Raw genomic sequence first — 56,585 nt, 5'->3', positions numbered from 1 at the left:
CTGCCGGCCCTGCTCGGGCAGGCTTTAGCCTGAACGAAATGGCCCTTGACCTGGCGCTTGACCTGGCCCTTAAAAGGCCGCCTTCAAGGCAGAACGACATAGCCGTTGACCTGGCCATTAACAAGCCACCTGCAAGGCAAAACGCCCTGCAGCCGTCTGCGTCCCCCATTTTGTGAATCCCTTCACATCTCTGCAACACTAACTTGTATGGTAGTATTTATGGGCGTATTTTTTCATCATTGATCGCAGCGATAAGGCGCTAAAGATGAAAATTGTTAAAGCGGAAGTGTTTGTCACCTGTGCAGGCAGAAATTTTGTCACCCTGAAAATCACCACCGATGAGGGTTTGACTGGCGTCGGTGATGCCACGCTCAACGGGCGTGAACTGCCGGTGGCCTCTTACCTGAAAGATCACGTTTGTCCGCAGCTGATCGGTCGCGATGCCCATCAGATCGAAGATATCTGGCAGTTCTTCTATAAAGGCGCCTACTGGCGTCGCGGTCCCGTGACCATGTCGGCTATTTCGGCGGTGGATATGGCACTGTGGGATATCAAAGGCAAAGCCGCCAATATGCCGCTGTACCAGTTGCTGGGTGGCGCTTCGCGCACCGGCGTGATGGTCTATTGCCACACCACCGGCCACAGCATCGACGAAGTGATGGACGATTACGCGAAGCATAAAGAGCTGGGTTTCAAAGCAATTCGCGCTCAGTGCGGCGTGCCCGGGATGAAAACCACCTACGGCATGGCCAAAGGCAAAGGGCTGGCCTATGAACCCGCTACCAAAGGCAACTGGCCGGAAGAGCAGCTCTGGTCCACGGAAAAATACCTCGATTTTACGCCGAAGCTGTTTGCCGCTATTCGCGATCGCTTCGGCTTTGACGAGCATCTGCTGCATGACATGCACCATCGCCTGACGCCGATCGAAGCGGCGCGTTTTGGCAAGAGCGTCGAAGATTATCGCCTGTTCTGGATGGAAGATCCGACCCCTGCCGAGAATCAGGAGTGTTTCCGCCTGATCCGCCAGCATACGGTGACGCCCATTGCCGTCGGCGAAGTGTTCAACAGCATCTGGGATTGCAAACAGCTGATTGAAGAGCAGCTGATTGACTATATCCGTACCACTATCACCCACGCTGGCGGCATTACCGGCATGCGCCGTATTGCCGATTTTGCCGCGCTTTATCAGGTGCGCACCGGTTCGCACGGGCCGTCCGATCTGTCGCCTGCCTGCATGGCCGCCGCGCTGCATTTCGACCTGTGGGTACCTAACTTCGGCGTGCAGGAGTACATGGGCTATTCCGAGCAGATGATGGAACTGTTTGATGCCAGCTGGAGCTTTGATAATGGCTATATGCATCCCGGCAATAAGCCTGGTCTTGGCATTGAGTTCAATGAAAAGCTGGCTGCTAAATATCCCTATGAACCCGCTTATTTGCCGGTCGCTCGCCTGGAAGATGGCACCCTGTGGAACTGGTAAGGAGGCAAAATGAAAAGTGTGGTGATTGAACGTCCCGGCGAACTGCAACTGGCGCAACGCGCCGATCTCCAGCCCGCTCACGGCGAGGTGCGCGTTAAGGTGAAGTTTGCCAGCATCTGTGGATCCGATGTGCATATCTGGCACGGCCACAATCCGTTTGCCAAATATCCACGCGTGATTGGCCATGAGTTTTTTGGCGTGATCGATGCGGTAGGCGATACGGTTGACAGCCGCCGCATCGGCGAGCGCGTGGCGGTGGATCCGGTGGTGAACTGCGGCCATTGCTATCCCTGCTCGGTGGGCAAGCCCAACGTCTGCAGCACGCTGCAGGTGATCGGCGTGCATCGTGATGGCGGCTTCAGCGACTACGCGGTGGTGCCCGCCGCTAACGCCTATCCGCTGCCGGACAACATTCCTGACCGACTTGCTAGCCTGGTGGAACCTTTCACTATTGCTGCCAACATCACCGCTTATCTGCAACCTCAGCCGCAGGACACCGCGCTGATTTACGGCGCAGGTCCCATGGGACTGACCGCGATTCAGGTGCTGAAAGGCGTTTACGGCGTAAAACGCGTGCTGGTTGTCGATCGCCTGCCGGAACGCCTGCAGCTGGCGATAGAGAACGGTGCCGATCAAACCTTTAATAACGCGGACATTCCGTTGGCGGCGCAGCTGGAAGGCGTGCAGCCCACGCTGATTATCGATGCCGCCTGCCATCCCTCGATTATGGCGGAAGCGGCGGCGCTGGCCTCACCCGCTGCGCGTATCGGCCTGCTCGGTTTTTCCGGCGAGCCATCAACCATTACGCAGCAGAGCCTGACCAGTAAAGAGCTGTCGCTGTTTACCTCGCGGCTCAACAGCAAGCGGTTCCCGCAGGTAATCGGCTGGATGGAGCAGGGGCTGATTCAGCCTGAAAAGCTGGTAACGCACTATTTTCCGCTGCACGACATCGAACAGGCGATGACGCTGTTTGAAAAAGATCCGCGCACCTGCTGCAAGGTGATTTTGCAGATGTCGTAATACTCGCTCAACCCTGGGCAAACAGGCCGAATCGCTTCGGCTCAACACAACAACAAACGCCTCATATTCTTCAGGTTGCGGAGCACGCTGGCATCCACACGCCGGGTGCGTCCGCACGCTGAATAATGAAGGGGTTGAACAGTCGATGACGGAGTTTCAATGTTTAAGAATCTACGCTGGACCCTCGTACTGCTGCTTTTCCTGGTGTACATGATCAACTATCTCGATCGCGTGGCGCTGTCACTGACGGTGCCGATGATCGAGAAAGATCTGCTGCTTAACGCTGAGCAGTTCGGCCTGATCTTTGGCAGCTTCTTCTTCGGCTACGCCATCTTTAACTTTGTTGGCGGCCTGGCGACCGATAAGTTCGGCCCGACGCTGGTGCTCGGCCTGGCGGTGGGGCTGTGGTCGCTGTTCTGCGGCCTGACTGCGGTCGCCACCGGCTTCTGGTCAATGCTGATCCTGCGCGTGCTGTTCGGCATGGCCGAAGGGCCGATCTGCGCCTCGGCGAATAAAGCGATCAACGGCTGGTTTCCGAAGAAACAGGCGGCCACCGCCATGGGGCTGCTCAGTGCCGGTTCACCTTTGGGCGGTGCTATTGCCGGCCCAATTATCGGCTATCTGGCGCTGGGCTTTGGCTGGCGTCCGGCGTTTGTCATTATCTGCCTGATTGGCGTGGTGTGGATGGCGGCGTGGTTCTTTATTGCCGCCGACAACCCGGCGAAAAGCAAGCGTGTCTCGGCGGAAGAGCGTTCGCTAATTGAACGCCTGAAGGCGGAGCAGCAAACCGCGGCGGAAGAAGCCAGCGAAGCGTCGCACGGTCTCGCGCACTATTTGCGTCAGCCGATCATCCTCGTTACCGCCTTTGCTTTCTTCTGCTACAACTACATTTTGTTCTTCTTCCTGAGCTGGTTCCCGGCCTATCTGGTGCAGGCGCACGGCCTGGATATCAAGGCGATGAGCATCACCACCATGATCCCGTGGATCGTCGGTTTTGTTGGCCTGGCGCTGGGCGGCTGGATTTCCGATAAAATCTTTAACATTACCGGCAAGTTACTGCTTTCCAGAAAAATTGTGCTGGTGTTCTCATTAATGGCGGCGGCGATTTGTGTCGCGCTAGCGGGAACGGTAAAAGAGGTCAACTCTGCGGTTATCATGATGTCGGTGTCGATCTTCTTCCTCTACATCACCGGTGCCATTTACTGGGCGATTATTCAGGACGTGGTGCATAAAAGCCGGGTCGGCAGCATCAGCGGCTTTATTCATCTGGTCGGCAGCCTGTCCGGCATTATCGGCCCGGTAGTCACCGGCTTTATCGTGCATCATACCGGCAAATTCGACAGCGCCTTCGTGCTGGCGGGCGTGGTCGCCGCGGTCGGTGCGCTGCTGGTGCTGTTTGTGATTAAAGAGCCAAAAGCCACGACCAAACCCGTTTCGATTTAACCTGACCCGGGCGCGCCCGTCGCGCCCCTGTTGTAAAAAGGATGAACTATGTTGGCCGTCGATAAGCTCCCCTCTTCCACGCTGTTGCCAGATTACGATCGTTCCCGCCTGAAAACCCGCATGCTGCACATCGGCTTTGGTGCCTTTCACCGCGCGCATCAGGCGGTCTGCACCGATAAGCTGGCCAGTGAGCATCACAGCGACTGGGGCTACTGCGAAGTAAACCTTAACAGCGGTGAATTGATCGCCGCACTGCGTGAGCAATCCCTGCTGTACAGCGTGACCGAACTGGCCGATGACTCACGCCATACGCGGGTGGTTGGCGTCATTACCGCCGCGCTGCATGGCAAAGGCGACGGCATTGAGACGGTGATTGAGGCGATGTGCCAGCCCGATATCGCTATCGTCTCAATGACGGTAACGGAAAAAGGCTACTGCTATCAGCCAGCAACCGGCCAGCTGAACCTGCAGCATCCCGATATTCAGCATGACCTGGCGCACCCACAGCAGCCGGTTTCCCTGCCCGGCGTGATTCTGGCGGCGATTACCCGACGCCATGAACGCGGCCTGCCGCCGTTTAGCGTGATGTCCTGCGACAATATGCCGGAGAATGGCCACGTCACGCGCAACGTAATTCTGCAGCTGGCACAGGCGCAGGATGCGCAGCTGGCGACCTATATCGCCGACGCGCTGACCTTTCCTTCCACTATGGTAGATCGCATCGTGCCTGCCATGACCGATGAGGCGCTGGCCTCGCTGAGCGAGACGCTGGGCAGCTACGATCCGGTGGCGGTCTCCTGTGAGCCTTTTTTCCAGTGGGTGATTGAAGACAATTTTGTCAACGGTCGTCCGGCCTGGGAGAAAGCGGGTGCCGAGCTGGTCAGCGACGTGCTGCCGTTTGAAGAGATGAAGCTGCGCATGCTCAACGGCAGCCACTCATTTCTCGCCTACCTCGGCTACCTTGCCGGTTATGAACACATCAGCGACTGTATGGCGGACGGCGATTTCCGCCTGGCGGCGCGTAAGCTGATGCTGGATGAACAGGCACCGACGCTGCGCACGCCGGATGTCGATCTGGTGGCCTACGCGGATTCGCTGCTGGCGCGTTATGAAAATCGCGCCATTAAACACCGCACCGGACAGATTGCCACCGACGGCACGCAGAAGCTGCCGCAGCGCTGGCTCGACAGCATTCGCTGGCACATCGCGCAAGGCAGCGCGTATCCGCTGCTGGCGCTCGGCGTGGCAGCGTGGATTCGCTATGTCGGCGCCGTTGACGAACAGGGCAACGCCATTGAGGTGCGTGATGCCATGAAGAGTGAACTGGCAGAGCGCGTGGCGGCCAGTGCAGAAGGCGAAGCGCGGGTCGCAGCGCTGCTGGGCATCGAATCGGTATTTGGTGAGGATCTGCCGCACAACGCCGATTTTGTCGCGCAGGTAAATGATTGTTATCAGCAGCTACTGCGTCAGGGCGCGCGGGCCACGGTGGCGCAGGCGGTGGCAAACGGCTGAAACGGAAAGCGCTGGCGCTGGCGATAAGGGCTGTTTAGACTAGCGGTGCCCGTTTGGGCACCCTTTTTTTATCAAAGCAGGCTCTGTTGCCGCCAGCCACTATAGGGATGTTGCGCATGTCGATTGCCTATACCATTACGGCTTCTGAGCCGGTCAATCAGCAGATCTATCGCTATCTGCGTCAGGAGATTGTCACCTGCATTATTCCTCCCGGTTCGCTGCTGTCGGAAAAAGAGGTCTCCGCGCGGTTTGATGTTTCACGTCAGCCGGTGCGGGAAGCCTTTATCAAGCTGGCGGAAGCGGGCCTGGTGCAGGTCCTGCCACAGCGTGGCACCTTTGTGCGTAAAATCTCCGCCCGTCGGGTGGCCGATGGCCGTTTCATTCGTGAAGCGGTGGAAATAGCCGTGGTGCGCCGCGCCGCGCTGGAAGCCACGCCGGTAGCGCTGCTGGCGCTACAGCAAAATCTTGACCTGCAGGCGTTGGCCGCCCAGCGTAACGACATTCAGGGATTTTTGGCGCTGGATGACGCCTTTCACCGTCTGATTGCCGAAAGCATCGATTGTACGCTTGCCTGGGAAACGGTGGAAAACATCAAGGCCACCATGGATCGCGTGCGTTTCCTGACGCTGAGTAAGGTGTCGCCGCCGGAAAGCCTGATTGAACAGCATCGAGAAATCTACGCGGCAGTTGCGGCGCAGGACGCCGATGCCGCCGAGCTGGCGATGCGTCGCCATTTGCAGGAAATGATCTTTTCCATCACGCCTATCTCCGAACAAAACAGCGAGTGGTTTGAGCAACACTAATCAACGGGAGCCAGTCTGCTCCCGTTTTTTTTACCACCAGCGATGAAAATGGTGCACCGGACCAATACCTTTCCCCACTTCCAGCGTATCCGCCTGCTCCAGTGCGCCTTGTAACCAGGCTTTTGCCGCCTCAACCGTTTCGGCCCAGGTGGCATAGCGCGGGCGCAATGCGGCCAGCGCCGCTGACAGCGAACAGCCGGTGCCGTGCGTATGCCGCGTATTCACCCGCGGCGTGCTGAAGCGCTGTTCGCCATCAGAAGTAAACAGCCAGTCCGGGCTTTCCGCTTCGTGCAGATGGCCGCCCTTCATCAGCACCGCCTGACAGCCCAGCGCCAGCAGCGCGCGCCCCTGCTCACGCATCTCTGCCTCATTGCGTGCCGGATCGCAATCAAGCAGTACCGCCGCTTCCGGCAGGTTCGGCGTGATCAACGATACCTGAGGCAGCAGGCGCTCACGCAGGCTGGCCACCGCCTGCGGCGCCAGCAGCGCATCGCCGCTTTTCGCCACCATTACGGTATCAAGCACCACCCACGGCAGCGCGGCCTGCGCCAGTTTATCTGCCACCACCTCAATCACCGCCTGCTCGCCCAGCATGCCGATTTTAGCGCTGTCGATGCGCACGTCGCTGAGCACCGAGTCGAGCTGGGCGCCGACAAAAGCGGGATCGATACGATAAAGCGCCTGCACGCCCTGCGTATTCTGCGCCACCAGCGCGGTGATCACGCTGGTGCCGTAAGCGCCAAGGGCAGAGAACGCTTTCAAATCGGCCTGAATGCCCGCGCCGCCGCTGGGGTCGGTTCCGGCGATGGTCAACGCATTAATCCGCTTCATGGCTGCCCCTCCGCGCCCTGCTGCCACAGCGCATCCAGTAACGCCTGCTGAAAGCTGCCCGGACCGCCAGCGCCTGAGGCGGCCTGCTCGCCCGCGCGTGCCATGAGCTGACAGGCGGTAGCCACCAGCATTAGCCGATCGCCAGACAGCACGCAAAATGCGGCAACCATCGCCGACAGCGCACAGCCGGTGCCCACCACGCGCGTCAGCAGCCGAGCGCCACCCGGCACGGCGATCAGGCGCTCGCCATCGGTGACATAATCCGTTTCGCCGGTGACGGCGACAATGGCACCACTGCGACTGGCCAGCTGTTTTGCCGCCGCGATCGCCAGATGCGAATGATGCAGGCTGTCGACGCCGCGCCCTTGCGCATCCGTGCCGGCCAGCACGAGGATTTCAGAGGCGTTGCCCCGAATAGCCGCCGGTTGCTGATCCAGCAGTTCACGGCAAAAACCGGTGCGCAAAGGGAGCGCACCGACGGCCACCGGATCCAGCGTCCAGGGCACATTCGCCGCGCGCGCCGCCGCAATGGCTGCACGCATGGCAGGAATACGATCGCGCGTTAAGGTGCCCACGTTGATCAGCAGCGCATCGGCCAGCGGGCTAAACACCGCGGCCTCTTCGGCATCAATCACCATGGCGGGCGAAGCATTCAAGGCCAGCAGCACATTGGCGGTAAACGCCTGTACCACATCATTGGTCATGCAGTGCACCAGCGGTGCGCGCTGTTGAAAGTGAGTAAGCGTGGTGGCGACAAACGCGCCGGAGAGTTGTTGCGGTTGATTGGTCATAAAGCTCCCAACCGGCGTCTAAGAAGGCGAATGCGGTCAGGCATTTGACTTCCCTACGCTGGCATTATCCAGGTCAGGTAATACGGGTATTTCTCAGCCTTTATAAAAAAGGGCACCCCGAGTCGGTGTTACGCCATGAGCATAAGGAAGTGGCAGCGCTTAAGCAAGCGGGCGTATTCGGCAATGCGCAAACGCAAAAAACCCGGGACAGGCCCGGGTTTTGGTGATGATGCGTAACGGTTACTTCGCGGGTTTGGTACGGATCAGATGATCAAAGGCGCTGAGTGAGGCTTTAGCCCCTTCGCCGCTGGCAATAATGATCTGCTTGTACGGCACCGTGGTGCAGTCACCGGCAGCAAACACGCCTTTCACGCTGGTTTCGCAACGGGCATCAATGATGATTTCGCCCATTTTGGTGCGCTCAACCGTGCCCTCCAGCCAGTTGGTGTTGGGCAGCAGGCCAATCTGCACGAAGATACCCGCCAGCGGCAGCTGATGGCTCTGCTGCGTCACACGATCGACATACTGCAGGCCGGTGACTTTGCTGCCGTCGCCTTTCACTTCAGTAGTCTGCGCGTTGAGGATCACGTCGACGTTATGCAGGCTGCGCAGTTTGTTCTGCAGCACCTGATCGGCACGCATTTCACCGGCAAACTCCAGCAGCGTCACATGTTCAACGATACCGGCCAGATCGATAGCCGCTTCCACGCCGGAGTTACCGCCGCCAATTACCGCCACACGCTTGCCTTTGAACAGTGGGCCATCGCAGTGTGGGCAGTAAGTTACGCCTTTGGTGCGATACTCGTTCTCGCCAGGCACGTTCATGTTACGCCAGCGGGCACCGGTGGCGATGATCAGGCTGCGGGTTTTTAACACCGCGCCGGTCGCCGTTTCAACCGCATGCAGTCCGCCTTCGGCCGCTGCAGGAATCAGCTTGATGGCGCTTTGTGCATCAATAACGTCGACGTCATAATCATCAACGTGCGCACGCAGTGCACCGGCCAGTTTCGCACCTTCGGTTTTCTGTACCGAGATGTAGTTTTCGATATCCACGGTGTCCAGCACCTGGCCACCAAAACGCTCGCCCATCAGGCCGGTACGAATACCTTTACGCGCCGAGTAAATCGCCGCCGCTGCACCCGCCGGGCCACTGCCGACAATCAGCACTTCATAAGCTTCACGCTGGTTCAGCGCTTCCGCCGCACGCTTGTCGGCGTTGGTGTCGACCTTGCTGACGATTTCAGCCAGACTCAGGCGGCCCTGACCAAACTCTTTGCCGTTCAGGAACACGGCTGGCACGCCCATGATATTGCGTTCCTGAATCTCATTCTGGAACACGCCGCCATCGATCGCCGTGTGCGAGATACGCGGGTTGATCACCGCCATCAGGTTCAGCGCCTGCACTACATCCGGGCAGTTATGGCAGGAGAGCGAATAGTAGGTTTCGAAGTGGAAATCGCCTTCCAGCGCGGCAACCTGATCCAACAGCTCCTGCGCTTCTTTCGAAGGATGCCCACCGGTTTGCAGCAGCGCCAAAACCAGTGAGGTAAATTCATGACCCATTGGCGAACCGGCGAAACGCGGCCCGGTCTCTTTGCCTGGGTTAGTAATTAAAAATGAAGGCTTACGTACTGGCTTATCGTTCTCTTCGCGGAAAGAGACTTTGTCTGACAGTCCGGCGATATCTACCAGCAGATCCCTGATTTCAGCCGATTTTGCACCGTCATCCAGCGTAGCGATCAACTCAACAGGTTTCGATAATTTCTCAAGATAGGCTTTGAGTTGGGTTTTCAGATTATTGTCGAGCATAGTGAGTTCCTGGTCTGGTAAATACATCGGGTGCTAAAAAGCACCCGATGAGAGAGATACGGTTCACCTGTCAGGCAGCCAGCGACTGCCTGAGTGACGTATAACGTTTAAAGCCGTGAGGCGAGTTAGATTTTGCCAACCAGATCCAGCGATGGAGACAGAGTGGCTTCGCCCTCTTTCCATTTGGCCGGGCAAACTTCGCCTGGGTGTGAAGCAACGTACTGTGCCGCTTTTACTTTACGTAGCAGGTCAGAGGCGTCACGGCCAATGCCTTCAGCGGTGATTTCGATCGCCTGGATGATGCCTTCCGGGTCAACGATGAAGGTACCACGGTCAGCAAGGCCTTCCGCTTCACGCAGGATTTCAAAGTTACGAGACAGCTGCGCGGTTGGATCGCCGATCATTGCGTATTCGATTTTGCCGATGGTGTCTGAGCTACCGTGCCATGCTTTATGGGTAAAGTGGGTGTCGGTAGAAACAGAGTAGATATCCACGCCCAGTTTCTGGAACTCAGCGTAATGGTCGGCAACGTCGCCCAGTTCGGTTGGGCAAACAAAGGTAAAGTCAGCCGGGTAGAAGAAGAACACGCTCCATTTACCCTCGACATTTTTTTCGGTGACTTCGATGAACTCGCCATTTTTAAACGCGGTGTTTTTGAATGGCTTAATTTTGGTATTGATAATAGACATCTGACGTCCTCCGTTAAAAGATGTGATGCACGTTACAGAAAAACCCTGTTCGATGCTAATAAGCAGCCCATATCAATTCGATAAACAAAAGCTAACAAGCTCTGCGGACGGCGCATGGCGCTGGCTCAGAGCGAGTCGAAAGTGGCCCGGGCAGGTTGCCGCTTTCCATTCGATTTTATCACAGGCCTTTTAACTGCCAGGCTTGTGGCCTGTCAATGTTTTGGAGCATAACGTGCAAATTAGACCTTTTTGTGAAGCTGACCGCCCTTTTTTACGCACGCTGTTTCTGGCATCGCGCAAGGCGAACTGGCACTGGCTGGATAGCAGCCGCTGGCAACTGGAGGATTTTGACAGCACCGTACTGGGTGAAACGGTGTTGGTCGCAGAACAGGAGGGACATCGCGTTGGCTTTGCCGCGCTGCTGGAAAATGACAACTTTCTGCACAGCCTGTTTGTCGATCCACAGCATCAGGGCAGCGGCGTCGGCAGCGCGTTGTTAAAAGCGGTGCAGGCACGATTCACCTCAACCGGTGCGCTAAAATGCCTGTTAGCCAACAAACCGGCACAGGCATTTTATCAGCGGCACGGCTGGCAGGTGATTGCGCAGGGCGAGAGCGAACAAGGCGAGTACGTTCTGATGCACTATAAACTGCGCCCGTAAGCCGGGCGCAGATCTTACAGGGCGCGGAAGGCGATATCGCCCGGAATCACCTCACCCTGCCAGTAAAGCTGCGCGGCCACCGCACCGGCCAGCTGACGATAGCGGGCGGTAAATTCCCCGTGCGGATCGCGGATCACTGTGGGTTCACCGGCATCCAGATCTTCACGCAGCTGGATGTGCAGCGGCAGCTGGCTGAGCAGGCGCGTATGGTACTGTTCAGCCAGCTTCTCTGCACCGCCGCTGCCAAATATCGCCTCCTGATGGCCGCAGTTGCTGCAAATATGCATGCTCATGTTTTCCACCACGCCCAGCACCGGCACATTGACCTTCTCAAACATCACAATGCCCTTGCGCGCGTCGAGCAGCGCTATATCCTGCGGCGTAGTGATGATCACCGCGCCGGTGACCGGCACGTTCTGCGCCAGCGTCAGCTGGATATCGCCGGTGCCTGGCGGCATATCCAGCACCAGATAATCGAGTTCCGGCCACAGCGTTTCGTTCAGCAGCTGCATCAGCGCCTTGCTGGCCATGGGCCCGCGCCACACCATGGCGTTATCGTCGGTGACCAGATAACCGATGGAGTTAGTGGCCAGACCGTGCGCCATGATCGGCGCCATGTGTTTCCCGTCGGGCGAAGAAGGACGCTGATCGTCAGTGCCCAACATGCTCGGCACCGATGGGCCGTAGATATCAGCATCCAGCAGGCCCACGCGCGCGCCTTCGGCTGCCAGCGCCAGCGCCATGTTCACCGCCGTCGTGGATTTGCCCACGCCGCCTTTGCCGGAGCTGACGGCGATAATGTTTTTTACACCATTAGCGCCTGGCTGATCTTTGACCCGCTTCAGCGTGGCGATATCGTGACGCAGACGCCAGTCGATCGCTCCCGCACCGGTGATGCGCAGCAAATCGGCGCTGACCTGCTCTTTCAGCTGGTCAAACGCACCGTTCCAGACAAACGGCATCAGCAATTCGACATGCAGCCGATTATCCAGCAGCGCTACATGGTGCAGCGCTTTCAGCACGATCAGATTGCGCTGCAGCGTAGGGTGTTCAAAACGGGCGAGAACGCCGGCAACCATGGCGCGCAGCGTTTCCGGTGAATGATGGGGGGATTCAGTGTTCATCCCTGCTCCTCTGTTTTCTTGTTAGCCTGATGACGCCATTCAGCTAATCATATCAGAAGCCTGGCCGAATGAAGCGCTGGCAAACCCTCTGTTTACGCCGGGACGGCCTTTCAGGTAACATCTAAGACCGTTTTTTTAACCACAAGAAAGCAACGTAAACTATGACTCAAGTCGCGAAAAAAATAATGGTAACGTGCGCCCTGCCGTACGCTAATGGCTCAATCCATCTCGGCCACATGCTCGAGCATATCCAGGCAGATATTTGGGTTCGTTACCAGCGAATGCGCGGCAATCAGGTTTACTTCATCTGTGCTGACGACGCCCACGGCACGCCGATCATGCTGAAATCACAGCAGCTCGGCATCACGCCAGAGCAGATGATTGCGGAGATGAGCCAGGAGCATCAGGCTGACTTCGCCGGTTTTAACATCAGCTATGACAATTATCATTCGACCCATGGCGAAGAGAACCGCGTGCTTTCTGAGCAGATTTACACGCGCCTGAAGGCCAACGGCCACATCAAGAACCGCACCATTTCGCAGCTTTACGATCCGGAAAAAGGCATGTTTCTGCCGGATCGCTTCGTCAAAGGCAGCTGCCCGAAATGTAAATCGCCGGATCAGTATGGCGATAACTGTGAAGTGTGCGGCGCTACCTATAGCCCAACCGAGCTGATCAATCCGCAGTCAGTGGTATCCGGCGCAACGCCGGTAATGCGTGATTCCGAACACTTCTTCTTCGATTTACCGGCATTCAGCGACATGCTGCAGGCGTGGACGCGCTCCGGCGCCCTGCAGGATCAGGTGGCTAATAAGATGCAGGAGTGGTTTGAGTCTGGCCTCAATCAGTGGGACATTTCCCGCGATGCGCCTTACTTCGGCTTTGAGATCCCGGATGCGCCAGGCAAATATTTCTATGTCTGGCTCGACGCGCCAATCGGCTACATGGGCTCGTTCAAAAACCTGTGTGACAAGCGCGGCGACCTCGATTTCGACGAGTTCTGGAATAAAGATTCCACCACCGAGCTGTATCACTTTATCGGCAAAGATATCGTCTATTTCCACAGCCTGTTCTGGCCAGCGATGCTGGAAGGCAGCAACTACCGCAAGCCTAACAACCTGTTTGTGCATGGCTACGTGACGGTAAATGGCGCGAAGATGTCGAAATCGCGCGGCACCTTTATCAAAGCCAGCACCTGGTTGCAGCATCTGGATGCCGACAGCCTGCGCTATTACTATGCGGCCAAGCTCTCATCACGCATTGATGATATCGACCTTAACCTGGAAGATTTCGTCCAGCGTGTGAACGCCGACGTGGTCAACAAAGTGGTCAACCTCGCCTCGCGCAATGCCGGTTTTATCACTAAGCGCTTCGACGGCAAGCTGGCCGCTGAGCTGGCCGATCCTGCGCTCTTTAAAACCTTCACCGATGCGTCAGAAAAAATTGGCGAAGCCTGGGCGGCGCGTGAATATGGCCGGGCCATTCGCGATATTATGGCGCTGGCTGACGTTGCTAACCGCTATGTTGACGAACAGGCGCCGTGGGTAGTGGCGAAACAGGAAGGCCGCGATGCCGACCTGCAGGCGATCTGCTCCATGGGCATCAATATGTTCCGCGTGCTGATGACCTGGCTGAAGCCGGTGCTGCCTTCGCTGGCCGAGCGCACCGAAGCTTTCCTCAACTGCGAACTGAGCTGGGATGCCGTGCAGCAGCCGCTGCTCGATCACAGCATCGCCAGCTTTAAAGCGCTCTACAGCCGCATTGAGATGAACAAGGTCGAGGCGCTGATTGAGGCCTCAAAAGAAGATGCGGCAGTGGCTAATCAGCCCGCTGTCAGCGGTCCGCTGGCGGATGCACCAATTGGCGAGACCATCACCATTGATGATTTTGCCAAAATCGATATGCGCGTGGCGCTGATCGAGAAAGCCGAACTGGTGGAAGGCTCAGACAAGCTGCTGCGTTTACAGCTCGATCTGGGCGGTGAGAAGCGGCAGATTTTCTCCGGCATTCGCGCGGCTTACCCCGATCCCGCGGTGCTGGAAGGCAAGCTGACCATTATTGTCGCTAACCTGGCGCCACGTAAAATGCGCTTCGGCGTGTCGGAAGGCATGGTGCTTTCAGCCGGTTCCGGCGGCGCCGATCTGTATGTGCTGTCGGCGGACAGCGGTGCCACACCGGGCATGCAGGTGAAGTAAACGCCACAAGGCGTTGGTGTTGTTCCTCAGGCCGGAAAGGCCTGGGTTTGCCGTGAAGCGGGCGGCTTTTAAGGTCAAGGGCTTTAAGGTCAAGGGCTTTAAGGTCAACGGCCATTTCGTTCTGCCTAAAGGCAGCCCGAGCAGGGCCGGCAGTCGCCCCGGCCCTGCACCCGCGCTTTCGGCCAGCTTCATCGCCGCGTTGCGGTGCCCTCGCTACTTCAGCCTTCCTGACGGACCACTCGCGACGCGCCCTCCATGGCGCGGCGCCTCCCTCTCGCCGACGTCCTGTCGGCTCGTCCTGGAACGCTTCATCCACTCGGCGCTGAAATGGCCGCCAACACCACTCGCTGCAAAAATTGTACTCAATGTGACTAATAACTGGCTGAAGAAGCCTTGGTTATATAAATGAGGTTGATTAGCTGAAAGTTGGCAATCCTCTCAAATATCATCATGTGCTGAACATCCCGAAAGGGCTTATCCATTTGTGGTTGAAATGGCCGCCGACACCACTCGCTGCCAGAATTGTACTCAATGTGACTAATAACTGGCTGAGAAGCCTTAATTGGATGAAACGTTATGATTGGTAAGAAAGATCATCATAATGCGTTGAACATATCGGCTGGTGGCGCAAGGCACTTATCCATTGGTCGCTGAAATGGCCACCAACATCACTCGCTGCCAGAATTGTACTCAATGTGACTAATAACTGGCTGAAGAAGCCTTAATTGGATGAAACGTTATGACTGGTGAGAAAGATCATCATAATGGGTTGAACATATCGGCTGGTGGCGCAAGACACTTACCCATTGGTCGCTGAAATAGCCGCCAACATCACTCGCTGCCAGAATTGTAATCAATGTGACTAATAACTGGCTGAAGAAGCCTTAATTGGATGAAACGTTATGATTGGTAAGAAAGATCATCATAATGCGTTGAACATATCGGCTGGTGGCGCAAGGCACTTATCCATTGGTCGCTGAAATGGCCACCAACATCACTCGCTGCCAGAATTGTACTCAATGTGACTAATAACTGGCTGAAGAAGCCTTGGTTGTATAAATCAGGTTGATTAGCTGAAAGTTGGCAATCCTCTCAAATATCATCATGTGCTGAACATCCCGAAAGGGCTTATCCATTTGTGGCTGAAATAGCCGCCAACATCACTCGCTGCCAGAACTGTACTCAATGTGACTAATAACTGGCTGAAGAAGCCTTGGTTGTATAAATCAGGTTGATTAGCTGAAAGTTGGCAATCCTCTCAAATATCATCATGTGCTGAACATCCCGAAAGGGCTTATCCATTTTTGACTGAGATGGACGCCAACATCACGCGTTGCCAGAACCATCTTCGATGCGGCAATTAAATGGCTGTGATGCTGCTGTGTTCACGCTGTCTGTCAGAAACGCACTAATCTGTAAAATGAAAATCCTTTTCATATCAAACTACAATACATTCAGGCTTTGTTAATCTCGCGCAAAACAAACCAGCTGTGCTCATCTCATAATCCATCTCCAGACAGATAGGCAGATGAGATTTTAAGGTTTGGTTTGAGTCATTTCGATTTTGATTTGGGTTGTGAATTGGGTTTTGACCTTTTAGAGGCATCACAAACGCCGAGGCAAAAGCGTTTTCCAGGATGAGCCGCAGGGAGGCGGCGAGAATAAGCGCCGCGCCGGGAGCGCGTCGCGCATGGTCCGTCAGGAAAACGCTTTTGCTGAGGGCACCCACGAAGTGGGCGGTTGTGTTTGCCGGATAGCGCGGGTGCAGGGCCGGGGCGACTGCCGGCCCTGCTCGGGCTGCCTTCAGGCAGAACGAAATGGCCGTTGGCCTTGACCCTAAAGACGTTGGCCTGAAAGCCGCCCGCGCCAGGGCAAAACAAGGCCTTTCTGGCCTGAGGAACGAGCGCCCCCGGCGACCGCCTCCCCAAAAATGTGATCTGTAGCACGCTAAGAATTTTCGTCGTAAGATAAGCACATACCACATCAGGAGCCAGTCATGCGCCCGGCACTTACGATCTGTTGGCATTACCTTCGCGCCTTTATCATCATCTATCTCTGCCTGTTTGCAGGCAACGGTCTCGCCGCGCTGCTGCCGATCACCATACCGGGCAGTATCCTTGGCATGCTGGTGCTGTTTACCCTGCTGACCGTGCAGATCATCCCGGTAAAATGGGTGAAGCCCGGTTGCCACATCATCATTCGCAATATGGCGCTGCTGTTCGTGCCGATCAGCGTTGGCGTGATGAGCTACACCGATATACTTACCGCTCAGTTTGGGCCGATTGTGGTGTCATGCATTGTCAGCACGATTTTGGTGATCGTCATTGTTGGCATGGGTTCGCAACGCCTGCACGCCGAGCCGGGAGAAAAACCATGATCGATATCTGGTGGTCTCTACCGCTGACGCTTGGCGCCTTCTGGCTGGCACGCAAGCTGGCAACCACGCTGAAAATTTCGCTGCTTAACCCGCTGCTGGTTTCTATGGCGATCATTATTCCCATTCTGCTGCTCACGCATATACCCTATTCCCGCTATTTTGCTGGCAGCGCTATTCTCAACCAGCTGTTACAACCTGCGGTAGTGGCACTCGCCTTGCCGCTTTATGAGCAGCTGCAACAGATCAGGGCACGCTGGAAATCGATTGTAGGGCTCTGCTTTATAGGCAGTATTACCGCGATGACCTCGGGCACCGCTATCGCGTTATGGATGGGGGCAACGCCGGAAATCGCCGCCACCATTATTCCCAAATCAGTGACCACCCCGATTGCGATGGCGATTTCGGCCTCGTTGCACGGCATTCCGGCCATCAGCGCTATCTGCGTGTTAATCGCCGGAGTGTTTGGCGCAGTGTTTGGCCACATGCTGCTTAACCTGTTTAAGGTGCGTACAAAAGCGTCGCGCGGTCTGGCCATTGGCAATGCCTCGCATGCCCTTGGCACCGCTCGCTGTGCTGAACTCGACTATCAGGAAGGCGCATTCAGCTCACTGGCGCTGGTGATTTGCGGCATTCTCACTTCGTTGCTCGCGCCCTTTCTTTTTCCGCTTTTGTTAAGGCTGTTGGGCTAAAAGTTTGCGAGAGATCTCGCAAACTTTGTTCAAGTTTCAAATCTTGCATTGATAGCGCGATTTAGATCACATATAACCGCCTGATTGCTCTTCCCTCTTTGCTGATGAGACTCACTCATGCACCCACGATTTCAACAGGCGTTAACCACTCTGCCATCCGACTTACAGCAGGCAATTGCGCCGGTGCTTGCCGCTGACGATTTTGCTGCCCGCTTAACACCGCAGCAGGTTGCCGATCTGCAACAACAAACCGGCCTTGATGCTGATGCGCTGGCATTAGCGCTGCTGCCGCTTGCGGCGGCCTGTGCGCTGGCCACGCTCTCGAATTTTAACGTGGGTGCCATCGCCCGCGGTGCCAGCGGCAGCTGGTATTTCGGCGCTAATATGGAATTTGCAGGCACCACCATGCAGCAGACCATTCATGCCGAGCAGAGCGCCATTACCCACGCCTGGCTGCACGATGAAGCGAAGCTGGAAACCGTCACCGTTAACTACACGCCTTGCGGGCACTGCCGTCAGTTTATGAATGAACTGAACAGCGGCACCGCGCTGCGCATTAGCCTGCCCAATCGTCCGGCTACCACGCTGGCGAACTATCTGCCTGACTCATTTGGCCCTGGCGATCTTGATATTCATGAGCGCCTGCTGACCCCGGTCGATCACGGTTATCAACCTGCTGGCGATGCGCTTGCTCAGGCCGCTATCGCAGCTGCCAGCCGCAGCCATGCGCCTTACAGCAAAGCGTACAGCGGCGTAGCGCTGGAAAGCGTCAGCGGCAAGATTTATGCCGGCCGTTACGCTGAAAATGCCGCCTTTAACCCCAGCCTGCCTCCATTGCAGGCGGCGCTGATTCTGATGAATATGGCTGGCGAAGGCCAGGCGATTAAGCGCGCCGTTCTGGCTGAGCATCCTCAGGCACTGCTGGTTCAGCATGATGCCACCCGCGCTACGCTGGCCATGCTCGGCTGTAGCGATCTGCACCTGGCGGCGCTGTCAAAAGCGTGATGCCGCTTTTTAGTAAAAAAAGTATCGCTTTTGTTATCCGTTGCTAACAAAAGCTGTACTTCTGCGCGAATTTTCTTAGGATCGGGCACACAAATTATCCCTGACAATATCCAGGCTAACGGTTGCGGCGCAGCCCGGTCTGAGATGGAGCAAACACTGCATGGAACTCGACTACGAAAGTAAACGTTCGCTGTATATCCCTTATGCTGGCCCTATTCTGTTGGAATTCCCGTTATTGAATAAAGGCAGTGCCTTCTCCGTAGAAGAGCGCAACGACTTCAATCTCAATGGCCTGCTGCCGGAAACCGTAGAAACCATCGAAGAGCAGGCTGAACGCGCCTGGCGCCAGTTCCAGGATTTCAAAAACAACAACGATAAACACGTTTACCTGCGTAATATTCAGGATACCAACGAAACCCTGTTCTATCGTCTGCTGGATAACCATCTGGAAGAGATGATGCCCATCATCTACACGCCAACGGTCGGCGCAGCGTGTGAACACTTCTCTGAAATTTACCGTCGTGCCCGCGGTCTGTTTATCTCCTACCCTAACCGCGCCAGCATTGAAGATATGCTGCAAAATGCCACCAAGCAGAATGTTAAAGTGATTGTTGTCACCGACGGCGAGCGCATTCTTGGTCTGGGCGATCAGGGCATTGGTGGCATGGGCATTCCTATTGGTAAGCTTTCTCTTTATACCGCATGCGGCGGCATCAGCCCGGCGTACACTCTGCCTGTGGTTTTGGATGTTGGCACTAACAACCAGCAACTGTTGAATGACCCGCTTTATATGGGCTGGCGTCATCCGCGCATCACCGGTGAAGAGTACGATAATTTCGTTAACGAATTTATTCAGGCAGTAAAAAGCCGCTGGCCAAACGTTCTGCTGCAGTTTGAAGATTTCGCGCAGAAAAATGCTATGCCGCTGCTGGAGCGCTATCGCGACGAAGTGTGCTGCTTCAACGATGACATTCAGGGCACCGCGGCGGTGACGCTGGGTACGCTGATTGCCGCCAGCCGTGCGGCAGGCAGCAAGCTAAGCGATCAGAAAGTGGTGTTTCTCGGTGCTGGCTCAGCCGGCTGCGGTATCGCCGAACAGATCGTCGCGCAGATGAAATCAGAAGGCTTAAGCGACGATGAAGCGCGCGCACGCGTGATGATGGTCGACCGTTTTGGCCTGTTGACCGACAAACTGCCTAACCTGCTGAGCTTCCAGAGCAAGCTGGTGCAGAAAAGCGAAAATCTCAGCGGCTGGGATACCAGCCACGACACCATCTCCCTGCTGGATGTGGTGCGCAACGCGCATCCAGATATTCTGATTGGCGTCTCCGGCCAGCCAGGCCTGTTCAGCGAAGAGATTATCCGTGAAATGCACAAGCATTGCGCACGCCCGATCGTCATGCCGCTCTCTAACCCCACTTCACGCGTTGAGGCGACGCCAGCCGACATTCTGGCGTGGACCGACGGTGCCGCGCTGGTCGCCACCGGCAGCCCGTTTTCTCCGGTAAGCTGGAAGGATAAAATCTATCCGATCGCCCAGTGCAACAACTCCTATATCTTCCCTGGCATCGGCCTTGGCGTGATCGCATCAGGCGCAACCCGCGTGACCGACAGCATGCTGATGGCCGCCAGCCGTACGCTGGCTGACTGTTCACCGCTGGCCAACGAAGGCCAGGGTCCGGTGCTGCCGGAGATCAAAGATATTCAGGGCGTGTCCAAGCTGATTGCGATGGCGGTGGGCAAAGCGGCTCAGCTGGCGGGTGTGGCCGTGGTCACCTCAGAAGATGTGCTGTCACGTTCGATCGCCAGCAACTTCTGGCTGCCACAATACCGTAACTATCGCCGCACCTCGATTTAACCGTGGTGCGTGTTGCCGGGTGCGCTGCGCCCGGCATCGCCTAAAATAACAACGGCCAGCGGCGCTGCACTTGCTTCAGCCAGGCCGCTCAAGTAGCCTTGCAGACACTGAATTTTTCTTCCCCTCGATGCGGTAAAGCATGATTAAACGCGCGCTCCTCGGTCTGCTGATCGTCATCACCCTGATGATTATCACCGCGCTTGCTCTCGATCGCTGGATCAGCTGGAAAACCGCGCCTTTTATCTTCGAAAACGTCGCGTCTCTGCCGCATCGTCAGGTCGGCGTGGTGCTCGGCACGGCAAAATATTATCGTACCGGCGTGCTTAATCAGTACTATCTCTATCGCATGCAGGGCGCGCTCAATGCCTATAACAGCGGCAAGGTTAACTATCTGCTGCTCAGCGGCGATAACGCCCAGCAAAGCTACAATGAGCCCAGAACCATGCGTCGCGATTTAATTAAAGGCGGCGTCGATCCGGCGGATATCGTGCTGGATTATGCGGGCTTCCGCACGCTGGATTCCATTGTGCGCACACGTAAAGTATTCGATACCAACGACTTCATTATTATCACCCAGCGCTTTCATTGCGAACGTGCGCTGTTCATCGCCCTGCATTTGGGTATCCAGGCGCAATGTTATGCGGTGCCCTCGCCGAAAAATATGCTGAACGTGCGCGTGCGTGAAGTCGGTGCGCGACTCGGCGCATTGGCCGATCTGTTTATCATGAAGCGCGAACCGCGGTTTCTTGGCCCGCTGGTGCCGATACCGGCCCAGCACCAGGTGCCGGAAGATGCGCAAAGCTACCCGGCGGTGACGCCAGAACAGCTGCTGGAAATACAGCAACAGCAACAGCAACAGCAACAGCAATAAAAATTATGCATAAAAAAACGGGCCATCAGGCCCGTTTTTTGTGGTGCGATGAGATTACTTTTTACGTGAATATTTCAGTGAATCCAGCGCAACGGCGAAAATGATGATGCCGCCTTTAATGATGTACTGCCAGTAAGGGTTAACGCCGATGTAGGTCAAACCGTAGTTGATAACGGTGAAGATCAGCACACCGGTAACCACGCCTGCAACCGTACCCACGCCACCGGCGAAGGAAACGCCGCCCACGACGCAAGCCGCGATAGCATCCAGCTCATACATAAAGCCGAGGTTGTTGGTGGCGCTGCCAATACGGCCCGCTTCCAGCATGCCGCCGAACGCATAGAACACGCCAGACAGGGCATACACCAGGATCAGGTTGAAGTTAACATTAACGCCGGAGACCTTAGCCGCTTCCGGGTTACCACCGATGGCAAAAATGTTTTTACCAAAGCGGGTTTTGTTCCACAGGATCCAGACAAACAGAATGGCAAAAATCGCATAGAAGGTGATGTACGACAGCTTGAAGTCACCAAAACGCAGGAAGCCCTGAGTAAAGGTGGAGAAGCCGCTGTCAAAACCCGCGATAGGCGATGCACCGACGAAGTCGTAATAGAGTGAGTTGATGCCGTAAACGATGATCATCGTGCCCAGCGTGGTGATAAACGGTGTCACCTTCAGGTAAGCGATGATGACGCCGTTTACCAGACCGATCAACGCGCCAATCACACAAACGATCAGCAGCACTACCGGAATTGGCAGGGTATCCATGCCAGGAAAGACTTTGTTGGCATTTTCCATCGACTGCAGCAGCGTTGCCGCTACCACCGCCGCTAAACCTACCTGACGTCCGGCAGAGAGGTCAGTACCCTGCGTCACGATCAGACCGGCCACGCCGAGAGCAATAATAATACGCACTGAAGATTGGGTAAGAATATTACTCAGATTCATCAGGCTCAGGAAAGTCGGATCCTGGAAAATAATAATCGCCAGCAGTACCAGCAGGACGACATAAATACCGCCCTCTTTTAACCAGGTCAGCGCATTCTTTTTAGTAGTCGCTTTCATGTAATTTCAGCCCTTGCTGCTTAAAGGTGTAGTGAGGCTAAACGCAATATTTCATTCTGCGTTGCTGTTTTGGTGTCAACAATTCCGGCGACCATACCATTACTCATAACCAGAATACGGTCGGTGATACCGATTAATTCCGGCATTTCGGATGAGATAATGATGATGCCCTTCTCTTTTTTCGCCAGTTCAGAAATCAGCTGATAAATTTCAAACTTGGCGCCGACGTCGATTCCGCGCGTAGGTTCATCCAGCATCAATATTTCTGGCTGCGTCAGTAACCAACGGCCAATAATAACTTTCTGCTGGTTACCGCCCGACAGCGAACCAATTGACGTATGGTGTCCCGGTGTTTTTACGCGCATGGCATCGATAACCCATTGGGTATCGCTTTTCATACGGCTGTTATCCAGCAGGCCAATACTGTTTTTGTATTTCTTGATGTTGGAGATAAGCGAGTTAAATCCAATATCGAGATAGGCGTAAATACCGGTAGAGCGGCGTTCTTCGGTGACCAGCGCAAAACCGTGGTTGATCGCTTCGTTGGCGCTGTGGTTATTGATCTGCTTGCCGTGCAGACGGATGGTACCGCCCGCCTTCTCACGGATACCAAACAGCGTTTCCACGATGTCGGTACGCTTCGCACCCACCAGTCCGGCAATCCCGAGGATCTCACCTTTGCGCAGGTCAAAGGAGACATCACGAATCGACGGCTGACGCAGCGAGGTCAGATTACGCACTTCCAGAATGGTTTCGCCCGGCACGTTGCTTTTGTCCGGAAAGCGCTGGTTCAGTGAACGGCCGACCATCATGGAGATGATCTTATCCATGTCCAGCCCTTCCAGCGGCTGGGTGGCAATCCACTGACCGTCGCGCAGGATCGTAATTTCGTCACACAACTGGAAGATCTCTTCCATTTTGTGCGAGATATAGACGATGCCACAGCCACGCTCTTTTAATTTCCGGATGATGGTAAAGAGATGATTGACCTCTTTTTCCGTCAGCGATGAGGTTGGCTCATCCATGATCACGATTTTGGCGTTATAAGAAAACGCCTTGGCGATTTCAATCATCTGCATTTGCGAGACCGACAGCACGCCCACTTTATCGCGTGGATCGATATCAATATCGAGCTCGTCAAATATCGCCTTGGTATCGCGATACATTTTATCCTGGTCGACGAACAATCCTTTTTGCGGATAGCGTCCCAGCCACATGTTATCCATCACCGTGCGCTGTAAGACCAGGTTTAATTCCTGATGCACCATCGACACGCCGTTTTCCAGCGCCTCTTTGGAACTGGTAAAATCGATTTCCTCACCCTGAAACAGGATGCTCCCCGAATCTTTCTTATAAATGCCAAACAGGCATTTCAAAAGCGTTGATTTGCCAGCACCGTTTTCACCCATTAAGGCGTGAATAGAGTGTGGCCTGACTTTTAAATTGACGTTGTCTAACGCCTTTACGCCGGGGAATGACTTATTAACATCGGTCATCTCCAGCAAAAATTCACGCTGCGCGGTCTGATTATCACTGGCCATATTTTACCTGGCTAAAAATTCATAAGGTCACAATAAAGAGCGCGGCCAGTGCCGCGCCCACAGCTTTTATTTAGTGAACTGAGAAAGGTTTTCTTTATCAACCGGCACGTAAGGAACGCGGACGATTTTATTCTCAACTTTAAAGTTAGTACCCGCAGTGGCTTCTTTGCCATCCGCCAGGTTTTTCGCCATATCCAGCGTCGCTTTTGCCTGGTTAGCCGCATCGTTCAGCACGGTACCGGCCAGCGCACCTGATTTCACTAACGCCAGCGCTTCTGGCAGGGCATCCACACCAAACACCGGAATAGAGGTTTTGTTGTGTGATTTCAGCGCTTCTACTGCACCCATTGCCATCGCATCGTTGTTAGCGATAACCACTTCGATTTTGTTAGCATTTGGACCAGAGAGCCAGGCGTCCATTTTGTCTTTAGCCTGCGCGGTATCCCACATTGCGGTATCCATCGCCAGCTGCTGGGTTTTCAGGCCATCTTTGTTCAGCGTATCGATAACATATTTGGTACGCGCTTCAGCATCCGGATGACCCGGCTCGCCTTTCAGCAGCACGAACTGGATGGTGCCATCTTTGTTCAGATCCCACGCTGGCGTTGATTTCCAGTGTTTCTCGATCAGCTGGCCCTGGATAATGCCGGACTCTTTAGAATCGGTACCCACGTAGTAAGCTTTGTCATAGCTGGCCAGCACTTTCGCGTTCGGCTCTTTGTTGAAGAACACGATTGGCACGTCGTTGCTGCGCGCTTTATCAACCACTACCGCCGCTGCCGCCGGATCCACCAGGTTAATTGCCAGCGCCTTCACGCCTTTTGCCATCAGCACATCGATCTGGTCGTTCTGTTTGGACTGATCGTTTTGTGAGTCATTCATCAGCAGCTGAATGCCACCCAGGGTTTTCGCTTCTTTCTCAATGTCCTTACGTACCATCGACATGAAGTTATCATCGTATTTGTAGATGGTAACGCCGATACGGGTATCTGCTGCGTGTGCGGTGGCACCAAACATCATGCTGGCAACCAGTGCTGTGAGGGTGAAAACCTTCTTATTCATGGTATCTCCGGGTTTATGCAGGGTATTACGTGGCCCAGCGCATCGCTCTGTGGCCATCTCGCTCGGGCTATCGGTTAAAAACAATGTTAACGTTTGCGTGTTAGGCAACGCCGCCATATTGCCAAGTCAAAAATCGTGACTTCCGTGTTCGATGACGCGTCCTGTAAGAAGTGAACCCTGTTATAGCGAGACCAAAACAGCAGCAAGGGGGGGATTTGCTGCGTTACATTATGTTTCAGTTCGATAAGACGCTGTCATCATAGTGAGCAGCATGTTAATTAACTGTGAATCTGTTCACAGATTGAAAACGGTTACATGGATGATTCGCTCGGATTAGTGACCGGCTCCACATTTTGCCGTGCCGCCACTGAATGACGGCGCACCAGCGTCGGCATAAAGCAGTGCTGAGCGTGAGGATCAAGCTCACCAGCCGCCCCTTTCAGCGCCAGCTCCGTCGCCAGTTTTGCCATAGAAACAATGGGATAGCGCACGGTGGTAAGCTGTGGATCGGTGTAACGAGAAATAGGAATGTCATCGAAGCCAATCACCGAGCAGTGCTGTGGCACTTGAATACCGTTATCTTTCAGCGCGGTAAGTGCGCCAGCCGCCATGCTGTCGTTGTAAGCAAAAATCGCCGTGAGATGCAGATTACGTCCCAGTAGCTCAACCATCGCCGCTTCTCCGCCCTGCATATCAGGCTCGCCGTGCGCCACCCAGGCCTCTGGCGGCGTCAACTGATGCTCGTGCATCGCCTGACGCCAGCCTTCACGGCGCTGCGCGTTATCTTCAATGATATGGCTGGAGCCAAGGAAACCGATGCGCTGATGGCCCTGCTGTAACAGCATGCGCGTAGCGCTCAGCGCGCCACTGATGTTATCCAGACAGACGCAGCGATGCGCATAGCCGGGTACCACACGGTTAATCAGCACCATGCCGGGCACCTGATCCATGAATTCAGCCAGCTCGGCGTCTGAAAGCGTTTTCGCGTGCACAATAAGCGCGTTGCAGCGCTGCCGAATCAACACTTCGATGGCATGACGCTCCTTCTCTTCCTGGTGCCAGGAATTAGTAATGAGCGTGTGCTTGGAGACCTGCTGCGCAACGTTGTCCACTGCCTTAACCAGCGCGCCGAAGAAGGGATCGGAAACATCCATCACCACCACGCCGATGGTGTCGCTGACCTGAGTGGCCAGCGCCTGGGCGTTGGCGTTAGGGCGATAGCCGAGCTGAGCCACCGCCTGCTGTACCGATTCCCGCGTCTCCGGCGTCACCGCGCTGCTGTGGTTGAGAACGCGCGACACCGTTGCCACTGATACGCCGGCCTGACGTGCTACATCACGAATTGTGATCATGATTGATCACCACTGAAGGAAAAAGGCATATGCATAGGACACCAGAAAGTAGGCTTTACCCTATTCTGACAGGCTCCGCCGCCGCGCAGCGTGAATCAGGTCACATCACTGAAAGCGGTTACATACAATTCTGTAACCTTTGTGATGCCGGTCATTATCAGTTGCGAGGAGAGAGCTGGCGTTTACGGGCGGAAAGTTGGGTAAGCTGTCGCCACAGCCATTCCACCGGTCCCTGGGCAAAAAAGCGCAGCCAGAGCAGTGAGAAGAGGATATTAATCAGCCAGATAACCGGCACGATAGCCAGCAGCTCCAGGCGGTCAAACTGCATGAACAGGCCAAAACGGTAAAATAAGGTGGTACAGATCAGCGTCTGTAGCAGGTAATTACTCAGCGCCATGCGGCCGACTTTGCCGATTGCCTGGCTCAACTGCCAGCGGGAGATCTGCGGCCAGAAGCCGTAGCATAACGCGGCATAACCCAGGCTCTGTAACGGGCTGGCGAGATCGCGCGGTGCCTGCAGATAAAACGCCGTCCAGCGAAATTCCCACTGCAGATGCCATTGCAACGCCACCGCCGGCAACTCAATCAGCCAGCCTGCCGCGGTCAACCACAGCGCAGCGCGGCGATAATGCTGTACGCTGAACTGGCCCTGTAGCCAGCCATTGCGCATCAGCGCGGCGCCAATCATCATGGTGCCAGCCAGCTGCCAGCCATACTGTGACGCCAGCGCCATCAGGCCGGACGAGAGATGCTCCAGGCGATTTTCGACCGCCAGCCAGCCGCCGGAGAGTTTCCACTGGGTTTCATACTGAATATTTGCCACACCTGGCAGCCAGGATGTACCCGGCTCATGCTGCGAAATTGAACCAAACACCAGCAGCACGCCGACGCCTACCAGATAGAGCAGAATGCCGGTATTGAGCAAAGTGCGCGAAGATGGAACGTCGCGAATAATGCGCCAGACCACCAGTCCCACCAGCGCGTAATCAAGCAGGATATCGCCGGTCCACAGCAATACGCCATGCGCAAAGCCAAACAGCAGCAGCCAGCTCAGTCGCGCCTGTAGCCAGCCGGAGCCGCGCGACAGCTGAAGTTGCAAGCCGGCGCCAAACAACAGGGCAAATAAGGTGAGGAATTTAAGCTGTGCCAGCCAGTCCAGGATCGCCCAGGTCCAGCTGTCGCGCAGTGAAGGCGTGCCGTTCCAGCCGGGATTGATATAGGCCGCATCGGGCAGGCCAAACGCATTGATATTGAGCAGCAGAATGCCCAGGATAGCGAGGCCGCGAATAAAATCCAGCTGATGATAGCGAACCATGCGCGGCCTCCGTTTTACGCCGTTGCTTAACTATGGCGTACGGCGCGTAAAAATTCCTGACGCGTGTTCTGGCTCGATTTAAACAGGCCGCCAAGCGACGTGGTGGTGGTGGCGCTGGTGGCATCTTTTACGCCGCGCGCTTTCACGCAGTAATGCACCGCATCAATCGACACCGCCACGTTATTGGTGCCCAGCAACGTTTGCAGCGCGATCAGCACCTGCTGCGTCAGCCGCTCCTGCACCTGTGGGCGCTGGGCAAAGAACTGCACGATACGGTTGATTTTCGACAGGCCGATCACCTTGTCTTTTGGAATGTAAGCCACGGTCGCTTTGCCATCAATGATCACAAAATGGTGTTCGCAGGTGCTGGTCAGCGTGATATCACGCACCGTCACCATCTCATCCACTTTCATTTTGTTTTCAATCAGGGTGATTTTAGGAAAGTTAGCGTAATCGAGGCCTGAAAACACTTCATCAACATACATTTTTGCGATGCGATGCGGCGTTTCCATCAGGCTGTCATCTTCCAGATCGAGATTGAGCAGCTGCATGATTTCCGTCATATGCCCGGCAATCAGCTGCTTGCGGGTTTCGTCATCCATATCACGGGCAGGCGCGCGCAACGGGGTCTCGAGGCCGCGAGCCAGCAGCGTCTCATGAACCAGGGCAGCTTCACGGCTTAAGATTGTCATTGATGTCTTCTCCGGCAGGTAATGCTCACGCCGGGTACACCGACGGGCCAAAATTGTCGGCCATATTGTGAAGCAGTCGACCGGCATTATCCAGCAATCGATCCAATCGGCGATGAAACCTTTTCATGCCGTACGCCGCCACACCAGCGCGCCAGCCAGCACCAGCCCTGCCCCGGCAACATAGAGTGCCGGTTCCAGCCGGTGAGTGAGCAGCGTGGAGATCGAGGAGACCAGCGGACCACCCAGCTGGCCGATGGCGTAACCGGTGGTTAACAGCCCGGCGAGATAGCGGCTATGTGCCGGTGCCAGCTCGCGGCCGCACTGCAACGCCAGCGGTACCACGTTGAGAAAGCCGCCGCCCACCAGCAGCGCGCCGGTGAGTAGACCGGCAAAACCCGGCAGCAGATCGGCGGCGAAAACGCCCAACGCCTGCAGCCACAGGGTTACCGCCAGTCGACGATGCGTCAGCCCACGATGGCGGGTAAGAATGCCGAGCAGAATACCCACTGCCGCGGCGCCGCCAAACAACGGCCAGACAAACTGCGCGACGTTGCTGCCGGGAAAGCGGCTGGCGGCCATCTGCGACAGAAAAGTTGCGGGCAAAATATAACCAAATCCCGCCAGGCTGTAGCTCAGCACCAGCTTTTTCAGATTCCCGTTCAGTTGTAGCGGCGCAGGGTGCTGCTCGGGCCGGTGTAGCTCGCCGCGGCGTGGCAGGAAGCGCACGATGCCTGCCATCAGCAGCAGCGCCATGACACCATACGCCAGCCAGGCAACGGCGGCGCTAACGCCCCAGGCGTGTAATAGCACCGCCAGCATGCCGCTGACAAAGATGCCAATGCCCGGCCCGGCAAACACCGCTACCGCCAGACGAACACGTCCCTGCGAAAGCAGCTGTTCATTGCTCCAGGCGGCGATCAAGACCATCACCCAACCGCTGGCGCAGCCGAGTAAAAACCGCAGCAGGCCATGCAGCCACGCGTGTTGCGCCACGGCTGAAAGTAATGTCAGCAGCACCGCGGCCCAGATGCCGACGTGCAATCGCCACTCGACCCGCGTTTTCGCGCGCATGGCATCCCAGGAACCACACAGGTAACCGAGATAGTTGATGGCCGCCACCACGCTGGCGCTGGTCAGCGTCAGCTGATGTTCGGCGATCATCAATGGCACCTGCGGCGTATAGGCAAAGCGCCCTATTCCCATCGCCACCATCAACGATAAAAAAGCGCTCAACGCCACTTTTATTGTCATCCTCTGCTCCTGCCTGCGCGCCGTCTGGTGATGACCCGCTAAGATTAATCATTGCCAGCATCATGCATGGCGGTTAAAATCTCTTAAAGTGAATAATTAAGACAAACTTGCTCACGCGGAGAGAATAGATGGATTTTGTACAGCTGCGCATGTTCTGTTCCGTAGCGGAAACTGGCTCGCTGGCGCGCTCCGCAGAATTGCTGCATCGCGTGCCGTCTAATCTCACCACGCGCCTGCGCCAGTTGGAAGAGGAGATTGGCACCGATCTGTTTATTCGTGAGAAGCAGCGGCTGCGCCTTTCTCCCATGGGACATAACTTTCTGAACTATGCACAGCGTATCCTGGCGCTGAGCGACGAGGCGCTGAATATGGCGCGCGCCGGTGAGCCCGGCGGGCCGTTTCATCTTGGCGCCATGGAAAGCACCGCCGCCACCCGTCTGCCAGGCCTGCTGGCGTCGTTTCATCAGCGCTATCCCACGGTGGCGCTCTCGCTGGTCACCGGCACCTCCGGCGAGATTATCGCCAAAGTGCGCGAAGGCACGCTGGCGGCGGCGCTGGTCGATGGTCCGGTGCACTACGATGAGCTGAACGGCTGCATCTCTTATCACGAGCAGATGGTTCTGGTGACCAGCGCCGATCATGCGCCGGTGCTGAGTCCACAGGATGCACGGCACGACATGCTGTTTGCCTTTGGCAGTAGCTGCTCTTATCGCCAGCGGCTGGAGGCGTGGTTTCGTGACGCTGGCGTACAGCCCGCGGGCGTGACTGAAATTCAGTCTTATCACGCCATGATGGCCTGCGTGGCGGCCGGTGGCGGGCTGGCAATGATGACCCGCTCGGTGCTGGCGCTGATGCCGGATCGCGATCGTCTGCGTGTGCATCCCCTGCCACCGCCGTTGCATCAATCCAGCACCTGGCTGATCTGGCGCCGCGACGCGTTCACCGCCAACGTGGAAGCACTGAAATACCTAATTATTGAGCAGTTTGATGACAAGCCTGAAAACGACGAATTAATGCATCCGTTACCGACACACGAGTAACCCAAAACTGGGCAGGTGAGCACTCATCTGCATCACGCCATAAAGAGGATTATAAAATGGAAATGATTAAAACCCGTGCCGCCGTTGCCTGGGCCGCTGGTGAGCCGCTGAAAATTGAAGAAGTTGATCTGATGCCACCGCAAAAAGGCGAAGTGCTGGTGCGCATCGTTGCCACCGGCGTCTGCCATACCGATGCCTACACGCTGTCTGGTAAAGATCCGGAAGGCGTATTTCCGGCCATTCTCGGCCACGAAGGCGGGGGTATTGTGGAAGCCGTTGGCGAAGGCGTTACCAGCGTTGAGGTTGGCGATCATGTGATTCCGCTTTATACCCCGGAATGCGGCAAGTGTAAGTATTGTCTGTCTGGCAAAACCAACCTGTGCCAGGCGATTCGCACCACGCAGGGCAAAGGATTGATGCCCGACGGCACCACACGCTTCTATAAAGACGGTAAACCGATTTTCCACTATATGGGCACCTCTACTTTCTCTGAATACACCGTAATTCCGGAAATCTCGCTGGCGAAAATCAGCAAAGAGGCGCCGCTGGAAGAAGTGTGCCTGCTCGGCTGTGGCGTGACCACCGGCATGGGCGCGGTGATGAACACGGCCAAAGTGAAAGAAGGCGATACCGTGGCCATTTTTGGTCTCGGCGGCATCGGTCTCTCCGCGGTGATCGGCGCGAAAATGGCCAAAGCGGGCCGTATCATCGCTATCGATATCAACACCAGCAAGTTCGATTTGGCACGCAAGCTGGGCGCGACCGACCTGGTCAATCCAAAGGATTACGACAAGCCGATTCAGGAAGTGATTATTGAGATGACCGACGGCGGCGTGGATTTCTCTTTTGAGTGTATCGGCAACGTGAACGTGATGCGTTCGGCGCTGGAGTGCTGCCACAAGGGCTGGGGCGAATCGGTGATCATCGGTGTAGCGGGTGCAGGCGAAGAGATTTCGACGCGTCCTTTCCAGCTGGTGACCGGTCGCGTCTGGCGCGGATCCGCATTTGGCGGCGTGAAAGGCCGTTCGCAGCTGCCGGGCATCGTCCAGGATTACCTCGACGGTAAATTCCAGCTCAACGACTTTATTACCCACAACATGCCGCTGGAAGAGATCAACGACGCCTTTGACCTGATGCACGATGGCAAGTCAATCCGTTCCGTGGTGCATTTCACCCAATCATAAGGAAGAGAGCATGCCATCGACGCTGGAATTACTGGAAGAGCATCGCCTGTTTGGCGGCTGGCAGCAGCGCTATCAGCACGCTTCGCCGGTGCTGAACTGCACCATGACCTTCAGCATCTTTCTGCCGGAGCCGAAGAGTGACGCGCCACCGCCGGTGCTCTATGTCCTCTCCGGGCTGACCTGCAATGATGAGAACTTCACCACCAAAGCGGGCGCGCAGCGCGTGGCGGCAGAGCTGGGCATTGTGCTGGTGATGGCCGATACCAGCCCGCGCGGTGATGACGTGGCGGACGACGACGGCTACGACCTTGGCAAAGGCGCCGGGTTTTACCTCAATGCCACTCAGGCACCCTGGGATCGTCATTACCGGATGTATGATTACATCAGCGAAGAGCTGCCTGCGCTGATTGCCAACAATTTTAACGTCGGCAAGCGGGCGGCGATTGCCGGACACTCGATGGGCGGCCACGGCGCGCTGATGCTGGCGCTGCGTAACCCGGAGCGTTTTACCTCCGCTTCCGCGCTGGCACCGATTGTGAATCCGTGCGATGTGCCCTGGGGAATCAAAGCCTTTAGCCACTATCTTGGCGACGATCGTTCACAATGGCTGCAATATGACAGCTGCTGGTTGATGCGTCAGGCGCAACAGCAGGTGCCGATGCTGATCGATCAGGGCGACAGCGATCAGTTTCTGGCTGACCAGCTGCATCCTGAACGCCTGCAACAGGTGGCTGAAGAAATGGGCTATCCACTGACCGTGCGCATTCAGCCCGGTTATGACCACAGCTATTACTTCATCGCCAGCGTGATTGAAGATCATCTGCGTTTCCACGCCAGCCATCTGTTTGGCTGAGCCTGCGGGGCAGCATCCGACTGCCCCGCCCTCTTTTCCCTTTCTCCCGTGATAAAAAAAAGCACGCCGTGGCGTGCTTTCTTTTATCTGACGGCTATCGCTTAGCGATCGAGGCCAGGAAACTCCATCTGGTTATATTTCACAAAGCGCGTTTTACGCACCAGCTTGTAGCCAAACCAGATAATCAGGAAGAGCGGGATACCAATATAGGTCGCGGTTACGCCATACCAGTCAATGCGATCCGCGAGGAAAGCCTGGTAATTCTGCCCAAGGGTAATCAACAGGCAAAGCACGAAGGCGAAAATTGGCCCCAGTGGAAACAGCGTCGAACGGTATGGCAGGCTGGCCAGATCGTGGCCCTGTTTTACAAAGCCGCGACGGAAGCGATAGTGGCTGATGGCGATGCCCAACCAGGCGATAAAGCCGGTCATGCCTGACGTATTCAGCAGCCACAAATAGACATCCTGATTGCCAAATTTGGAGGTCAGGAAGCAGAGTCCGGCGACTACCGTGGTGGCATACAGCGCGTTACGCGGCACGCCGCCTTTGGAAAGTTTGGCGAACACGCGCGGCGCTTTGCCTTCACGCGCCAGCGTAAACAGCATACGCGTTGAGGCGTACATGCCGGAGTTACCGGCTGACAGCACCGCGGTCAGGATTACCGCGTTCATGATCGCCGCAGCAGAAAGCAGGCCAGCATGCTGGAATACCAGGGTAAACGGGCTGACGCTGATATCTTTGATGTCGTTGCGCAGCAATTTAGGATCGGTATAAGGCAGAATCAGGCTGATAATCAGAATGGCGAGGATATAAAACAGCAGGATACGCCAGAACACCTGACGCACCGCACGCGGAATATTTTTTTCCGGCTCTTCCGATTCGCCTGCGGCAATACCAATCAGTTCGGTGCCCTGGAATGAAAAGCCGGCGATCATCGCCACGCCAATCATCGCCGAGAAGCCGCCGGCAAAAGGCGCATCGCCAATCTGCCAGTTATGCCAGCCCGCCTGTTCGCCACCGCGCAGTATGCCGAGGATCATGGCGACGCCAATGACGATAAAAATCACCACAGTGGCAACCTTGATCAGCGAGAACCAGTATTCCGCCTCGCCAAATCCTTTTACCGAGATGTAGTTAAGCAGGAACATCAGACAAAGAAACAATGCGCTCCAGATCCAGCCGGGGGTATCGGGGAACCAGTAGGCCATCAGCAATTGTGAGGCGACCAGCTCTACCGCAATGGTCACGGCCCAGTTGTACCAGTAGTTCCATCCCAGCGCGAAGCCGAAGCCCTCTTCCACATACTTTGAGCCGTAGGTGGAAAACGAACCGGCTACCGGCATAAAGGCGGCGAGTTCGCCAAGGCTGGTCATCAGAAAATAGACCATCAGGCCAATCAGCGCGTAAGAGAGCAGCGCGCCGCCGGGGCCAGCCTGGGAAATGGTGGCGCCCGAGGCGACAAACAGGCCGGTGCCAATCGAGCCACCAATGGCAATCATGGTTAAATGACGCGCTTTTAATTCGCGTCGAAGCGCAGGTTGTTGTGTTGTTTTTTTGTCTTCAGGCATGTGCAAACGCTGCTATAAGAAAAAATGAGGCGAGATTGTAGCAACTCATCCCGCTCTGTATAGCGATAACGCGAGGTTATAAGTTACGTTCATGATGACGCAGAAATTATTAGCGGCCGTCCGGCCGCCTTACGCTTCGGTACAATAAGAGAGAAAGCGACTCAGCGCTTTGGATATATGTTTCTGCCGATGATGGATGCGATATAGCGTGCGCGACAGCCGGGGAAACGGCAGCATCAGCTCAACCAGCGTGCCCGCTTCCAGCTGGTCGGCAATGACCCGGCGCGATAAACAGCTAATGCCCATGCCGTGGCGAACCGCATGCTTGATCGCTTCGGAGTTGCCCAGCTCCATCGCCAGCTCGAACTGCGGCAGATGGGACAACAGCAGATAATCGACGATTTCCCGCGTGCCGGAACCGCGTTCGCGCAGGATCCACGGCGCACTCCCCAGGCTCTCTGCGGTGATCGGGCCTGACAGAATCGGCGCATCCGGCGCGGCAAATACCACCAGCTCATCTTCCAGCCACGGCTCGCTGACCAGTTCGCTGACGTGACAGGGTCCTTCAATCAGCCCGACGTCAACGCGAAAATCGGCCACGGCGTGAATCACATCCTGGCTGTTGCCAACACTCAGCTCCAGCGGCAAACGTGGAAAATCGCGTCGATAACGCGCCATCATCGCAGGTAACAGATAGTTGCCGATGGTGCTGCTGGCGGAAATACGGATTGCCCCGTTGTCTTCCTGAAACAGCTGTTGGATTTCGGTGGCCTGTTCCAGCAGCCCCACGGCGCGCGGATAGAGCAGTCGGCCATGTTCGTTGACCACCAGCCGTTTGCCCACGCGATCAAACAGCTGAACGCCCAGCTGCCCTTCCAGGTCGGCCAGCGCAGCGCTGACCGCCGACTGCGACAGCGCCAGCACCTGTGAGGCCTGCGTTGTCGAGCCGCTCTTCAACACTTCGCTGAACACTTCGATTTGTCGCAAGGTAATGTGCATGTGTGCTCCGCTATCGTTGCAGCAGCCAGACGGTTGCCGCCAGCCAGATGATCACCAGCAGCAAACAGCCGCCGCCGAGCTTTTTCCCGCTCGCACGCTGGGCCGCCAGCCGCTGTTGCCCCGCCAGCTTCACGTCAGCGGGCAACAGACGCAGCAGCAGCATCATACCGGTCGGCAAAATTACCGCATCATCCATCAGACCCAACAGCGGAATCACATCGGGTACCAGATCGATCGGGCTGATGCCGTAACAGGCCAGCGCCACGGCGGCGGCTTTTTGCCACCACGGCGTGCGCGGATCGCGGCAGGCATACCAGAGTAAAAACATATCGCGCTTGAGGAAACTGGCCCAGCGCCGCAGACGTCTCACCATCATCTCATTTGCCTTATCAATTTTTCAGGTTAATTTTAAATATATAATCAATTTCTCTTTTATACCAGATGCCCTCATCATTCTCCTTACCAATGGGAGGTTATGATGACAACACACACTTTACCGCTAATTTCTCATCACGCTACGCGGTTGCTGCCAGGCCTGGCGCTGGCCGCTGTTATCGCCCTGTTCAGCCAGTGGCTGAGCCAACAGCCCGCGGTCGCCGCGCTGGGATTGGGCGCGCTTACCTTAGCGATCGTCTCCGGTATGCTGCTGGGCAACACGGCTTATCCCGCGCTGGAAACCCACTGTTCGCCCGGCGTGCTGCGCGCCAAACAGACGCTGCTGCGGCTGGGCATTATTCTCTATGGCTTTCGCCTGACGCTGCAGCAAATTGCCGATGTAGGCCTCAGCGGTGTGCTGATTGATCTGCTGACGCTGAGCTCAACCTTTTTGCTCGCCTGCTGGCTTGGCTGCCGACTGCTGAAGCTGGATCAACAAACCAGCTGGCTGATTGGCGCAGGCAGCAGCATCTGTGGTGCAGCGGCGGTGCTGGCCACCGAGCCGGTCGTCAAAGCAGACGGCGCCAAAGTAGCGGTCGCGATCGCCACCGTGGTCATTTTCGGCACGCTAGGCATCTTTCTTTATCCGGCGCTGTGGCCGCTGGTGCAGCATCTCTGGCCCGCCGTGTCGGCCACCGACTATGGCCTGTTTACCGGTTCAACCCTGCACGAAGTGGCGCAGGTAGTGGCGGCGGGCCATGCGATCGGTCCGGAAGCGGAAAACGCGGCGGTGATCGCCAAAATGCTGCGCGTCATGATGCTGGCTCCTTTCCTGCTGTTGTTGGGCGCGTGGATCCGCCGTTCTGCTGCGGCCAGTGCGACGCCGACGCCCATCGCGTTCCCGTGGTTCGCGCTGCTGTTTATCGGCGTGGCGCTGTTTAACTCGCTGCAGCTGTTGCCCGCGTCACTGATCCACGCCCTTACCCAGCTCGATAATCTGCTGCTGGCAATGGCGATGGCGGCGCTGGGCTTAACGACGCGGCTGCGCGATCTGAAACGTGCCGGGCTGCGGCCTCTGGCGCTGGGTCTGCTGCTGTTTTGCTGGCTGGTGCTGGGCGGCGGTGCCATCAATCTGCTGGTGCACCATTTGATGGCCTGAACGCTTCGGTTATGATGGCGCCCCTCACTTGCCAATAACCCACAGGAGAACCGGCATGAAATATATCGGTGCCCACGTCAGCGCCGCCGGTGGCGTGGATCAGGCGGTCATCCGCGCGCATGAGCTGGAGGCCACGGCTTTCGCGCTGTTTACCAAGAATCAACGGCAGTGGCGCGCCGCACCGCTGAGCGCGGAGGTGATTTCCGCGTTTCGCAGTGCCTGCGAGCGTTTTAACTATCAGCCGGAGCAGATTCTGCCGCACGACAGCTTTCTGATTAACCTCGGTCATCCTGAAGCCGAGGCGCTGGAGAAATCACGCGCGGCCTTTATCGATGAACTGCAGCGCTGTGAGCAGCTCGGATTGACCCTGCTGAACTTTCATCCGGGCAGCCATCTGAATCAGCTCGATGAAGCGCAGTGCCTGCAACGCATCGCCGAGTCGATCAATATCGCGCTGGATAAAACCCAGGGCGTGACCGCGGTGATTGAGAATACCGCAGGCCAGGGCACCAACCTGGGCTTTCGCTTTGAGCAGCTGGCGGCGATTATTGATGGCGTGGAAGATAAATCGCGGGTTGGCGTCTGTATTGATACCTGTCACGCCTTTGCCGGTGGCTATGATCTGCGTACCGAAGAGGATTGCGTATCCACTTTTGCCGAGTTCGAACGCATCGTCGGCTTCAACTATCTACGCGGTATGCACCTTAATGACGCCAAGAGCGCGTTTGCCAGCCGTGTCGATCGCCATCACAGCCTGGGTGAAGGCAATATCGGTAAAACGGTGTTCAGTTGGCTGATGAAGGATGCCCGCTTTGATGGCATTCCGTTGATTCTGGAAACCATCCAGCCAGCGATTTGGCAGGATGAAATTGCCTGGCTGAAATCGCAGCAAAAAAGCGCGTAATAAAAAAGGCGGCTCCAGGAGCCGCCTTTTCTTTCGCGCAGAAGTATCAGGCTTTCGCCAGTTCCGCTTCCGGACGTTTCAGCACGGCATAGCTGAGACCTGCAATCAGCGTACCGGCGATAATCGCCACCAGATAGCCGACTACCGGCGTAATCGCACCTGGAATCAGCAGCACAAATAGACCGCCATGTGGTGCCATCAGCTTAGCGCCGATTGCCATGGAAACCGCACCGGTTACCGCGCCGCCGACGATACAGCATGGAATCACGCGCATCGGGTCACGAGCGGCAAACGGAATGGCACCTTCAGAGATGAAGCAGAGACCCAGTACCAGCGCCGCCTTGCCCCCTTCCTGCTGCCCTTTGTTAAACTTCCTGCGTGCCACCAGCGTAGCGATACCCATCGCCAGCGGCGGCACCATGCCCGCGGCCATAATAGCGGCCATCGGCGCATAGGTTTGTGAACTGAGCAACCCGACGCCAAACGCGTAAGCCACTTTGTTCACCGGACCACCCATATCGGTACACATCATGCCACCGAGAATCGCACCCAGCAGCACGGCGTTCGCAGTGCCCATGTTCGCCAGCCAGCCAGTCAGGCCAGTCATGATGCCCGCAACCGGTTTGCCGACCACATAAATCATCAGCAGGCCGGTAATCAAGCTGGCGACCAGCGGAATCACCAGAATCGGCTTCAGCGCCTCCATACTTTGCGGCAGCTTGAGCTTGGTGCTGATCAACTTCGCCGCATAACCCGCGATGAAACCGGCAATGATACCGCCAAGGAAGCCGGCATTAATGCTGGTAGCGATCATGCCGCCAATCAGGCCCGGCGTTAAGCCCGGACGATCGGCAATCGAGAAGGCGATAAAGCCCGCCAGCACTGGCACCATCAACGCAAAGGCGCTGCCACCACCGATTTGCATCAGCGCAGCCGCCAGCGTGCCCGGCTCTTTAAACGCGGTAATACCAAAAGCAAAGGAGAGTGCGATACAGAGACCGCCCGCCACCACCATCGGCAGCATATAAGAAACGCCAGTCAGCAGATGACGATAGGCCCCTGCGCCGCCTTTTTTCTCATCGCTCTGGCTGGCGGATGACTGACCACCCTGCGGCTGATAAGGCTTCGCTTCCGCGACCGCTTTATCCAGTTCCTGTGCGGTTTTCTTCAGCGCCAGACCGGTTGAGGTGCGGTACATCGGCTTGCCGGCAAATTTCGCCAGGTCCACTTCAATATCCGCCGCCACGATCACCAGATCGGCCGCAGCCACTTCTTCTGGCGTAATGGCATTACCTGCGCCTACGGAGCCGCGTGTTTCAACCTTCACCCACCAGCCGCGTTTCGTTGCTTCGCTCTGGATAGCTTCGGCGGCCATAAAGGTGTGCGCCACGCCGGTTGGGCAGGCGGTCACCGCGACAATGCGTTTTTGTGCGTTGGCCGCAGGAGCAGCCGCCACCGTGGCTGGTGCAGCTTCAGCCTGGAAGCTTTTCGCTTCGGCCTTTGCCTTATTAAAGAAGTTTTCCGGTTCGCGCAGCGCTTCGTCCAGGCGACCCAAATAGACTTTCTTACCGTTTAGCGCGGTGTCCTGCGGTATGGCATGACCTGCCACCGCAATCAGCTCAGCTTCAGCCGGGCTGTCGGTTAAGCTCAGACCTGCTTTTTGCGCAGCAGCGGCACCTAACTGTTTCACCATATAGCGGGATGCTTGTCCCAGCGACGGATCGAGAATCAGCAGCGTTTTCATTATACCTCTCCTGCTGTTAGTTAACGGGTTTCAGTTCGACACGCGCCATCATGGCGGCCAACTGAGTACGATCGGTAATGCCCACGTTGCTCTGACTTACGGCCAAAGCTGCCACCGCAGTAGCAAGACGCAGCGTGTGTTCGCTGGATTCACGCATCAGCAAACCATAAATCAAGCCACCTACCATTGAGTCACCTGCACCCACGGTACTGACCACTTCGCAAACCGGTGGTTTGGCAATCCATTCACCCGAGGCGTTCACCCAGAGCGCCCCTTCGGCCCCCAGAGAAATCACCACGTGAGCGATGCCCTGCTCGCGCAGCTGATGCGCAGCGGCAATCACATCCTGGAGCGTTGGCAGCTTTTTACCGGCCCAGATTTCCAGCTCGCGGCGATTGGGTTTAACCAACCACGGCGCGGCTTTAAGACCGGCTACCAGCGCCTCACGGCTGCTGTCGAAAATAATGCACGGGCAGTGGGTGCGCAATTCGCTCATCCAGCGCGTAAAGTCATCGGGATCGACGCCAGCCGGTAAACTGCCGCTGACGCAGACCATGTCAAACTGACCCAGCCAGCTCAGAGAATCGGTGCTGAAGCGCTCCCAGTCCTGCGCGCTGACGTCAAAACCTGAGAAGTTAAGGTCGGTGACCTCGCCCTCTTTTTCGGTGAGCTTGACGTTGATACGCGTCCGGCCCGGTACGACCTGAAAACGGTTGGCAATGCCCAGCTCGCTGAACAGCAGCTGAAAGCCATCCTGATTATCTTTGCCGAGGAAGCCGCCAACGGTCACGTCGATGCCCAGGTCTTTGAGCACTTTCGCTACGTTGATGCCTTTACCCGCGGCGTGCAAACCGGTGGTTTTCACCAGGTTGACTTCGCCACGTTCGATTTCGGCACAGTAACCCACCAGATCGTACGCCGGGTTAAGCGTGATGGTTGCTACGCGACGGGTCATGATGCCCCCTCGCCCAGCCCTGAGGTAATGGCTTGTTCAATCGCTTCCAGCGCCTGAGGCGCATCTTCGCCGCTGGCGGTAAAGCGCAGACGGTGGCCTTTCTTAACGCCCAGCGCGACAACCTTCATCAGGCTGCGGCCGTTAGCGGGTTTGCCACTGCCATCAAGATTGGTAATGGTGATATCGCTGTTGAACTGCTTGATGACGCTCACCAGCGCGGTGCCCGGACGCGCATGCAGGCCGTGCTCATTACGGATAGTGAACTCCGCCGTCAGCACTTCGGCTTGCTCATCCACTTCGCTGGTCAACAGTGCCAGGACGCCTGCGGCGTCAGCATTCAGCAGACGATCGGCCTTGTTGTTGATCAACAGCGTGCTGAGGTAATTCAGCACCTGTAAAGGCTGGTCATCTACCGCGGCCACGCTGATTAACATCGCGGCTTTTTCACCGTTAACATCAAAAGGCGCCTGGGTGCGTGAAACGGCCACGGCGCTGCTCAGGTTGCCCTGCATGCTGTCGTTCAGCCAGATGCCTTGTCCCAGATTCAGGGGCTGCGCGCCGATCACCTGGCTGACAAAGCTGCTGTCGACCGCGGCCGCCTGTTGCAGCCGACCGGCATTCAATGCCTGCAGCGTCATCAGGTCGCTGGCGGCGACGTCCAGCACGATAAGAGAGGTATCAAACTTCAGGCCGCTGCCCTGTTTTTCACCCATCAGCAGGCTGCGCAGCTCTTCCGCCGAGGTGGTGGTTTTAAGCTGTTCTGCAACGTCATCATCGCTCAGCACGTGCGTCAGCTGACGCAACAGCGTGAGGTGCTCATCCGATTTCGCGGCGATACCGATAACCACATACGCCAGCTGATCGTCGCCCCAGGTAATGCCCTGAGGAAACTGAAACACCTGTACGCCAGTATTCAACACCAGATCGCGCGTGTCGGTGGTGCCGTGAGGAATGGCGATGCCGTTGCCAAGGTAGGTTGAGGTCTGTTTTTCACGCGCCAACATGCCCTCAACGTAGGCGTCGCCCACGTTTCCGGCCTGGGCCAGCGCGGCAGCAACCTGACGAATAGCGTCTTCTTTATTTGCGGCTGATGCGCCGACATGAATGGCTTGCGGTTCAAGCTGGAACATAATTCTCCTCTCCTGCTGATGTTGAATCGTTTCAGCTATATTGGGAAAAAAGGCGCTATCGAATAAGGCTTAGCCAGCAACGACAACGCTGAAACGTTTCAATAATAGTGGGCCAGAATAGGCAGATGTGGCAAGCTTTTGCCCAATCGGTATCACCGTTTTTTGAGCTTACGCACATTTCGGTACTTTCGATTTGACCTGAACCGATCGGCTGGCTGACGACATAGCTGAAAGCACAGTAAACGCAACGGCAACGGTCAGCCGATGTTCAGCAAAACCGATTACAATGAAGGTGCAGTGGCCGTTTCCAGATCAAGCAGCCAGATCATCGCCTGCTCGCGCGTGGACCCGCACATATCGGCGGCAGGTTGCAGGCCAGCACAGACTTTCGGCCGCAGCGGCGAATGGAAAATTTTGCAGCGCAGCTGCTCGTCGAGTTGCACACAGGGCACGTTAGCGGGCTTGCCGTTGGGCATGCCTGGAATGGGTGATGAGATAGAAGGCGCTGTGCAGCAGGCAGCACATCCGCTACGGCAATTCATAGGCGACTCCTGAAAAGGGGCAATGAAGATAGCAGCGGCCCGCAACATTTTCCACCACCTTGCGAGACGTTACGCAAAAAGTGGTTTTCGCCCCGCTCAGCGCTTGCCTCGCTGACGGGCCGCGAGTAACGTGACGCGACAAATTTCGGCGATCAAATGAGGATCACAATGCCAAGAGCCAATGAAATCAAACGCGGTATGGCGGTAACTTTTAACGGCAAGCTGTTGTTGGTAAAAGATATCGATGTGCAAAGCCCCAGCGCACGCGGTGCCAGCACGCTGTATAAAATGCGTTTTACCGATATTCGCACCGGACTAAAAGTAGAAGAGCGCTTTAAAGGCGATGACATTCTGGATGCTATTTCCCTGAGTCGCCGCAGCGTGGCTTTCTCCTATATCGACGGCGACGAATATGTCTTTATGGATGATGAAGATTACACGCCCTACACCTTCAAGCGCGAACAGATTGAGGAAGAGCTGCTGTTTATACCGGAAAGCGGCATTCCCGGCCTGCATGTATTAACCATGGATGGCCAGGTACTGGCGCTGGAATTGCCACAAACCGTGGATATGGAAATTGTCGACACGTCACCTGGCATCAAAGGTGCTTCAGCCAGCGCGCGCACCAAACCTGCGTCAATGATCACCGGCCTGACCATTCAGGTACCAGAATACCTGAGCAACGGCGATAAAGTGCGCATTCATATTCCGGAACGTCGCTATATGGGACGCGCCGACTAAATCTTTTCACCAGTCATCGTTATAGAAAGGAGGATGCCGTGACGCGGGTCAATTTGATTACCGGATTTTTAGGCAGTGGTAAAACCACCACCCTGCTTCACTTGTTAGCGCACAAGCCAGCGAATGAAAACTGGGCCGTGCTGGTCAACGAATTCGGTGAGATTGGCATTGATGGTGCGCTGCTGGCGGAAAGCGGCGCCGTACTGAAAGAGATTCCGGGCGGCTGCATGTGCTGCGTCAACGGCCTGCCAATGCAGGTGGGTCTGAATATGCTGCTGAAGCAGCAGAAGCCCGATCGCCTGCTAATCGAACCCACCGGCCTCGGCCATCCCAAACAGATCCTAACCATGCTGACCGCTGAGGTTTATCAGCCGTGGCTGGATCTGCGCGCGACGCTGACCCTGCTGGATCCGCGCCAGCTGGCTGACGATCGCGTGCGGGAAAATGAGAACTTCCGCGATCAACTGGCCGCAGCCGATATTATCGTCGCGAATAAAGAAGATCGCTGGCAGGCCGATGACATTGCACGCCTGCAGCAGTGGCAGGAACAGGCGCTGGCGGATCGCACGCTGGTGACTACGCAGTTCGGTCATATCGATCCTACGCTGCTGGATCGCCCGCGGCTGAATCAGCGTGCGCTACCTGATGCGCATCATCATCATGCCCACCGCGCGGCGCCTTCTTTATTGTCTGCATTACATCTGGAAGGCAGCGCGCGCTGGCGTCGTGCGGTTAATCAGGGTCAGGGTTATGCTGGCTGCGGTTGGGTATTTGACGCTGATACCACCTTTGATACGGTTGGCATACTGGAATGGGCCCGGCTCGCGCCGGTGAAGCGGGTAAAAGGCGTGATGCGTATAAAAGAAGGGTTGGTTAGCATCAATCGCCAGGATAGCGATTTTCATATTGAGACGCGGCAGACGATGCCGCCTGACAGCCGTATCGAGCTCATACACGATAGCGAGGCTGACTGGAACCTGCTTCAGCAAAGCTTGTTGAAGCTTCGTTTAAGTTAGCCAGCCTACTCTTCGCTCTGTTTTTTTCTTTGAGTACTTTGACTATGCACGCTACCCGTTTAATCACCATTTTACTGCTCAATGCACTGGGCATTGTGCTGTTTCTCTCGTGGTATTTACCGCCCGATCATGGCTTCTGGTTTGCGCTGGATAAAACGATCTTTTTTGGCTTTAACGATCAAATGGTCGATCACCCGGCGTTTGCCCTACTGGTGGCGATCACCAATTTTCGCGGTTTTGATGCGGTTTCGCTGTTGGCGATGGGCGCGCTCTATTACAGCTTCTGGCGCGGTGAAACGCCGGTTGGACGGCGGCGTTTACTGCTGATTGGCATCAGCATGCTGCTCACTGCCGTGCTGCTTAATCAGCTGGGGCATCTGCTGCCGGTTAAGCATTCCAGCCCAACGCTTTACTTTGAAAATGTGCATCGCGTCAGCGAGCTTACCGGCATTCCGGCAAAAGATGCTTCAAAAGACAGCTTCCCGGGCGATCACGGCATGATGCTCATCATCTTCGCCTGCTTTATGTGGCGCTACTTTACGCCGCGCGCGTTTGTTCTGGCGCTGAGTATTGTGATCGTGTTCTCACTGCCGCGCGTCATGGCGGGTGCGCACTGGTTCACCGATATCATGGTCGGCTCGATGTCGGTGGTGCTGGTAGGATTAAGCTGGTGGCTGCTGACGCCTGCAAACGACAAGTTGATCAGCTGGCTTGACCGCAGCCTACCGGGAAAATATAAAGCTACGTCGTGATGCTTATTTCTTTTAACTGGTATTAACACCTTAATACCAGTTAAATCTAAAACTCACCTTTCATTAATTAATTAGCACGCTAACAAAATACCTTCAGAAGAAATTATTATCGCTCACGCCGTAATTGATGGGCACTCACAGGATGTCCAGCCGGAAATTTCTTATTTTCTCCTTCATCGCGTAAATTAGCGGCTAAAAAGGGTCTACTTCTCGCCATAGCGCCCTGATAACTGCTTAAAATGTAACCAAAGCGTTACAGTATGATTTCACATCAAAAAAACCTATAAATAATTGCATAAAACCCCTCGCCACGGGGTCTCGAATGGGTTAACCTCAGTTTCGATTAGTATGAAGCAGCAGAAAATTCCACCTTTTTTACAATTAAAATGTGCGTAATCACACATTTTGAAGATTCAGGAATTGTCTTAGGTTCACGCGCTAATTAATCTCAAGCCGTTTTCGCAATTATTTGACGACTTCTGTCGTTAAGGACTTCAAGGGATCACAAATATAATGGTCAAGTCTCAACCGTTTCTGAGATATATCTGGCGGGTTTTACCCGCAGTCGCATTAGCGACGATGTTATCAGCCTGTACCAGCAGTAATCATGGAAATACCGCGCAAAACGAGAATCATGAAGTTAACAACCACAATGGTTTTTTACTTCAGGCGTCTCAGGACGAATTTGAACAGATGGTCCAGAACGTGGATATCAAATCCCGTATCATGGAACAATACGATGACTGGAAAGGCGTGCGTTACCGTATGGGTGGCACAACTAAAGGTGGTATTGACTGTTCTGCCTTTGTGCAACGTACTTTCCGCGATCAGTTCGGTCTCGATCTCCCTCGCTCGACCTGGGAACAGAAAGATACCGGCAAAGAAATTACCCGCACCAAGTTGCGCCCAGGTGATTTAGTGATGTTCCGCGCAGGCTCAACGGGCCGCCATGTGGGCATCTATTTGGGCAACGATAACTTTGTGCACGCGTCTACCAGCAGCGGTGTGATGATTTCCAACCTTAATGACAGTTACTGGAAGCGTCGTTATACCGAAGCACGTCGGGTATTGAGCCGCTCGCAAAGTTGACCGATTTCCTGAAGTTCGCGAAAACTGAGATTAATAACGCTGCTTAGGCAGCGTTTTTTTATGCCAAAAATAAACGCCATACCCTTTGTTAACAGATTAAATGATTGTTAATACTCTTAATAACGCGACATCTTACCGAGAGCGTTATATTCTCCCTGGCTCATGTTGGTATGCGGTTCACTTATAGAGACGGGCTTGATCGGGAGATCACACCTTATGCCACTTTCCAGGATAGTGTCGCGTCACGTTATGCATCCCCGACGCATTGCTGTAAACAGCCTCCTCGTCGGCGTGCTGTTCTTTATTCTGTTTATGAGTATTGTTTTTAGCATCACCTGGTATAAGCGCAGCGCAAGCCACGACCGACTCACGCACTATACGCGCGATTATATGAGCCAGGTGTTCACCGAATTACATCACTCTTTGCAACCGTTACTGACTCTTCCCTTTCCTGATTGCCATGCCAGCAATGCCGATCTGACCGCCCGCGCGGCATTTGGCTCAAACATTCGCGCAATTCTGTTGGTGAAGGATGCCGTTGCCTACTGCTCTTCTGCTACCGGTGCGTTTTCCCTGGCCGTGCAGCGGTTTTCACCCGCTACGCGTCTTGAGCAGCCCATCGATATGAATTTGCTGACCGGCACGCCCAAAGTACCAGGAAAGCCAGCGCTGGTGCTGTGGTTGCAGAACCCGCATCAGCCACGCAGCGGTATTTTGACCACCATTGATATCAATCTGACGCCTTACCTGCTGCTCGCGTCACGCCAGCAGGAGATTACCGGCATGGCGATGGTGGCAAAAGATCGGGCGCTGACGACGTGGAGTAAGAACATCTTGCCCGCATCGCTGCTGCCGACCACGCCGCTGCGACAGTTCAGCCTGCCCCACTATCCGATTACCTTTTATCTGTATGGATCCACGCTGGCGGCACGCGATGTAGAATTCATCGTGCTGGCCGGTATCCTGCTGGCGTTGCTGGTCAGCGCCATTAGCTATACCTTACTGATCCTGAATATGCGCCCCGGCAAAGAGATTCTGTTGGGCATCAAACGTGGTGAGTTTCATGTGGAATATCAGCCGCTGATCAACAGCGACACTGGCCATATGTACGGTCTTGAGGCCTTGCTACGCTGGACGCACCCAGTAGCCGGTCGGGTGCCCGCCGAGGCGTTCATTCAGTATGCAGAAGTACAAAATTTGATTGTTCCGCTTACCCGCCACCTGTTTGAACTGGTGGCACGCGACGCCGCTGAACTCAAAAAGGCGCTGCCGTGTGGACTGCAGCTTGGCCTTAATCTCTCTCCCAGCCATCTCAGCTCGCCGCAGTTCCGGCAGGATATTACTCACTGGGTAGCGGCCATGCCACCGAACCACTTCGCCTATGTGTTTGAAATTACAGAGCGCGCCATGGTGGCGAACGATCATGCCAGCGAGATATTCAGCTGGATGCATGACAATCAGTTTAAAATCGCCATTGACGATTTTGGCACCGGACACAGCGCGCTGATCTATCTGGAAAAATACCGTTTTGACTATTTGAAAATCGATCGCGGGTTTGTACAAAGCATTGGCCGACAAACTGTCACCTCGCCAGTGCTGGATGCGGTGATCATGCTGGCTAAGAGACTCAATCTGAACACGGTGGCTGAAGGCGTTGAAACCGCTGAACAGGCCGCCTGGTTAATGGCGCGTGGCGTCACCCATCTGCAGGGCTATCTGTTTAGCCGGCCTCTGACAGTGACGCAGTTGATCGCCTGGCATCAGCAGCAGAAAGATCTGAGAGTTCTTAAAGCAGTGGAACAAAATTAGCGTTGGTTGGTTTCTGCCTGCTTCAGCTGCACTTACTCATCGCCACATGCCGTAATCGTCGGCAACAGAAACGGTTACTGAGGCTGTAACCTGATGGTTAGCTGAGGTCGCTGCGTTTTACGTGATTTGGTGCTTGAAGGGGAAAGGGAAAACGACGAGTTTAACGGGAGGTATGTGGCGGCAGATGCAGCGCTAAGCGCGCTGCCAGGCAGCAAAGGTTTCGGCAATGGCGACACCCTGATTTTTCAGGCGGCAGGTGGTAGCCGATTCATCGCAGCGGCGCACAAACAAACAGGGTTCTCCTTCGCATTCCACTACGCTGCCGTTAACCTCGATCTCCGCCAGCATCATCTTCATCTGCTGCATCACTTCCCACGCCGATTTACCGTCGTGGCTCAGCAACCGGAGACCGATCAGATCCTGCTCATTGGCCAGCAGATTGTTATCCTGCGGCTCAATTTTGCCGCCCGGACCTTCTGCGCACCAGCGATAGCTGTGTGGTAAACGATGAACAATCGAAAGTTGTAGCCCGCTCAATATTCTATCCCCGAGGTAACATTATCGGCACGGCAACGGCTCTGCGCTGGAGTTATCTTTCCAAAAGCGCCGAACAGAGCATCGCCCGGTTGGCATCGCGGTAACAATGCGCCTTTTTTTGAGAGGAAGCTCTCATTTTGAAACTATATGTACCGCGATTAGCAACGGATAACAACCATTATTGCTGCAATTATTTTACCTGATTGACTCATTAATTTTACAAATAAGAAACATTAATCAGTGATGATGATCAGGCGCTTATTTTACCGCAGCAGAGCGCGATGGACGGCTGGCATAAAGATAGAGCAGCACCGATAACGTGGCGCACAGCGCGATTGACCAGACCATCGGCCAGGCGGTGGTAAACGTCGCCTGTGACAGCACAACGCCGACCATGGCACCGACGCCAAAACGCAGCGTACCGGCCAATGAAGAGGCGGTACCGGCCATGTGCGGAAACTCATCAAGAATCACCGCCATTGCGTTGGAGGAGACCATCGCCACGCAGCCGATAAACATCGCTACGCCAAACACCAACGGCAGAAAGCCGAGGTCAAGCGCGCTGACAATCAGCAGCCAGATGCCCATAGCAAACTGAATATAAAGGCCCAGACGGAACATCGCCAGCGGGCCAAAACGTCGTACAAAACGACTGTTAAACAGCGTCATAAGGAACAGGAAAACTATGTTCAGCGCAAAGTAGTAGCCAAAGTTTTGCGGTGAAATATGGTTAACCTCAATGTAGACAAAAGGCCCGGCATTCAGGAAGGAGAAGAGTCCGGCAAAGGAGAAACCGCTGGCCAGCATATAGCTGAAGGCACGCTTGTGGCGAAACAGTGAAAGAAAGTTACCCAGCGTGGTCCGCAGATGAAACCGCTGGCGCTTCTCTTTGGGCAGCGTCTCTTTGATGCGCGTGACCACCAGCACGGTGGTTAACAGTGCGGCAACCGACAGCGTCCAGAAAATCGCATGCCAGTTCCACAGCACTAACAGCCAGCCGCCGATAATCGGCGCCAGTAGCGGCGCAATGGTGGTGATCAGCATGACGAAGGACATCATGCGCGAAAACTCCTCTTTCGAGTAACTGTCGCGCATCAGCGCATTGATCACTACGCTCGCGGCTGCGGCCGAGAGACCGTGCAAAAAGCGCATCACAATGAGCTGATCGATAGTCTGCGCCAGCGCACAGGCTGCCGCCGCCAGTGCAAACGTCAGGGTGCCGAGAGCAATAACCGGTTTACGGCCAAAGCTATCTGCCAGCGGGCCATAAATCAGCTGACCCAGCGCGAAGCCAAAGATATAGACGCTGAGCGTCATCTGCACGCTGCCTGCGGAAACGCCAAACTCGCTGGCAATCTGCGGCATGGCAGGCAGATACATATCGATCGACAGCGGCATTAACATCGCCAGCAATCCCAGCACAACCACTAAACCCGTTGCCGAATTCTGTTGCTTAACCACCCTGTCCTCCCGGCACGAAAACCCTTATTTTTTTGGCTGAGGCACGTTTGCCACCGTGGCGATCTCTTCCGCGGTCAGAGGCCGGTATTCGCCCTCTTCCAGCGCATCATCCAGCGTAATACCGCCGATGCGTTCACGATGCAGCGCAACCACGTGATTCCCTACCGCGGCGAACATGCGTTTAACCTGATGATAGCGCCCCTCGCTGATGGTCAGGCGCACCTGATTCTCACTAAGCTGCTCCAGCGTCGCTGGCAAGGTCAGGCTTTTCTCATTATGCAGCTGTACGCCCGCAGTAAACTGCTCGGCGGTATCATCGGCCAGCGGATTCTCCAGCGTGACCAGATAAGTTTTTTCGCACAGATGGCGCGGTGACGTGATGCGATGCGACCACTGGCCGTCGTCAGTCATCAGCACCAGGCCGGTAGTATCGATATCCAGGCGGCCCGCTGCATGCAGCTTGTACGCCATCGGCTCTTCCAGAAAATAGAGCACGGTAGGATGATCGGGATCGTCGGTGGAACAGACGTAACCCGCGGGCTTGTTGAGCATGAAATAACGCGGACCAAACTGCTGTTGCAGAGGATTGCCGTCATATTCGACCTGATGCTCCGGCTGGAGTTTAAACGACGTGTCGCGCACGACCTCGCCATCCACCGTGACGCGTTTTGCCCGTATTTCACGCGTGGCAATGGCACGGCTGATTTCCAGTTGTTGAGATAAGAATTTATCGAGTCGCATGACGTCTGCTTTGCCTGTTAATTACTGAAAGTGAAAAGATGAAACGGCGTTTACTTCCCGGATAACGGGAGATGCCTCGTGCTGGCAAGAGAGGAAAGAGTCGAGCGCCGATGGGAACCGGAACCGCACTGCTTACCTGCGGGTAAAGCCATTGGAAAAACGATGGCAAGTATATCCTGTGTTCTTCAGCGTAGACAGAGGCGATCGCCCGCTTAGCGCATTTTCATGCCATAATGTGGCACTGTTTCCACATTTCCGCGTTTAACATGTCCTTTACCCTGCGTCCTTATCAACAGCAAGCGGTTGATGCCACGCTCAATCATTTTCGTCGCACCACCGATCCTGCCGTCATTGTGCTGCCTACCGGCGCCGGCAAAAGTCTGGTCATCGCCGAACTGGCGCGGCTGGCGCGCGGTCGCGTGCTGGTGCTCGCCCACGTTAAAGAGCTGGTAGCGCAGAATCACGCCAAGTTTCTGGCGCTCGGCGAACAGGCGGATATTTTTGCCGCTGGCCTGCAGCGTCGTGAAAGTCAGAACAAAGTGGTATTTGGCAGCGTACAGTCGGTCGCGCGCAATCTGGATAAATTTGACAGCGCCTTTTCGCTGCTGATTGTCGATGAGTGTCACCGCATTGGTGACGATGAAAAAAGCCAGTATCAGCAGATTTTAACGCACCTGCGCGCCGCCAATGCGCAGGTACGACTGCTTGGCCTGACCGCAACGCCGTTTCGCCTCGGCAAAGGCTGGATTTATCAGTTTCACTATCACGGCATGGTGCGCGGCGATGAAAAAAGCCTGTTCCGCGACTGCATCTATGAGCTGCCACTGCGTTATATGATCAAACACGGCTTTCTGGTGCCGCCCGAGCGCCTCGACATGCCCGTGGTGCAGTATGATTTCAGCCGCCTTACCGCTCAGGCAAACGGCCTGTTCAGCGACGCCGAAGTGAATCAGGAGCTGAAAAAACAGGCGCGTATCACGCCGCATATTATCAGCCAGATCGTTGAGTTTGCGGAACAACGCCACGGAGTGATGATTTTTGCTGCCACAGTCGAACATGCGCACGAGGTGCTGGGTTTACTGCCGGAGGGCAAAGCGCTGGTGAGTGCCGGTACGCCGGCAGCGGAGCGCGACGCCATTATTACCGCCTTCAAGCAGCAGCAGATTAAATATCTGGTCAACGTTGCGGTGCTGACCACCGGCTTCGATGCGCCGCACGTCGATCTGATTGCCATTCTGCGCCCCACCGAATCCGTCAGCCTTTATCAACAGATCGTTGGCCGCGGGCTGCGCCTGCATCCGGGCAAGCAGGATTGCCTGATTCTGGATTACGCCGGCAATCCTCACGATCTGTTTACCCCGGAAGTGGGCAGCCCTAAGGGTGCCAGCGATAATCAACCGGTACAGGTATTCTGCCCTTCCTGTGGCTTTGCCAATACATTCTGGGGAAAAACCACCGCCGACGGCATGGTGATTGAACACTTTGGTCGCCGTTGCCAGGGCGTGCTGGAAGATGATGAGGGCCATCGCGAGCAGTGTGATTATCGCTTTCGCTTTAAACAGTGCCCGTACTGTAACGCCGAGAACGATATTGCCGCCCGTCGCTGCCATGAGTGCGACAAGGTGCTGGTGGATCCTGACGATATGCTGAAGGCCGCGCTGAAGTTAAAAGATGCGCTGGTGCTGCGCTGCGGTGGGATGACGCTGGAACGCGGCGCTGACGTCAAGGGTGAATGGCTGAACGTCACCTACTTTGATGAGGATGCCACCAGCGTCAGCGAACGCTTTCGCTTACAGACACCGGCGCAGCGCACCGCCTTTGAACAGCTGTTTATGCGGCCACATCAGCGTGCGCCCGGCGTGGCACTGGGCTGGCAAACCGCCGCTGACGTGATCGCCCTGCAGCCGCTGCTGCGCCATCCTGACTTCGTCGTGGCGCGTGCGCGTGGCCATTTCTGGCAGGTGCGAGAGAAACTGTTTGACTATCAGGGCCGCTATCGTCGCGCCAACGAGCTGCGTTAACGCCTTGCCCGCGCAGGCAAAGATAGCTATAATGCCGCCCGCTTTTGCTTGTGCAGAAGCTGAACACTCCAACCTGTTGCTGGGTCGCCTGTAGCAGGAACATTTATTGAAGAGAATCAACAATGTTCACTATTGAAGCAGAAGAACGTAAAGAGCAGGGTAAGGGTGCGAGCCGCCGCCTGCGTACAGCTAACAAATTCCCAGCCATCATTTATGGCGGCGAAGAAGCAGCTGTTGCCATCGAACTGGATCATGACCAGGTTATGAACATGCAGGTTAAGCCTGAGTTCTACACCGACGTGCTGACCCTGGCTGTTGCTGGCAAAGAAGTTAAAGTTAAAGTGCAGGCTGTTCAGCGTCACCCGTTCAAGCCTAAACTGCAGCACATCGACTTCGTTCGCGCGTAATTGTCGCCAACGAGTTGCTAAGAAAACGCCGCATTATGCGGCGTTTTTTTTCGTCTGCGGCAAGGCTATTTCGCGCTGGTGCGGCGCTGTAACTGATCGCGCAGATTCGGCGGCGTGCCTTTAATGGTCAGCGTATCGGTCGCCGCATCCCAGAAAATGCGTTCCCCCAACAGCAGCGCATCAAAGTTGATCGTCACGCCACCGCCGCTGCCGGCAAATTTGGTCAGTTGACGCAGCGTGCCGCGATCGGCTGGAAAATGCTCTTCCAGTTCATAACCCTGTTCGGCTGTGAAGGCCTGAAAGGTTTTCTCACCCAACGGCGGCAGTTCATTAGACAGTTCTTTCAGCGCGATCTCTTCGCCTGCCTGCAGTTGTTCGTTGCAGTAGCTATACACCTGCTGGCGATAGTTCTGCCGCTCATTTTTATCGAGCTGCGATTCCGCACAGAAGTCATCTACCGCCTGCAACAGGCCGCGGTTCTGCGCTTTGGTGTCCAGCCCAACGCTGGCACCGAGGAAATCCATAAAGAAGTCAGCGACTTTACGGCCAACGCGTCCGCGCAGAAAGGTGAGATAACGCGTCGATTCCGGGTTCGTTTCCCATTCGGTGAGATCGATGCGCGCGACAATATCGGCATGATTGATGTCGAGATAGTGCGTCGAACTGATATCCAGCTCTTCATTGACACGCATGCTGCTCTGGCTGTTCAACACGGCAACCAGCAGATACTCAACCGCCAGATAACGGTAATGGCAAAACAGCACTACCCCGCCTTCTGCAAAAGGATATTTTGCCAGCTCGTCGCGTAACCGACCGGTTGCCGCCCGGCTGAAGGCCAGAAAATCATCTTCGCCTTTGCGGCAGTTACGCAGGGCATCCGCCAGTTCACTGCCTTCATCGAACAGGCCATAAGCCTTGCTCTTTGCGCTGTAAACCCGATGGAGTTCTTCAACCATGGCGCTGACGGTGGCATTGGTTGGCAGCAGGGAATCACGCAGAATCAGCTCAAGCGTTTGTTCATCACGCTTCACTAACTGATGCAGGGCGATCTGGTCGATATCCAGACTCATAGCAGGCTCTCCTCTTGGCTAAGGCGCGTATTCAATCATCGTAACGGCACGCTTTCAACTTGCATTCGCTTACAAGGGCGATCTTTACCACGCAGTGCTGTGCTGAGTGCGCTGCGGCTTGTCAGATCCCCTTTTAACTGGATAGCGTGGCCCGAACGAAAAAAAGAACGGGCTAAAAAACAGGAAAAGCCGCGCGGTATTCTGAATTCCACCTCAACCTTAACCCGGCCGATTAATGCACTGAGGAAAGTCCATCAGATAATTACCCATTTTCACACAGTCGTTAATAAATGCTAAAACAATAATGTTTGATAAATTAAAAAATGGCCTGAATAAAAAAGCAAAAATTTAGGTTTAGTCTGAATTGCTTACAAACCGCTTACATTCAGTGTTAACCCGAAAAGATGAGGAATAGACTACGAAGTGTACATCTGAAAAAGGCAGCTTCAGCTAATGAAAAAAGAGATATATAATTTACAGATCGTCAGAGGGATTGCAGCGCTTATCGTGGTAGCCGGTCACTTATTGCCCCCAGCGATTGCCGAATACATTCCCGGCCAAATTGGCGTATCAATGTTCTTCTTTTTAAGTGGATATATCATGTTATATTCCTTTAAACAGAACGAGCCTCCTGCCGTCTTTTTAAAGAAAAGATTCCTGCGAATTCATCCTGCATACTTGATTATATCATTACCACTTATTCTTGCAGCGATGGTAAAAACAACCTCTGTTCAGTACATGCTGCACACGCTCCTGCTGCTGCCCTGGCTTGAATGGAACAGGGAGAAAAATAGCTTTAATATTCATTCACCTATTGCAAACCCTGTTGCCTGGACGCTGATGTTTGAATATTATTTTTATGCCATTTTCGCCCTGGGTAAAAGCATCAAAAATAACCGCGCCTTTGTTTTCTATTTTTCCAGCATCGCTATCGTCGCTATTATGGCGTTAAGCAACTACTTCCTCGGTAATGAGGGTAAACTCGGCTGGACAACGTTGAGCTGGCATTCCATTACTTCGAACCTGTGTAATATTTCATTTATTGCCGGTATGAGCTGGCAGCTTATCTCAGAGAACAAGCATGTTGAGCATAAGCGTCCCTGGGCGCTGCTTTTAATTCCGCTATCAATAATTCTTTTGGATAAAGTAAGCCCGCTAACTAATATTAGTAACAATCAAATAATTGATTTGTTTTTCTCATCTATTCCATGCTGGATTTTTGTAGCAGCACTTTCCACATCAGCCCGGCTTACCGGAAGAATTTTTGATCGTATTCATGCGACAGGCCAGTACTCTTACTCGCTTTATCTTTTTCACTCGGTACTGGCAACCATAATATATCAGCTGCATTTGGCGCCTAAATACGAATGGCCGGTTGCATTAGTGAGCATAACGCTTTCATTATGGATTTCGAAATATCTCTACAAATACATCGAATCGGTTAATGTTATTGAGCTGGTTAAAAATGGCCACAGCCGATACAAGAAAGCACGCGGATATACGGGCTAAGCCACTGCTCAGCCCGGCTTCGGCCGGGCTTTTTCTCGCTTCGTTTATTGCGCATGCCTGATGGGAGTAAACATTAACTGACGCAACACCCCCTCGAACACATTTGCCTCCATAAAAGTGCAGAAAATGGCGCGCTGTTACGTTAAGATAGCGCCCTTTGCTACCTGATAATTCAACGCTATGCCACAATCATCCCGTTACAGCGACGACCGCGTGGAGAAACTCCTCGCAGAACTGGTGCAGGTTCTGGAAAAAGACCAGGCGCCAACCGATCTTTCCCTGATGGTGTTAGGGAACATGGTCACCAACTTGCTCAATACTAGCATTGCGCCCGCTCAACGCCGCGCGATGGCCCGTTCTTTCGCCGATGCGTTGCAGTCATCCGTGCGCGAAGACAAAGCCCATTAATGTGAAAATTCGACGTTAATTATGGTAACCAACCGGCAGCGCTACCGCGAAAAAGTCTCCCAGATGATCAGCTGGGGGCACTGGTTTGCGCTGTTTAATATTATCTTCGCTTTCATTCTCGGCAGCCGCTATTTGCTGGTTGCTGACTGGCCTGCCTCACTGGCGGGCCGTATCTATGCCTATACCAGTTGGGTAGGCCACTTCAGCTTTATCGTCTTTGCCGCCTATCTGCTGGTGATTTTTCCGCTAACCTTTGTGGTGATGTCACAACGGTTGATGCGCTTTTTATCGGCCATTTTCGCCACCGCGGGATTAACGCTGGTGTTGGTCGACAGCGCGGTGTTCAGCCGTTTCCATTTACACCTCAATCCGGTGGTATGGGAACTGGTGATCAACCCCGACCAGAGCGAAATGGCGCGCGACTGGCAGCTGATGTTTATCAGCGTGCCCGCGATTTTCCTTGTGGAGATGCTGTACGCCACCTGGAGCTGGCAAAAGCTGCGCAGCCTCAATCGCCGCTCGTTTGGTAAACCGGTAGCCATGGTGCTGATTACCGCCTTTTTTGCCAGCCACCTGATGTATATCTGGGCCGATGCCAATTTCTATCGCCCTATCACCATGCAGCGCGCTAACCTGCCGCTCTCCTATCCGATGACCGCCCGACGTTTTCTGGAGAAGCATGGTCTGCTTGATGCGCAGGAATATCAGCGTCGGCTGGTACAGCAGGGAAATCCGGAAGCGCTGACCGTCGCCTATCCACTGAGCGATATCAGCTTCCGCGATGCTGGCACGCGCCAGAACCTGCTGCTGATTACGCTTGATGGCGTCAATCAGGCCAGCAGCAGCAAAACGCTGCCCGCCCTCAGCCAGTTCGCGCAGGAAAATGTGAATTTCACCCAGCATTACAGCGCGGGCGATGATGCCGACAGCGGCCTGTTTGGCTTGTTTTACGGTATTTCACCGACTTATATGGATGGCGTGCTGGCGGCGCGCATGCCTTCCACGCTGATCAACGCGTTGAGCAGCCAGGGCTACCAGTTTGGTCTGTTTGCTTCCGATGGTTTCCGTTCGCCGCTGTTGCGTCAGGCGCTGTTGGCCGATTACTCCTTGCCTGCGGCGGCTGCGCAGTCGAATG

50 protein-coding genes and 1 riboswitch (1 of these 51 cut by a window edge) are annotated in these 56,585 nt (G+C 55.3%); of the genes, 27 read left to right on the top strand and 23 right to left on the bottom strand.

What is annotated here, in order from left to right; genetic code table 11:
- Positions 1-265 precede the first annotated feature (265 nt).
- The 5 genes from manD (at position 266) to ACJY2L_RS09835 (ending at position 6,258) form a co-directional block, all read left to right on the top strand.
- Positions 266-1,480 carry a D-mannonate dehydratase ManD gene (manD, locus tag ACJY2L_RS09855; protein ID WP_067432165.1) on the top strand — a complete coding sequence of 405 codons (1,215 nt, stop codon included), beginning with the start codon at positions 266-268 and terminating at the stop codon, positions 1,478-1,480.
- Positions 1,481-1,489: 9 nt separating this feature from the next.
- The gene (locus ACJY2L_RS09850; protein WP_439212386.1) at positions 1,490-2,500 is read left to right on the top strand and encodes a Zn-dependent oxidoreductase; all 1,011 of its coding nucleotides are present in this window, start codon (positions 1,490-1,492) and stop codon (positions 2,498-2,500) included.
- Between the two features lie 159 nt (positions 2,501-2,659).
- On the top strand, positions 2,660-3,943 hold the full coding sequence (locus ACJY2L_RS09845) for an MFS transporter (RefSeq protein WP_067432171.1): 1,284 nt from the start codon (positions 2,660-2,662) through the stop codon (positions 3,941-3,943).
- A gap of 48 nt (positions 3,944-3,991) precedes the next feature.
- On the top strand, positions 3,992-5,455 hold the full coding sequence (locus ACJY2L_RS09840; RefSeq protein WP_439212387.1) for a mannitol dehydrogenase family protein: 1,464 nt from the start codon (positions 3,992-3,994) through the stop codon (positions 5,453-5,455).
- A 116-nt stretch (positions 5,456-5,571) separates the two neighbouring features.
- A complete protein-coding gene (locus ACJY2L_RS09835; RefSeq protein WP_187487450.1) occupies positions 5,572-6,258 on the top strand; it encodes a GntR family transcriptional regulator in 687 nt (228 codons plus the stop codon).
- A 30-nt stretch (positions 6,259-6,288) separates the two neighbouring features.
- Here the strand turns inward: ACJY2L_RS09835 and thiD are convergent, their stop codons facing one another.
- From thiD to ahpC, 4 genes are all read right to left on the bottom strand, one after another.
- The gene (thiD, locus tag ACJY2L_RS09830; protein WP_439212388.1) at positions 6,289-7,089 is read right to left on the bottom strand and encodes a bifunctional hydroxymethylpyrimidine kinase/phosphomethylpyrimidine kinase; all 801 of its coding nucleotides are present in this window, start codon (positions 7,087-7,089) and stop codon (positions 6,289-6,291) included.
- Positions 7,086-7,880 carry a hydroxyethylthiazole kinase gene (gene thiM, locus ACJY2L_RS09825; protein WP_439212389.1) on the bottom strand — a complete coding sequence of 265 codons (795 nt, stop codon included), beginning with the start codon at positions 7,878-7,880 and terminating at the stop codon, positions 7,086-7,088. Before thiM ends, thiD begins: the two co-directional genes overlap by 4 nt.
- Positions 7,881-7,913: 33 nt before the next feature.
- A riboswitch (TPP riboswitch) is annotated at positions 7,914-8,010 on the bottom strand.
- Positions 8,011-8,120: 110 nt separating this feature from the next.
- A complete protein-coding gene (gene ahpF, locus ACJY2L_RS09820; protein ID WP_439212390.1) occupies positions 8,121-9,689 on the bottom strand; it encodes an alkyl hydroperoxide reductase subunit F in 1,569 nt (522 codons plus the stop codon).
- Positions 9,690-9,814: 125 nt separating this feature from the next.
- Positions 9,815-10,378 (bottom strand): alkyl hydroperoxide reductase subunit C, encoded by a 564-nt coding sequence (ahpC, locus tag ACJY2L_RS09815; protein WP_067432192.1) that lies wholly within the window; start codon positions 10,376-10,378, stop codon positions 9,815-9,817.
- A gap of 232 nt (positions 10,379-10,610) precedes the next feature.
- Here ahpC and ACJY2L_RS09810 point away from each other — a divergent pair, with 232 nt between their 5' ends.
- Positions 10,611-11,039, top strand: coding sequence for a GNAT family N-acetyltransferase (locus ACJY2L_RS09810; RefSeq protein WP_187485679.1), 429 nt, complete (start codon positions 10,611-10,613; stop codon positions 11,037-11,039).
- Between the two features lie 14 nt (positions 11,040-11,053).
- On the opposite strand, the gene apbC is transcribed toward ACJY2L_RS09810, so the two are convergent.
- Positions 11,054-12,163 (bottom strand): iron-sulfur cluster carrier protein ApbC, encoded by a 1,110-nt coding sequence (gene apbC, locus ACJY2L_RS09805; RefSeq protein WP_439212391.1) that lies wholly within the window; start codon positions 12,161-12,163, stop codon positions 11,054-11,056.
- A 161-nt stretch (positions 12,164-12,324) separates the two neighbouring features.
- Here apbC and metG point away from each other — a divergent pair, with 161 nt between their 5' ends.
- The 6 genes from metG to sanA all read left to right on the top strand — a co-directional run bounded on the left by metG (position 12,325) and on the right by sanA (position 21,158).
- Positions 12,325-14,358, top strand: coding sequence for a methionine--tRNA ligase (metG, locus tag ACJY2L_RS09800; protein WP_439212392.1), 2,034 nt, complete (start codon positions 12,325-12,327; stop codon positions 14,356-14,358).
- A 1,996-nt stretch (positions 14,359-16,354) separates the two neighbouring features.
- Complete coding sequence (locus tag ACJY2L_RS09795; protein WP_439212393.1) at positions 16,355-16,735, top strand: CidA/LrgA family protein; 381 nt, start codon at positions 16,355-16,357, stop codon at positions 16,733-16,735.
- Positions 16,732-17,424, top strand: coding sequence for a CidB/LrgB family autolysis modulator (locus ACJY2L_RS09790; RefSeq protein WP_439212394.1), 693 nt, complete (start codon positions 16,732-16,734; stop codon positions 17,422-17,424). The genes ACJY2L_RS09795 and ACJY2L_RS09790 overlap by 4 nt, the downstream gene beginning before the upstream one ends.
- Before the next feature lie 117 nt (positions 17,425-17,541).
- Positions 17,542-18,429: a cytidine deaminase gene (cdd, locus tag ACJY2L_RS09785; protein WP_439212395.1), complete on the top strand. Its 888-nt coding sequence runs from the start codon at positions 17,542-17,544 to the stop codon at positions 18,427-18,429.
- Positions 18,430-18,589: 160 nt separating this feature from the next.
- On the top strand, positions 18,590-20,287 hold the full coding sequence (locus tag ACJY2L_RS09780; RefSeq protein WP_439212396.1) for an NAD-dependent malic enzyme: 1,698 nt from the start codon (positions 18,590-18,592) through the stop codon (positions 20,285-20,287).
- A gap of 139 nt (positions 20,288-20,426) precedes the next feature.
- Positions 20,427-21,158 (top strand): outer membrane permeability protein SanA, encoded by a 732-nt coding sequence (gene sanA, locus ACJY2L_RS09775; protein ID WP_439212397.1) that lies wholly within the window; start codon positions 20,427-20,429, stop codon positions 21,156-21,158.
- A gap of 54 nt (positions 21,159-21,212) precedes the next feature.
- Here sanA and mglC read toward each other — a convergent pair whose 3' ends face one another.
- The 7 genes from mglC to ACJY2L_RS09740 form a co-directional block, all read right to left on the bottom strand.
- Positions 21,213-22,223, bottom strand: a complete 1,011-nt coding sequence (gene mglC, locus ACJY2L_RS09770) for a galactose/methyl galactoside ABC transporter permease MglC (RefSeq protein ID WP_067432219.1) — start codon at positions 22,221-22,223, stop codon at positions 21,213-21,215.
- A 20-nt stretch (positions 22,224-22,243) separates the two neighbouring features.
- Positions 22,244-23,764: a galactose/methyl galactoside ABC transporter ATP-binding protein MglA gene (gene mglA, locus ACJY2L_RS09765; RefSeq protein ID WP_067432222.1), complete on the bottom strand. Its 1,521-nt coding sequence runs from the start codon at positions 23,762-23,764 to the stop codon at positions 22,244-22,246.
- 66 nt (positions 23,765-23,830) lie between these two features.
- Positions 23,831-24,826, bottom strand: a complete 996-nt coding sequence (gene mglB / locus ACJY2L_RS09760; RefSeq protein WP_067432225.1) for a galactose/glucose ABC transporter substrate-binding protein MglB — start codon at positions 24,824-24,826, stop codon at positions 23,831-23,833.
- Between the two features lie 311 nt (positions 24,827-25,137).
- A complete protein-coding gene (galS, locus tag ACJY2L_RS09755; protein WP_439212398.1) occupies positions 25,138-26,178 on the bottom strand; it encodes an HTH-type transcriptional regulator GalS in 1,041 nt (346 codons plus the stop codon).
- Between the two features lie 157 nt (positions 26,179-26,335).
- Positions 26,336-27,493 carry a DUF418 domain-containing protein YeiB gene (gene yeiB / locus ACJY2L_RS09750; RefSeq protein ID WP_439212399.1) on the bottom strand — a complete coding sequence of 386 codons (1,158 nt, stop codon included), beginning with the start codon at positions 27,491-27,493 and terminating at the stop codon, positions 26,336-26,338.
- 26 nt (positions 27,494-27,519) lie between these two features.
- Entirely contained in the window at positions 27,520-28,185 is a 666-nt protein-coding gene (folE, locus tag ACJY2L_RS09745) for a GTP cyclohydrolase I FolE (RefSeq protein WP_187485674.1), read from the bottom strand.
- Positions 28,186-28,308: 123 nt separating this feature from the next.
- Positions 28,309-29,436, bottom strand: a complete 1,128-nt coding sequence (locus ACJY2L_RS09740; protein ID WP_439212400.1) for a YbfB/YjiJ family MFS transporter — start codon at positions 29,434-29,436, stop codon at positions 28,309-28,311.
- Between the two features lie 128 nt (positions 29,437-29,564).
- Between ACJY2L_RS09740 and ptrR the strand changes: the two genes are divergently transcribed.
- The 3 genes from ptrR to fghA are packed head-to-tail and all read left to right on the top strand — an operon-like array spanning position 29,565 to position 32,513.
- Entirely contained in the window at positions 29,565-30,476 is a 912-nt protein-coding gene (ptrR, locus tag ACJY2L_RS09735; RefSeq protein WP_439212401.1) for a putrescine utilization regulator PtrR, read from the top strand.
- A gap of 56 nt (positions 30,477-30,532) precedes the next feature.
- Positions 30,533-31,660, top strand: coding sequence for an S-(hydroxymethyl)glutathione dehydrogenase/class III alcohol dehydrogenase (locus ACJY2L_RS09730; RefSeq protein WP_439212402.1), 1,128 nt, complete (start codon positions 30,533-30,535; stop codon positions 31,658-31,660).
- A 10-nt stretch (positions 31,661-31,670) separates the two neighbouring features.
- Positions 31,671-32,513 (top strand): S-formylglutathione hydrolase, encoded by an 843-nt coding sequence (gene fghA, locus ACJY2L_RS09725; RefSeq protein WP_439212403.1) that lies wholly within the window; start codon positions 31,671-31,673, stop codon positions 32,511-32,513.
- 101 nt (positions 32,514-32,614) lie between these two features.
- On the opposite strand, the gene ACJY2L_RS09720 is transcribed toward fghA, so the two are convergent.
- From ACJY2L_RS09720 to ACJY2L_RS09710, 3 genes are all read right to left on the bottom strand, one after another.
- Entirely contained in the window at positions 32,615-34,081 is a 1,467-nt protein-coding gene (locus ACJY2L_RS09720) for an amino acid permease (RefSeq protein ID WP_439212404.1), read from the bottom strand.
- 129 nt (positions 34,082-34,210) lie between these two features.
- Positions 34,211-35,080, bottom strand: coding sequence for a DNA-binding transcriptional regulator YeiE (gene yieE, locus ACJY2L_RS09715; RefSeq protein ID WP_439212405.1), 870 nt, complete (start codon positions 35,078-35,080; stop codon positions 34,211-34,213).
- 10 nt (positions 35,081-35,090) lie between these two features.
- Entirely contained in the window at positions 35,091-35,456 is a 366-nt protein-coding gene (locus ACJY2L_RS09710) for a YkvA family protein (RefSeq protein ID WP_067432253.1), read from the bottom strand.
- Between the two features lie 102 nt (positions 35,457-35,558).
- Here ACJY2L_RS09710 and ACJY2L_RS09705 point away from each other — a divergent pair, with 102 nt between their 5' ends.
- Positions 35,559-36,614, top strand: coding sequence for a YeiH family putative sulfate export transporter (locus tag ACJY2L_RS09705; protein WP_439212670.1), 1,056 nt, complete (start codon positions 35,559-35,561; stop codon positions 36,612-36,614).
- A 55-nt stretch (positions 36,615-36,669) separates the two neighbouring features.
- Positions 36,670-37,518, top strand: a complete 849-nt coding sequence (nfo, locus tag ACJY2L_RS09700; RefSeq protein ID WP_439212406.1) for a deoxyribonuclease IV — start codon at positions 36,670-36,672, stop codon at positions 37,516-37,518.
- Between the two features lie 46 nt (positions 37,519-37,564).
- Here nfo and fruA read toward each other — a convergent pair whose 3' ends face one another.
- From fruA to ACJY2L_RS09680, 4 genes are all read right to left on the bottom strand, one after another.
- A complete protein-coding gene (gene fruA, locus ACJY2L_RS09695; protein ID WP_439212407.1) occupies positions 37,565-39,262 on the bottom strand; it encodes a PTS fructose transporter subunit IIBC in 1,698 nt (565 codons plus the stop codon).
- A 16-nt stretch (positions 39,263-39,278) separates the two neighbouring features.
- Positions 39,279-40,217: a 1-phosphofructokinase gene (gene fruK, locus ACJY2L_RS09690; protein ID WP_067432265.1), complete on the bottom strand. Its 939-nt coding sequence runs from the start codon at positions 40,215-40,217 to the stop codon at positions 39,279-39,281.
- A complete protein-coding gene (gene fruB / locus ACJY2L_RS09685; RefSeq protein WP_439212408.1) occupies positions 40,214-41,347 on the bottom strand; it encodes a fused PTS fructose transporter subunit IIA/HPr protein in 1,134 nt (377 codons plus the stop codon). Before fruB ends, fruK begins: the two co-directional genes overlap by 4 nt.
- 281 nt (positions 41,348-41,628) lie before the next feature.
- Positions 41,629-41,889 (bottom strand): YkgJ family cysteine cluster protein, encoded by a 261-nt coding sequence (locus ACJY2L_RS09680; RefSeq protein WP_067432280.1) that lies wholly within the window; start codon positions 41,887-41,889, stop codon positions 41,629-41,631.
- A gap of 168 nt (positions 41,890-42,057) precedes the next feature.
- On the opposite strand from ACJY2L_RS09680, the gene yeiP reads away from it, so the two are divergent.
- From yeiP to ACJY2L_RS09655, 5 genes are all read left to right on the top strand, one after another.
- Complete coding sequence (gene yeiP / locus ACJY2L_RS09675; RefSeq protein ID WP_439212409.1) at positions 42,058-42,630, top strand: elongation factor P-like protein YeiP; 573 nt, start codon at positions 42,058-42,060, stop codon at positions 42,628-42,630.
- A 38-nt stretch (positions 42,631-42,668) separates the two neighbouring features.
- Positions 42,669-43,646, top strand: a complete 978-nt coding sequence (locus tag ACJY2L_RS09670; RefSeq protein WP_067432286.1) for a CobW family GTP-binding protein — start codon at positions 42,669-42,671, stop codon at positions 43,644-43,646.
- Positions 43,647-43,690: 44 nt separating this feature from the next.
- Complete coding sequence (locus ACJY2L_RS09665; RefSeq protein ID WP_187485669.1) at positions 43,691-44,398, top strand: phosphatase PAP2 family protein; 708 nt, start codon at positions 43,691-43,693, stop codon at positions 44,396-44,398.
- A 513-nt stretch (positions 44,399-44,911) separates the two neighbouring features.
- On the top strand, positions 44,912-45,487 hold the full coding sequence (gene mepS, locus ACJY2L_RS09660; protein ID WP_439212410.1) for a bifunctional murein DD-endopeptidase/murein LD-carboxypeptidase: 576 nt from the start codon (positions 44,912-44,914) through the stop codon (positions 45,485-45,487).
- Positions 45,488-45,703: 216 nt separating this feature from the next.
- Positions 45,704-47,296: a cyclic di-GMP phosphodiesterase gene (locus ACJY2L_RS09655; protein WP_439212411.1), complete on the top strand. Its 1,593-nt coding sequence runs from the start codon at positions 45,704-45,706 to the stop codon at positions 47,294-47,296.
- Between the two features lie 192 nt (positions 47,297-47,488).
- Here the strand turns inward: ACJY2L_RS09655 and ACJY2L_RS09650 are convergent, their stop codons facing one another.
- From ACJY2L_RS09650 to rsuA, 3 genes are all read right to left on the bottom strand, one after another.
- A complete protein-coding gene (locus ACJY2L_RS09650) occupies positions 47,489-47,836 on the bottom strand; it encodes a YejG family protein (protein WP_067432297.1) in 348 nt (115 codons plus the stop codon).
- A gap of 255 nt (positions 47,837-48,091) precedes the next feature.
- The gene (locus tag ACJY2L_RS09645) at positions 48,092-49,294 is read right to left on the bottom strand and encodes a Bcr/CflA family multidrug efflux MFS transporter (protein WP_209501653.1); all 1,203 of its coding nucleotides are present in this window, start codon (positions 49,292-49,294) and stop codon (positions 48,092-48,094) included.
- A 24-nt stretch (positions 49,295-49,318) separates the two neighbouring features.
- Positions 49,319-50,035, bottom strand: a complete 717-nt coding sequence (rsuA, locus tag ACJY2L_RS09640; protein ID WP_067432303.1) for a 16S rRNA pseudouridine(516) synthase RsuA — start codon at positions 50,033-50,035, stop codon at positions 49,319-49,321.
- Positions 50,036-50,301: 266 nt separating this feature from the next.
- Here rsuA and ACJY2L_RS09635 point away from each other — a divergent pair, with 266 nt between their 5' ends.
- A complete protein-coding gene (locus tag ACJY2L_RS09635) occupies positions 50,302-52,056 on the top strand; it encodes a DEAD/DEAH box helicase (RefSeq protein ID WP_225701494.1) in 1,755 nt (584 codons plus the stop codon).
- Between the two features lie 122 nt (positions 52,057-52,178).
- Positions 52,179-52,463, top strand: coding sequence for a 50S ribosomal protein L25 (rplY, locus tag ACJY2L_RS09630; protein WP_067432306.1), 285 nt, complete (start codon positions 52,179-52,181; stop codon positions 52,461-52,463).
- A 65-nt stretch (positions 52,464-52,528) separates the two neighbouring features.
- Here the strand turns inward: rplY and yejK are convergent, their stop codons facing one another.
- Positions 52,529-53,533, bottom strand: a complete 1,005-nt coding sequence (yejK, locus tag ACJY2L_RS09625; RefSeq protein ID WP_439212412.1) for a nucleoid-associated protein YejK — start codon at positions 53,531-53,533, stop codon at positions 52,529-52,531.
- A 453-nt stretch (positions 53,534-53,986) separates the two neighbouring features.
- Here yejK and ACJY2L_RS09620 point away from each other — a divergent pair, with 453 nt between their 5' ends.
- From ACJY2L_RS09620 to yejM, 3 genes are all read left to right on the top strand, one after another.
- Positions 53,987-55,042, top strand: a complete 1,056-nt coding sequence (locus ACJY2L_RS09620; RefSeq protein ID WP_439212413.1) for an acyltransferase family protein — start codon at positions 53,987-53,989, stop codon at positions 55,040-55,042.
- A 180-nt stretch (positions 55,043-55,222) separates the two neighbouring features.
- Positions 55,223-55,450 (top strand): YejL family protein, encoded by a 228-nt coding sequence (locus ACJY2L_RS09615; RefSeq protein WP_187487435.1) that lies wholly within the window; start codon positions 55,223-55,225, stop codon positions 55,448-55,450.
- Positions 55,451-55,471: 21 nt separating this feature from the next.
- A protein-coding gene (gene yejM, locus ACJY2L_RS09610) for an LPS biosynthesis-modulating metalloenzyme YejM (protein WP_439212414.1) crosses the window boundary here: on the top strand, positions 55,472-56,585 show its 5' portion. Its footprint extends 638 nt past the window's final position; 1,114 of the gene's 1,752 nt are visible here — the first part of the coding sequence; its start codon is at positions 55,472-55,474; its stop codon lies beyond the right edge, outside the window.

It is taken from the genome of Duffyella sp. Ts4 (genome assembly GCF_051851875.1).
In the GTDB taxonomy this organism is placed as follows: Bacteria; Pseudomonadota; Gammaproteobacteria; order Enterobacterales; family Enterobacteriaceae; genus Duffyella; species Duffyella gerundensis.
This window is presented reverse-complemented; position numbering and strand designations above follow the sequence as displayed.

Coding starts and splice junctions, on each gene's coding strand:
- manD (WP_067432165.1), top strand. CDS start 266: ATGAAAATTGTTAAAGCGGAAGTGTTTGTCACCTGTGCAGGCAGAAAT.
- ACJY2L_RS09850 (WP_439212386.1), top strand. CDS start 1,490: ATGAAAAGTGTGGTGATTGAACGTCCCGGCGAACTGCAACTGGCGCAA.
- ACJY2L_RS09845 (WP_067432171.1), top strand. CDS start 2,660: ATGTTTAAGAATCTACGCTGGACCCTCGTACTGCTGCTTTTCCTGGTG.
- ACJY2L_RS09840 (WP_439212387.1), top strand. CDS start 3,992: ATGTTGGCCGTCGATAAGCTCCCCTCTTCCACGCTGTTGCCAGATTAC.
- ACJY2L_RS09835 (WP_187487450.1), top strand. CDS start 5,572: ATGTCGATTGCCTATACCATTACGGCTTCTGAGCCGGTCAATCAGCAG.
- thiD (WP_439212388.1), bottom strand. CDS start 7,089: ATGAAGCGGATTAATGCGTTGACCATCGCCGGAACCGACCCCAGCGGC.
- thiM (WP_439212389.1), bottom strand. CDS start 7,880: ATGACCAATCAACCGCAACAACTCTCCGGCGCGTTTGTCGCCACCACG.
- ahpF (WP_439212390.1), bottom strand. CDS start 9,689: ATGCTCGACAATAATCTGAAAACCCAACTCAAAGCCTATCTTGAGAAA.
- ahpC (WP_067432192.1), bottom strand. CDS start 10,378: ATGTCTATTATCAATACCAAAATTAAGCCATTCAAAAACACCGCGTTT.
- apbC (WP_439212391.1), bottom strand. CDS start 12,163: ATGAACACTGAATCCCCCCATCATTCACCGGAAACGCTGCGCGCCATG.
- metG (WP_439212392.1), top strand. CDS start 12,325: ATGACTCAAGTCGCGAAAAAAATAATGGTAACGTGCGCCCTGCCGTAC.
- ACJY2L_RS09795 (WP_439212393.1), top strand. CDS start 16,355: ATGCGCCCGGCACTTACGATCTGTTGGCATTACCTTCGCGCCTTTATC.
- ACJY2L_RS09790 (WP_439212394.1), top strand. CDS start 16,732: ATGATCGATATCTGGTGGTCTCTACCGCTGACGCTTGGCGCCTTCTGG.
- cdd (WP_439212395.1), top strand. CDS start 17,542: ATGCACCCACGATTTCAACAGGCGTTAACCACTCTGCCATCCGACTTA.
- ACJY2L_RS09780 (WP_439212396.1), top strand. CDS start 18,590: ATGGAACTCGACTACGAAAGTAAACGTTCGCTGTATATCCCTTATGCT.
- sanA (WP_439212397.1), top strand. CDS start 20,427: ATGATTAAACGCGCGCTCCTCGGTCTGCTGATCGTCATCACCCTGATG.
- mglC (WP_067432219.1), bottom strand. CDS start 22,223: ATGAAAGCGACTACTAAAAAGAATGCGCTGACCTGGTTAAAAGAGGGC.
- mglA (WP_067432222.1), bottom strand. CDS start 23,764: ATGGCCAGTGATAATCAGACCGCGCAGCGTGAATTTTTGCTGGAGATG.
- mglB (WP_067432225.1), bottom strand. CDS start 24,826: ATGAATAAGAAGGTTTTCACCCTCACAGCACTGGTTGCCAGCATGATG.
- galS (WP_439212398.1), bottom strand. CDS start 26,178: ATGATCACAATTCGTGATGTAGCACGTCAGGCCGGCGTATCAGTGGCA.
- yeiB (WP_439212399.1), bottom strand. CDS start 27,493: ATGGTTCGCTATCATCAGCTGGATTTTATTCGCGGCCTCGCTATCCTG.
- folE (WP_187485674.1), bottom strand. CDS start 28,185: ATGACAATCTTAAGCCGTGAAGCTGCCCTGGTTCATGAGACGCTGCTG.
- ACJY2L_RS09740 (WP_439212400.1), bottom strand. CDS start 29,436: ATGACAATAAAAGTGGCGTTGAGCGCTTTTTTATCGTTGATGGTGGCG.
- ptrR (WP_439212401.1), top strand. CDS start 29,565: ATGGATTTTGTACAGCTGCGCATGTTCTGTTCCGTAGCGGAAACTGGC.
- ACJY2L_RS09730 (WP_439212402.1), top strand. CDS start 30,533: ATGGAAATGATTAAAACCCGTGCCGCCGTTGCCTGGGCCGCTGGTGAG.
- fghA (WP_439212403.1), top strand. CDS start 31,671: ATGCCATCGACGCTGGAATTACTGGAAGAGCATCGCCTGTTTGGCGGC.
- ACJY2L_RS09720 (WP_439212404.1), bottom strand. CDS start 34,081: ATGCCTGAAGACAAAAAAACAACACAACAACCTGCGCTTCGACGCGAA.
- yieE (WP_439212405.1), bottom strand. CDS start 35,080: ATGCACATTACCTTGCGACAAATCGAAGTGTTCAGCGAAGTGTTGAAG.
- ACJY2L_RS09710 (WP_067432253.1), bottom strand. CDS start 35,456: ATGATGGTGAGACGTCTGCGGCGCTGGGCCAGTTTCCTCAAGCGCGAT.
- ACJY2L_RS09705 (WP_439212670.1), top strand. CDS start 35,559: ATGACAACACACACTTTACCGCTAATTTCTCATCACGCTACGCGGTTG.
- nfo (WP_439212406.1), top strand. CDS start 36,670: ATGAAATATATCGGTGCCCACGTCAGCGCCGCCGGTGGCGTGGATCAG.
- fruA (WP_439212407.1), bottom strand. CDS start 39,262: ATGAAAACGCTGCTGATTCTCGATCCGTCGCTGGGACAAGCATCCCGC.
- fruK (WP_067432265.1), bottom strand. CDS start 40,217: ATGACCCGTCGCGTAGCAACCATCACGCTTAACCCGGCGTACGATCTG.
- fruB (WP_439212408.1), bottom strand. CDS start 41,347: ATGTTCCAGCTTGAACCGCAAGCCATTCATGTCGGCGCATCAGCCGCA.
- ACJY2L_RS09680 (WP_067432280.1), bottom strand. CDS start 41,889: ATGAATTGCCGTAGCGGATGTGCTGCCTGCTGCACAGCGCCTTCTATC.
- yeiP (WP_439212409.1), top strand. CDS start 42,058: ATGCCAAGAGCCAATGAAATCAAACGCGGTATGGCGGTAACTTTTAAC.
- ACJY2L_RS09665 (WP_187485669.1), top strand. CDS start 43,691: ATGCACGCTACCCGTTTAATCACCATTTTACTGCTCAATGCACTGGGC.
- mepS (WP_439212410.1), top strand. CDS start 44,912: ATGGTCAAGTCTCAACCGTTTCTGAGATATATCTGGCGGGTTTTACCC.
- ACJY2L_RS09655 (WP_439212411.1), top strand. CDS start 45,704: ATGCCACTTTCCAGGATAGTGTCGCGTCACGTTATGCATCCCCGACGC.
- rsuA (WP_067432303.1), bottom strand. CDS start 50,035: ATGCGACTCGATAAATTCTTATCTCAACAACTGGAAATCAGCCGTGCC.
- ACJY2L_RS09635 (WP_225701494.1), top strand. CDS start 50,302: ATGTCCTTTACCCTGCGTCCTTATCAACAGCAAGCGGTTGATGCCACG.
- rplY (WP_067432306.1), top strand. CDS start 52,179: ATGTTCACTATTGAAGCAGAAGAACGTAAAGAGCAGGGTAAGGGTGCG.
- yejK (WP_439212412.1), bottom strand. CDS start 53,533: ATGAGTCTGGATATCGACCAGATCGCCCTGCATCAGTTAGTGAAGCGT.
- ACJY2L_RS09620 (WP_439212413.1), top strand. CDS start 53,987: ATGAAAAAAGAGATATATAATTTACAGATCGTCAGAGGGATTGCAGCG.
- ACJY2L_RS09615 (WP_187487435.1), top strand. CDS start 55,223: ATGCCACAATCATCCCGTTACAGCGACGACCGCGTGGAGAAACTCCTC.